42 protein-coding genes and 2 riboswitches (2 of these 44 running past the window's edge) are annotated in these 57,671 nt (G+C 59.7%); of the genes, 26 read left to right on the forward strand and 16 right to left on the reverse strand.

The window, feature by feature from the left end; translation table 11 throughout:
• Both HU724_RS12850 and HU724_RS12855 read right to left on the reverse strand, forming a co-directional pair.
• Positions 1–1,048, reverse strand: the 5' portion of a protein-coding gene (locus HU724_RS12850; RefSeq protein ID WP_186567197.1) for a sterol desaturase/SRPBCC family protein. It extends 98 nt beyond the left edge of the window; 1,048 of the gene's 1,146 nt are visible here — the first part of the coding sequence; the start codon lies at positions 1,046–1,048; its stop codon lies beyond the left edge, outside the window.
• Positions 1,049–1,160: 112 nt separating this feature from the next.
• On the reverse strand, positions 1,161–2,024 hold the full coding sequence (locus HU724_RS12855; protein WP_024012724.1) for a LysR family transcriptional regulator: 864 nt from the start codon (positions 2,022–2,024) through the stop codon (positions 1,161–1,163).
• Positions 2,025–2,278: 254 nt separating this feature from the next.
• Between HU724_RS12855 and HU724_RS12860 the strand changes: the two genes are divergently transcribed.
• From HU724_RS12860 to HU724_RS12880, 5 genes are all read left to right on the forward strand, one after another.
• Positions 2,279–2,851 (forward strand): antitoxin Xre/MbcA/ParS toxin-binding domain-containing protein, encoded by a 573-nt coding sequence (locus HU724_RS12860; protein ID WP_410056004.1) that lies wholly within the window; start codon positions 2,279–2,281, stop codon positions 2,849–2,851.
• Positions 2,848–3,342 carry an RES family NAD+ phosphorylase gene (locus HU724_RS12865; protein ID WP_016774476.1) on the forward strand — a complete coding sequence of 165 codons (495 nt, stop codon included), beginning with the start codon at positions 2,848–2,850 and terminating at the stop codon, positions 3,340–3,342. Before HU724_RS12860 ends, HU724_RS12865 begins: the two co-directional genes overlap by 4 nt.
• A 183-nt stretch (positions 3,343–3,525) precedes the next feature.
• Positions 3,526–4,053, forward strand: coding sequence for a PAAR domain-containing protein (locus tag HU724_RS12870; RefSeq protein WP_133338148.1), 528 nt, complete (start codon positions 3,526–3,528; stop codon positions 4,051–4,053).
• Between the two features lie 12 nt (positions 4,054–4,065).
• Positions 4,066–5,103, forward strand: a complete 1,038-nt coding sequence (locus tag HU724_RS12875; RefSeq protein WP_186567195.1) for a hypothetical protein — start codon at positions 4,066–4,068, stop codon at positions 5,101–5,103.
• A 95-nt stretch (positions 5,104–5,198) separates the two neighbouring features.
• A complete protein-coding gene (locus HU724_RS12880) occupies positions 5,199–5,705 on the forward strand; it encodes a hypothetical protein (RefSeq protein WP_125927468.1) in 507 nt (168 codons plus the stop codon).
• A 78-nt stretch (positions 5,706–5,783) separates the two neighbouring features.
• Here the strand turns inward: HU724_RS12880 and HU724_RS12885 are convergent, their stop codons facing one another.
• Both HU724_RS12885 and HU724_RS12890 read right to left on the reverse strand, forming a co-directional pair.
• Positions 5,784–6,101 (reverse strand): SCP2 sterol-binding domain-containing protein, encoded by a 318-nt coding sequence (locus HU724_RS12885; protein ID WP_024012726.1) that lies wholly within the window; start codon positions 6,099–6,101, stop codon positions 5,784–5,786.
• 63 nt (positions 6,102–6,164) lie between these two features.
• A complete protein-coding gene (locus HU724_RS12890) occupies positions 6,165–6,875 on the reverse strand; it encodes a histidine phosphatase family protein (protein WP_016774478.1) in 711 nt (236 codons plus the stop codon).
• Positions 6,876–7,079: 204 nt separating this feature from the next.
• On the opposite strand from HU724_RS12890, the gene sohB reads away from it, so the two are divergent.
• Positions 7,080–8,111, forward strand: a complete 1,032-nt coding sequence (gene sohB / locus HU724_RS12895; RefSeq protein WP_186567193.1) for a protease SohB — start codon at positions 7,080–7,082, stop codon at positions 8,109–8,111.
• A 66-nt stretch (positions 8,112–8,177) separates the two neighbouring features.
• On the opposite strand, the gene HU724_RS12900 is transcribed toward sohB, so the two are convergent.
• The 3 genes from HU724_RS12900 to HU724_RS12910 all read right to left on the reverse strand — a co-directional run bounded on the left by HU724_RS12900 (position 8,178) and on the right by HU724_RS12910 (position 11,010).
• The gene (locus HU724_RS12900) at positions 8,178–8,672 is read right to left on the reverse strand and encodes a DUF934 domain-containing protein (RefSeq protein ID WP_186567191.1); all 495 of its coding nucleotides are present in this window, start codon (positions 8,670–8,672) and stop codon (positions 8,178–8,180) included.
• Positions 8,656–10,314: a nitrite/sulfite reductase gene (locus tag HU724_RS12905; protein WP_186567189.1), complete on the reverse strand. Its 1,659-nt coding sequence runs from the start codon at positions 10,312–10,314 to the stop codon at positions 8,656–8,658. The genes HU724_RS12900 and HU724_RS12905 overlap by 17 nt, the downstream gene beginning before the upstream one ends.
• Positions 10,315–10,791: 477 nt before the next feature.
• Positions 10,792–11,010: a DUF2970 domain-containing protein gene (locus tag HU724_RS12910; protein WP_130911569.1), complete on the reverse strand. Its 219-nt coding sequence runs from the start codon at positions 11,008–11,010 to the stop codon at positions 10,792–10,794.
• Positions 11,011–11,179: 169 nt separating this feature from the next.
• On the opposite strand from HU724_RS12910, the gene HU724_RS12915 reads away from it, so the two are divergent.
• Both HU724_RS12915 and HU724_RS12920 read left to right on the forward strand, forming a co-directional pair.
• Positions 11,180–18,400, forward strand: coding sequence for an NEL-type E3 ubiquitin ligase domain-containing protein (locus tag HU724_RS12915; protein ID WP_186567187.1), 7,221 nt, complete (start codon positions 11,180–11,182; stop codon positions 18,398–18,400).
• A gap of 134 nt (positions 18,401–18,534) precedes the next feature.
• The gene (locus HU724_RS12920; RefSeq protein WP_186567185.1) at positions 18,535–25,851 is read left to right on the forward strand and encodes an NEL-type E3 ubiquitin ligase domain-containing protein; all 7,317 of its coding nucleotides are present in this window, start codon (positions 18,535–18,537) and stop codon (positions 25,849–25,851) included.
• A 48-nt stretch (positions 25,852–25,899) separates the two neighbouring features.
• Here the strand turns inward: HU724_RS12920 and metH are convergent, their stop codons facing one another.
• A complete protein-coding gene (gene metH, locus HU724_RS12925; RefSeq protein WP_122707977.1) occupies positions 25,900–29,610 on the reverse strand; it encodes a methionine synthase in 3,711 nt (1,236 codons plus the stop codon).
• A 155-nt stretch (positions 29,611–29,765) separates the two neighbouring features.
• On the opposite strand from metH, the gene HU724_RS12930 reads away from it, so the two are divergent.
• On the forward strand, positions 29,766–32,060 hold the full coding sequence (locus HU724_RS12930) for a fatty acid cis/trans isomerase (protein WP_186567183.1): 2,295 nt from the start codon (positions 29,766–29,768) through the stop codon (positions 32,058–32,060).
• A 103-nt stretch (positions 32,061–32,163) separates the two neighbouring features.
• On the forward strand, positions 32,164–32,748 hold the full coding sequence (gene nfuA, locus HU724_RS12935; RefSeq protein WP_003225494.1) for a Fe-S biogenesis protein NfuA: 585 nt from the start codon (positions 32,164–32,166) through the stop codon (positions 32,746–32,748).
• Positions 32,749–32,864: 116 nt separating this feature from the next.
• On the opposite strand, the gene cobM is transcribed toward nfuA, so the two are convergent.
• The 4 genes from cobM to HU724_RS12955 form a co-directional block, all read right to left on the reverse strand.
• Positions 32,865–33,611: a precorrin-4 C(11)-methyltransferase gene (cobM, locus tag HU724_RS12940; protein ID WP_186567181.1), complete on the reverse strand. Its 747-nt coding sequence runs from the start codon at positions 33,609–33,611 to the stop codon at positions 32,865–32,867.
• A 78-nt stretch (positions 33,612–33,689) separates the two neighbouring features.
• Positions 33,690–34,103, reverse strand: a complete 414-nt coding sequence (locus HU724_RS12945; protein WP_186567179.1) for a cobalamin biosynthesis protein — start codon at positions 34,101–34,103, stop codon at positions 33,690–33,692.
• Positions 34,100–34,801, reverse strand: coding sequence for a CbtA family protein (locus tag HU724_RS12950; protein WP_133338131.1), 702 nt, complete (start codon positions 34,799–34,801; stop codon positions 34,100–34,102). The genes HU724_RS12945 and HU724_RS12950 overlap by 4 nt, the downstream gene beginning before the upstream one ends.
• Positions 34,802–34,812: 11 nt before the next feature.
• On the reverse strand, positions 34,813–35,010 hold the full coding sequence (locus HU724_RS12955) for a CbtB domain-containing protein (protein ID WP_016774486.1): 198 nt from the start codon (positions 35,008–35,010) through the stop codon (positions 34,813–34,815).
• 123 nt (positions 35,011–35,133) lie between these two features.
• Positions 35,134–35,352, reverse strand: a riboswitch (cobalamin riboswitch).
• A 610-nt stretch (positions 35,353–35,962) separates the two neighbouring features.
• Positions 35,963–36,174: riboswitch (cobalamin riboswitch) on the forward strand.
• A gap of 99 nt (positions 36,175–36,273) precedes the next feature.
• Between HU724_RS12955 and cobW the strand changes: the two genes are divergently transcribed.
• From cobW to HU724_RS12980, 5 genes are all read left to right on the forward strand, one after another.
• Positions 36,274–37,338: a cobalamin biosynthesis protein CobW gene (gene cobW / locus HU724_RS12960; protein ID WP_225927686.1), complete on the forward strand. Its 1,065-nt coding sequence runs from the start codon at positions 36,274–36,276 to the stop codon at positions 37,336–37,338.
• A gap of 3 nt (positions 37,339–37,341) precedes the next feature.
• Positions 37,342–41,190 carry a cobaltochelatase subunit CobN gene (gene cobN / locus HU724_RS12965; protein ID WP_186567177.1) on the forward strand — a complete coding sequence of 1,283 codons (3,849 nt, stop codon included), beginning with the start codon at positions 37,342–37,344 and terminating at the stop codon, positions 41,188–41,190.
• Between the two features lie 224 nt (positions 41,191–41,414).
• Positions 41,415–42,425, forward strand: coding sequence for a magnesium chelatase ATPase subunit I (locus HU724_RS12970; protein WP_186567175.1), 1,011 nt, complete (start codon positions 41,415–41,417; stop codon positions 42,423–42,425).
• The gene (locus tag HU724_RS12975; protein ID WP_189691387.1) at positions 42,398–43,090 is read left to right on the forward strand and encodes a vWA domain-containing protein; all 693 of its coding nucleotides are present in this window, start codon (positions 42,398–42,400) and stop codon (positions 43,088–43,090) included. The genes HU724_RS12970 and HU724_RS12975 overlap by 28 nt, the downstream gene beginning before the upstream one ends.
• 357 nt (positions 43,091–43,447) lie before the next feature.
• Positions 43,448–45,007, forward strand: a complete 1,560-nt coding sequence (locus HU724_RS12980) for a TerC family protein (protein WP_186567171.1) — start codon at positions 43,448–43,450, stop codon at positions 45,005–45,007.
• A 35-nt stretch (positions 45,008–45,042) separates the two neighbouring features.
• Here the strand turns inward: HU724_RS12980 and HU724_RS12985 are convergent, their stop codons facing one another.
• Both HU724_RS12985 and HU724_RS12990 read right to left on the reverse strand, forming a co-directional pair.
• Positions 45,043–46,119, reverse strand: a complete 1,077-nt coding sequence (locus HU724_RS12985) for a GGDEF domain-containing protein (RefSeq protein WP_186567169.1) — start codon at positions 46,117–46,119, stop codon at positions 45,043–45,045.
• Positions 46,120–46,234: 115 nt separating this feature from the next.
• On the reverse strand, positions 46,235–46,666 hold the full coding sequence (locus tag HU724_RS12990) for a thioredoxin family protein (protein ID WP_186567167.1): 432 nt from the start codon (positions 46,664–46,666) through the stop codon (positions 46,235–46,237).
• A 248-nt stretch (positions 46,667–46,914) separates the two neighbouring features.
• Here HU724_RS12990 and HU724_RS12995 point away from each other — a divergent pair, with 248 nt between their 5' ends.
• From HU724_RS12995 to kdgK, 10 genes are all read left to right on the forward strand, one after another.
• Positions 46,915–47,163 (forward strand): type II toxin-antitoxin system Phd/YefM family antitoxin, encoded by a 249-nt coding sequence (locus HU724_RS12995; protein ID WP_039758605.1) that lies wholly within the window; start codon positions 46,915–46,917, stop codon positions 47,161–47,163.
• Positions 47,153–47,434 (forward strand): type II toxin-antitoxin system RelE family toxin, encoded by a 282-nt coding sequence (locus HU724_RS13000; RefSeq protein WP_039758603.1) that lies wholly within the window; start codon positions 47,153–47,155, stop codon positions 47,432–47,434. Before HU724_RS12995 ends, HU724_RS13000 begins: the two co-directional genes overlap by 11 nt.
• Positions 47,435–47,715: 281 nt before the next feature.
• Positions 47,716–48,564 carry a transporter substrate-binding protein gene (locus HU724_RS13005; protein WP_186567165.1) on the forward strand — a complete coding sequence of 283 codons (849 nt, stop codon included), beginning with the start codon at positions 47,716–47,718 and terminating at the stop codon, positions 48,562–48,564.
• 50 nt (positions 48,565–48,614) lie between these two features.
• Entirely contained in the window at positions 48,615–49,277 is a 663-nt protein-coding gene (locus HU724_RS13010; RefSeq protein WP_024012746.1) for an amino acid ABC transporter permease, read from the forward strand.
• Positions 49,278–49,286: 9 nt separating this feature from the next.
• Positions 49,287–49,949: an amino acid ABC transporter permease gene (locus tag HU724_RS13015; protein ID WP_186567163.1), complete on the forward strand. Its 663-nt coding sequence runs from the start codon at positions 49,287–49,289 to the stop codon at positions 49,947–49,949.
• Positions 49,946–50,737 (forward strand): amino acid ABC transporter ATP-binding protein, encoded by a 792-nt coding sequence (locus tag HU724_RS13020; protein WP_130911292.1) that lies wholly within the window; start codon positions 49,946–49,948, stop codon positions 50,735–50,737. Before HU724_RS13015 ends, HU724_RS13020 begins: the two co-directional genes overlap by 4 nt.
• A 31-nt stretch (positions 50,738–50,768) precedes the next feature.
• Complete coding sequence (locus HU724_RS13025) at positions 50,769–51,158, forward strand: RidA family protein (protein WP_186567161.1); 390 nt, start codon at positions 50,769–50,771, stop codon at positions 51,156–51,158.
• A 158-nt stretch (positions 51,159–51,316) separates the two neighbouring features.
• The gene (locus HU724_RS13030) at positions 51,317–52,081 is read left to right on the forward strand and encodes an IclR family transcriptional regulator (RefSeq protein WP_186567233.1); all 765 of its coding nucleotides are present in this window, start codon (positions 51,317–51,319) and stop codon (positions 52,079–52,081) included.
• Positions 52,082–52,119: 38 nt separating this feature from the next.
• A complete protein-coding gene (locus tag HU724_RS13035; RefSeq protein WP_186567159.1) occupies positions 52,120–53,334 on the forward strand; it encodes an amino acid deaminase in 1,215 nt (404 codons plus the stop codon).
• A 134-nt stretch (positions 53,335–53,468) separates the two neighbouring features.
• Complete coding sequence (gene kdgK / locus HU724_RS13040; RefSeq protein WP_186567157.1) at positions 53,469–54,389, forward strand: 2-dehydro-3-deoxygluconokinase; 921 nt, start codon at positions 53,469–53,471, stop codon at positions 54,387–54,389.
• Between the two features lie 116 nt (positions 54,390–54,505).
• Here kdgK and HU724_RS13045 read toward each other — a convergent pair whose 3' ends face one another.
• Both HU724_RS13045 and HU724_RS13050 read right to left on the reverse strand, forming a co-directional pair.
• The gene (locus HU724_RS13045; protein ID WP_007912322.1) at positions 54,506–54,781 is read right to left on the reverse strand and encodes a peptidylprolyl isomerase; all 276 of its coding nucleotides are present in this window, start codon (positions 54,779–54,781) and stop codon (positions 54,506–54,508) included.
• Between the two features lie 40 nt (positions 54,782–54,821).
• Positions 54,822–57,371, reverse strand: a complete 2,550-nt coding sequence (locus HU724_RS13050) for a PAS domain-containing hybrid sensor histidine kinase/response regulator (RefSeq protein WP_186567155.1) — start codon at positions 57,369–57,371, stop codon at positions 54,822–54,824.
• 109 nt (positions 57,372–57,480) lie between these two features.
• On the opposite strand from HU724_RS13050, the gene HU724_RS13055 reads away from it, so the two are divergent.
• On the forward strand, positions 57,481–57,671 hold the 5' portion of the coding sequence (locus HU724_RS13055; RefSeq protein WP_186567153.1) for a PilT/PilU family type 4a pilus ATPase. The gene runs 919 nt beyond the window's last position; only the first 191 of its 1,110 coding nucleotides appear in the window; it begins with the start codon at positions 57,481–57,483; the stop codon falls past the right edge of the window.

The following is a 57,671-nucleotide window of genomic DNA, read 5'->3' on the forward strand; positions in this document are numbered from 1 at the left end:
ACAGGCGATTGGCCAGACGCATGAGCAAACCGTCAAAGCGATACTCCAGCGTGCGCACGAATCGCGTGCCACCAGCCTCCGCCGAACACTCGTAAGTCAGCTGTAGCGACAGGCCCTGATCACTTTGCGCGCGTGCGCACCAGCGCCGGCCCGGCAGGTATTCAGTGACTTCCCAGCGCAAGTGACCGGCACGTCCGCCGGCATGGATGTCCTCTTCGAAACGCGCACCGGCATGCAGTGGACCGTGCGGACCGTCAATCTTCAATGAGGAGGGATGCCAGTCCGGCCAGTGACTGACGCTGGCGGCATAGGCCAGCACGGCGACCGGCTCGCCGGCGATATCGATCTGGTGCTGCATGCGCGTCATGGGCATTTGCGAATCACTCAAAGGGGCGGGTTCCGGCTCGCGGTACAGCGTGCCGAACAGGTAGTCCATCAAGGGCAGAACGATGTTGAAATTACGCTCCTGCATGCGCTCGCGGCGGTGATGCAGTTCATGCAGACGGCGCATCTGGCGGATCCACGGCAAACGAGTCAACGGATTCTGCGGCGGCAGATGCTCACAGGCGTGGAACACCTCATAGAGCAGATAACCGAGCACCATGCACCCGGCGAAAAGCCCGGCGACATTGGTGTTGACCTGCGCGAGCAGCCACCACAGTGGCAGCGTGATCACGAGCGTGTGAATGACGATCAGCCAGGCTGGAAACAGAATCACCCGCCAGTCCCGCGCGCTGTCGTAGGTCATGTGCCCGGGGGTGAAAAAGCTGTGATGGTCGCCGGCATGCCGCGCGTAGAACATCTTTGCGAAAGCTTTTTTGTGATGGCCCAAATGGCGATGGACCATGTATACGCCGATGTTGAACAACAACAGGCTCAGCGGCACCGTCAGCCACTCCAGCCAGTTCACTGAATGCACCGTGCGCCAGAACGCAGCGACCGCGAAAATCCCGAACAGCAGCACGAACGCGCCGTGCAGCCATGGGTTGTACAACGGATGAATGGCCGCCCGGTAGCGGCTGCGGAATGCCTCGGTGGTCTGCCTCAATGCGTTTCACCTGCGGGTATTGTTGTTATACCCGGCAGATTAGCCGATCCGCTGACTTGTGCAGCGCGAACCTTGCGGCCTTAAGCGCCATGCTCTGGACTGAAGCTGTCCGTCAGCTCAACGGATTCCAGCGCTGTGACCAGTCGTCATCGGTGCGGATCACTTCGCGCAACAGATCGAAAGCCTGTTGCAGCACTGCCGAGTCGCGATCACGGGAATACACCAGATAGGTCGGATAACCGAATTCCGGCGCTTTGGTGACGGCTTCCAGGGCACCGGTCTCCAGGTAAGTGCGCACAACGCGAGTGCGGAAATAGCCGCTGCCGCCATGTTCGAGGATGTATTGCAAGGCCAGCGGGCCAAGGTTGAAGCTCAGCGCGGCTTTGGCTTTTTCCGGCAGGGCGGCGTCGTGCTGACGGCGGAAGTCCGGCCCCCAATCGATGTAGACGTAAGGCTCCGGACGCTCGGGCGCGCGCACCAGAATCAGTTTTTCCTCCAGTACTTGCTCGACCTGCAAGCCCGGCCAGTATTCCGGTTGATAAACCAGCGCGGCATCGAGCACACCGAGTTCGAGCTGACGCAAAAGATTTTCACCGTCGCGAATTTCCATGCGCAGTGCGTGGCCGGGGATTTTCTCGCGCAGTTCCGCCGCCCAACTGAGCATCAACGGGTTGCACAGGCTGACCTCGCCACCGATGTGCAGAACGTTGTGATAACCCTCGGGCAGCGGCAAGTCGCGGCGCGCGGCTTCCCAGGTCTGCACCAGTTGATTGGCGTAGATCACGAACGCTTCACCATTGGCCGTCAACTTCGCCCCGGCGCGATTGCGCACGAACAGCGTACTGCCCAACTGGCTCTCGAGTTTCTGCACCCGCGCGGTGATGGCTGTCTGCGTGACGAACAGCTTCTGCGCGGCGGCGGCGAGACTGCCGTGACGGACGATTTCGAGGAAAGTGCGAGCGAGGTCGATGTCCATGGGGCAGGGCCGGTGACTGGAGGTGGAGCGCATTGTAAGTCAAAAGGCTCTCTCCCTAACCTGAAAGCAACAACGGATTGAACCGCTGAAAATTGCGTTTGAGTCCTACGGAAACAGGAGCGTTTTGATCAGATTTGGGGATATTTCTGACGACTTTTTCAGGTTGGTCGTCGGACGCCGGATCTATAGGATCAGTCCTGACATTGAAGTCATCGAGCGCACAGATCGCTCTGGACCCGGACAAAGGATGGACTATGCGAATCCCACTGATTGAAAGCGATACGCCTGCTTACTCGCCTCGCCATTACTGGCGCGACGACCGCGCCAGATGCCCCTCGGAGAACGTTGCCATGCCGAGCGCCAAAGTGCCCCGGCTCACGGGCCTGAAGAAGCTCGAGGGCAAACCTCTGGAGTTGCTGTTGCGTGGGCAGGATACCGGCGACGATCCGATGCTCATCCTGCGCTGCACAAGCGAAGGATTTGAGCTGCTTGATGTGGTGAACATGATCGCAACCTCCGAGCTGTACCAACAGGGAGAGATGGTCAAACGTATCACCGGCAAATCTGTGAGAACCGTGCGACGCCTGCTCAAGGAAGGCGCGTCGGTGCGCCTGGACACGCCGCAGAGCGTCATCGCCTACCAATATGCCGCTGCGCTGGAACTGGCCATCGAAGTATTCGGGCGTCAGGCCAAGGCCGAATCATGGCTGGAGCAGCGTGCTACGTATTTCTACGGTTATGTGCCGCTCGATCTGGTTGGACATGCGTTGGGGTTCAGGATGGTGGAGGAGTATCTGAACCAGATCAAATACGGGGTTTATCAATGAATCCCTTGCCCTGGGATGATCGCTGGTACGCCTGGCGGCTGGATCGCGAGGTGTACAGCGAGACCTGGGACAGCGGCCTGGGGTCGAAACGGGACGGCGGCCGCTGGAATACGCCCGGCCGCAGAGTCGTTTATGCGTCGGTCGACCCCTCCACGGCGATACTGGAGGTGGCCGCCCATGGCAGCTTCGATGCGCTTGATCAGGAACCCTATGTGTTGACCTGTTTTGAAATCACTCACGACGCCAGCGTCAGAATCGTGCAACCGGAAGACGTGCCCAATCCGCATTGGCTCACCCCGATCAAAACCTCGCCCAACCAGCGAAAGTTTGCAGATGCACTGTTGGCTGAACATCCATTTGTTCTGGTGCCTTCGGTAGCCACCCGGCACTCGTGGAATTTGCTGGTGAGTTGCGATCTGGCGGAGGGGCAGTTCAGGATGGTTTCGCAAGAGCGGTTTGGGCTGGATACGCGGTTGTTGCAGGAGGGTTGATCGTATTTGTGTGGGCCTGCGAATCCGACACGACAATTTCCAGGTTCCGGGAGCGATCAAGGGCCGATGAGTCGCTGCCAGCTACATTCGCGGCGGCTCGCATTCTACGTCTGGATTCAGGCTTTCAACCAATATAAAGATCCGGTACATTTCGCGCCCACGCTTACTACAAGGAAGTTAAAGATGGCAAAGCCTGCCGCTCGACTCAGCGATCTTAATGCATGCCCGATCACAGGCCATGGCACCAATCCCGGTAACAGCGGTTCCGGTGATGTAAACATCAATGGAATGCCAGTTTTGCGTGTCGGAGACACCACAGCGTGCGGAGACACTGTCACCGAAGGCATCAGCAATATTTTGATCAATGGCAAGCCTATTGCTTTCTTGGGCAGTGCGACGGCCCACGGAGGCATGATAATCACGGGCTCTGGCGACGTTTTTGTCGGCACCCAGGTTGGTTCCGCACCTTTCTCCCCGATTATCACTGTTCCTAAACACAGCGAGCGCTTCCAACTGGTTGATGAGGCCACTGGCGAAGCTATTCCCGACATGCTCTATTGCATCGAAACGGGTGACGGTCAGCGTCTCGTAGGCCATACCGATAGTCATGGTAACGCCGCGCGAGTGTTTACGGCCAACCCGACTTCGATAGTTGTGCAGTGGGGTAAGGAAGCTGCCGCCCATCTCGACGCGCTCGGCCTAGATTACTAAGGGAGGTGGCAGGTGGCAGCCCCCAAAAAGAATCAAGCTCGAACAAGCGATCAACATACAACGACCCAAGTGAAAGGTACGCTGGCACAGGATTACGTAACGGTTGTGGGTGCGTCTTACATGTCCCTTTATGAAAAGGTTCGTGGCCAGAAGGGCAACAAGATGCGCTTTATCAATCAGGGTATCCGCCAACTCACAAAGTATCCAACCGGCACTCCAAACTTCACGATCCAGCGTGTATTTCTGATTTTCAAAAATGACTATCCGGAGAACTTGCTGACGGCTTTGAAGGACGTTGTCGAAAATCAGCACGGGGCCCAGTACCGAGAGATGGACTCGATATCCGGTCTTGTGGATTTCATCGCAGCTCGGCAACGCCGCGGGCGCGAGATCAAACAGCTCGACTTTTTTTCCCATGGTGTGGTGGGCAGTATCGAGTTGGGCTACGAGCTGGATAAAAACGATAGCTACCGTCTGCGTGATGCACAGGCGAATATGTTCAAACCCGAAGCGTTTGCCTATGGTGCGAAAATTCACTCCTACGCTTGTCGCACAGGTTTGGGTATCGATGCCGACTTCAAGGTCAATGAAACAGAAGATCCTCATTACGAGCGCAGCCTGGCGCAGATTCTTGCTAATGCTACCCGGACCACCGTGTGGGCATTTCCAAGACGCAGCAACTACGACACAACTTATGGTACTGCCGCGGAACGGGGATCTGTGCCGGGAATTCGTGAAAGAGAAGCAGCTGATGGGCGAGCGATGCGGAATTATTTGAGTCGCAAAACCGCTTATGAACGAAAGCTGATCGAACATCGCAAGACCCTCAAAGACCCAACGGCGCAATTACCTGATGAACAGGCGCCGCAGGCGCCAACGCCAACAGTCTCTGAAGAAGAGCGCAATTTGCTGGCGCACGATGACAGCCGAGCATTGTATGAACGGAAGATTGGAGTTCCGCTGGATGCCTTAGGCGCACATCGTGACGTTCGATCAGGTGATACACCGGACGGCGTACCCAAACACCTGCTTGCCTATAAACCGCTATGACGCTCCTGAAGCTTATAGGCAAACGTCACGTCTTATGTGTCTTGTTGATTGCTGTCAGCTTTGCAGGACTATTTATTTACGCCAAGGAAGCCCAGATGCCAGCCAAAGTAATGATGTATTACGGCCCGTGGAGTCCGGAAGAAAACCGTTTCGACGCCAGCCGGTGGTTCAGTTCAGGTATGTATCGCCCGCGTCTCATGGGTACTCCGCCTGAAGAGAGCCCAGTGACCATGCTGCGCAATAGGCCTGAAAGTTTGCGACATATTGAGAATGATGTTCTCTTGACAGAAGCGTTATTCGCTGTAGGGCGACAGTTTCCGAGGTTGGACACCGAAGATCTCATTCTGAATACGCCGGACCTGCACCGCCAGATACGGTATGCCTATAGTTCATTTGCCGAGCCTGACAGGCCGGTGGATTCCTATTGGCTTTTCATCACGTTTGCAAACAAGACTGTGGTCGTTACGATCGATTGGGACGTGACAGAAAAGAAACTCTTGCCCCGCTCGATGGCTTCGAATCTGATCGAAAAAAGTGATGAAGAGGCGGCATACCTTCAGGTAAAAAAAGAGCTTGATGGGACGGCTTCAGCCAAGCGTTAACTCACGTTGCCATGTCTTCAATGGTTGAAACGACAAATCCCGCCAATAAGCGGGATTTGTGTTTTACCAAGAAGCTTCTTACGAAGGGAACAGCTCGGACAGTTTCATCGACAGCATCATGTCGCCTTCAACGCGCAGCTTGCCGCCCATGAAGGCCTGCATGCCGTCGGTTTCGCCGCTGACGATGTCTTTCAGGGTCTGGCTGTCCAGCACCAGCGTGCAGTTGGCGTCCGGGTTTTCACCTTCCTGAATTTCGCAGGTGCCGTCTTTGACGATCAGTGCGTATTGCTTGTCTTCGTCGGTGATGTTGAAACCGAAGACCAGGTCCAGACCGGCAGCGGCGGCTGGGTTGAACTTGGCTTGCATTGCTTTTACGGCATCAGCTACGGAGGTCATGGTTCGATCCTTTCTTGGTCATGGGAGCTGGGTGGTTACAGCCAGGGTCACAGTAAGCCGGACTCAGCGAAAAGTGATGAGTTCCGGGGCCTTCAGCAGTTGCAGGTGTGCGTGACTGTTGAAGGAAGCCAGAGCCACCTCGCGACCACGAAACTTCAATTGGTTGAGCGAGGTGTTGACGATTTGCCAGTTCAATTCAAAGGCCTGTCTGGCAGGCATTTGCGTAATCAGGTGGAGCAGGGCAGTGATGGTACCGCCGGAGGTAAACACGGCGATTTTCTGGTTTTTTTCCGCCAGGTCGAGGATGCGGTGCAGCCCGGCTTGAACCCGTTCGACGAAACCCAGCCAGCTTTCCAGTCCGGGTGTGTCGTAGGTACCGGCAAGCCAGCGCTCGACGATCAGGGCGAAGATGCGCTGGAATTCACCGCGGTTCTGCGCGGCGTTGCGCAGGATGTCGAGGGCTTCCGGCTCTTCCGGCAGCATGGCCGGGAGCAGAGCGCGGATCACCGCATCGGCATCGAATTCGTTGAAGGCGGAATCGGTTTCGAGGACTGGAACCGGCAGGCCTCTGGCGCTGAATTGCTCCAGTGCACTGGTGGCCGTGTGCTGTTGGCGACGCAGGTCACCGGCAAGGCAACGATCGAAGCTGATACCGAGGTCGGCGAGGTGCTGGCCGAGGATTTCTGCCTGACGCACACCGGTCGGCGACAGCACGTCGTAATCGTCTGCACCAAAGGAGGCCTGGCCATGTCGTATCAAGTAGATGCTGCCCACGTCCGCGTCGTCCCGGTACGTTGAAGGTCAGGCGAGGTTATGAGGATGGCGTAAGGCTGTCAATGAAAAAACATACGCTTGTTTGAAATGCCCGTTACAGGCGTGTTGCCGGAGGTTTCACGGCTGGCCGACGAGCCGGCGCATGGGTATGCTGGAGCCATTCCGCGTGTAATACACCGTCACGCATTGCTTTGAGGAGTCTCTGTGGATTTTTTCACCGAATACGCCAGCTTCCTGGCCAAGACCGTCACGCTGGTGATCGCCATTCTGGTGGTGCTGGCCAGTTTTGCTGCATTGCGCAGCAAGGGCCGACGCAAATCGGCGGGCCAGTTGCAGGTCAGCAAGCTCAACGATTTCTACAAGGGCCTGCGTGAACGCCTGGAGCAGACCCTGCTCGACAAGGATCAGCTCAAGGCATTGCGCAAGGGCGAAGCGAAAACGGAAAAAAGCGCGAAGAAGCAAAAGAGCAAGCCTGAGACCAAATCCCGGGTATTCGTGCTCGACTTCGATGGCGATATCAAGGCTTCCGCCACTGAAAGCCTGCGCCACGAGATCACCGCGCTGCTGACCCTGGCCACACCGAAAGACGAAGTGGTTCTGCGTCTGGAAAGTGGCGGCGGCATGGTGCACAGCTACGGTCTGGCGTCGTCGCAGCTGGCTCGAATCCGTGACGCCGGCGTGCCACTGACCGTGTGCATCGATAAAGTTGCGGCAAGCGGCGGTTACATGATGGCGTGCATCGGCGACAAGATCATCAGCGCTCCGTTCGCCATCCTCGGTTCGATCGGCGTGGTCGCGCAATTGCCCAACGTCAATCGCCTTTTGAAGAAGCATGACATCGACTTTGAAGTGCTGACCGCCGGTGAGTACAAGCGCACTCTGACCGTGTTCGGCGAAAACACCGAGAAGGGTCGCGAAAAATTCCAGGAAGACCTCGACATCACCCATCGCTTGTTCAAAAACTTCGTTGCCCGTTATCGCCCGCAACTGGCGATCGATGAGGTGGCTACCGGTGAGGTGTGGCTCGGTATCGCTGCGCTGGAAAACCAACTGGTGGATGAGCTCAAGACCAGCGATGAATACCTGGCACAGAAGGCCAAACAGGCCGAGGTCTATCACCTGCACTATGCCGAGCGCAAAAGCCTGCAGGAACGCATCGGCATGGCCGCCAGCGGTTCGGTGGACCGCGTGCTGTTGAGCTGGTGGAGCCGTCTTACCCAGCAACGCTTCTGGTAAACCGCAGGCATAAAAAAACGCCGGTCACATGACCGGCGTTTTGTGTCTGCAACAAACGTCCGACGCTTAGCGGCGACGGAACAGCGGCAGTGGTTCGTCAGCGGCAGCCTGGTAAGTCACCGAGAAGTCCTTGAGGCCTTCCAGTGCTTCGTACGGGTCTTTGTCCGCGCGAATGGCGAAGGCGTCGAAACCGCAGCGATGCATGTAGAACAATTGGTCCCGCAGTACATCGCCAATCGCACGCAGCTCGCCTTTGAAACCATAACGGTCACGCAGCAGGCGGGCATTGGAGTAGTTACGGCCGTCGGTAAACGCCGGGAAGTTCAAGGCGATCACCTGAAACTTGGCGACGTCCCCACCGATTTCCTCGGCCTCTTCATCAGCATCCAGCCACACACCCAGACCACCGTCGCGGGCCAGGAGCATGCGGCTGTGTTCGCGCCACAGCTGCAGCGGCACGATCAGATCGTCGCAGTTGCTGATTTCATCGATGTTGAAATCCTTCGGCAACAGGTGCCAGGTTTCGTCGACGACTTCGTTGTTCTTAATGATTCGCTGCATAGACGCGTTCCTTGAAGAGGTCGATGCCAATACGCTGATAAGTGTCGATGAAGCGCTCGTCTTCGGTGCGTTGTTCAACGTACACATCGATCAGCTTCGAGATCACGTCAGGCATGGCTTCCTGTGCGAAGGACGGGCCGAGGATCTTGCCCAGGCTCGCATCACGGCTGGCGCTGCCACCGAGGGAGACCTGATAGAACTCTTCGCCTTTCTTGTCCACGCCGAGGATGCCGATATGGCCGACGTGGTGGTGACCACAGGCGTTCATGCACCCGGAGATGTTCAGGTCCAGTTCGCCGATGTCGAACAGGTAGTCCAGATCATCGAAGCGACGCTGGATCGATTCGGCAATCGGGATCGACTTGGCGTTGGCCAGCGAGCAGAAGTCACCGCCCGGGCAGCAGATGATGTCGGTCAGCAGGCCGATGTTCGGCGTGGCAAAACCGCCTTCACGCAACTCGCCCCACAGGGTGAACAACTGGCTCTGCTCAACATCGGCAAGAATGATGTTCTGCTCGTGGGAAGTGCGCAGTTGACCGAAACTGTAGCGCTCGGCCAGATCGGCGACGGCGTCGAGTTGCTTGTCGGTGATGTCGCCAGGGGCAACGCCGGTCGGCTTCAACGACAGCGTCACAGCCACATAGCCCGGCTTCTTGTGCGCCAGGGTGTTGCGGCTGCGCCAGCGAGCGAAACCCGGATGCTCTTGGTCCAGATCGGCCAGTTGTGCGGTCTGGTTTTCGAGGGTTTTGTAGTCCGGGTCGACGAAGTGCTTGGCAACCCGATGCAGTTCGGCTTCGGTCAGCGTGGTCTGGCCACCGCGCAGGTGCTCCATTTCCGCATCGACTTTCTGCGCGAACACTTCAGGCGTGAGCGCCTTGACGAGGATCTTGATCCGCGCCTTGTATTTGTTGTCGCGACGGCCGTAGCGGTTGTACACACGCAGAATGGCGTCGAGGTAGCTCAACAGGTCCTGCCATGGCAGGAATTCGTTGATGAATGCGCCTACCACCGGCGTACGCCCGAGGCCGCCGCCGACCAGCACGCGGAAGCCCAGCTCGCCAGCGGCGTTGTAGACCGGTTCCAGACCGATGTCGTGAACTTCAATGGCTGCGCGGTCGCTGGTCGAGCCATTCACGGCGATCTTGAACTTGCGCGGCAGGTAAGCGAATTCCGGGTGGAACGTTGTCCACTGACGGACGATTTCGCACCATGGCCGTGGATCGATCACTTCATCGGCGGCGACGCCGGCAAACTGGTCGGTGGTGACGTTGCGCAGGCAGTTGCCGCTGGTCTGGATCGCGTGCATCTGCACGGTCGCAAGTTCGGCGAGGATGTCCGGGATGTCTTCCACCGCAGGCCAGTTGAACTGCACGTTCTGCCGCGTACTGATGTGGGCGTAGCCCTTGTCGTAGTCACGGGCGATTTTGGCCATCATGCGCACCTGGCGCGAAGTCAGTTGGCCGTAAGGCACCGCCACGCGCAACATCGGCGCGAAACGCTGGATGTACAGGCCATTTTGCAGGCGCAGGGGGCGGAATTCTTCTTCGCTCAGCTCACCTGCCAGATAGCGTCGGGTCTGATCACGGAACTGCTTGACGCGGTCCTCGATGATCCGCTGATCGTACTCGTCGTATACGTACATATAAGTCCTGTTCTCAGGCTTGGGCTACTCGGAAAACGCTGCGTTTTCGCTTGCTGGAGTCCGATGTTGCCTCTGCAATTCTGCGCGCACGGCCGCGCACTCCGTCACGGAGCCGGGGCAATATACCCGTTTGCAGTTATGCGCAAAAGTGATGTTTGAGTATATGTAAAGAACCAAATCGCCTAACGCCAAAGCCGGTCATCTAATCCACATTTGTCGTGCGGACAATCATCGTCTTAACTGTGATCGAGTCTTTGTGCAATCACCGATAAAACCGACAAGAGGCGATGCAATGAGCAACCCGACCAAAGCCAGGAAAAGCGACAGTAGCGTCGACGCGTGGGCCATTTTGTTCCTGATCATTCTTGTAGTGGGGACGGCGGTCTTCTGGGTCAGTCATCAGTAAAAAAATCCGGGCCCGTTCCCGGCCCGGATTACTGTGCCGCCAGATTATGCCGGGTTATCTGACCGGCGACGTCAAACGCCGGCGAAATGCAGCACCAGCTTGACGATGGCAAACAGCGTCAGGCCAAACACTGCCGTGAACAAGACACCCAGGATCACGAAGTGACTGGGTTTGCCGTGGGTGAAGTCTCTTTCCCGGTTCTTGCCGCTTTGCACCCCGAACGCAGCAGCCATGACGCTGTGCAGCATCTGCCAGAAGCTCGGCGGTTTGTTGTCGACTGGATCGTCCATAAATCCCTCTGCGAAAAAGCGTACACCAACAGCATAGCCAAACAGCGTTCGAGTGCCCTCTGCGCAGGCACGGATACCTCGTTACAACTCCTGTCGGAAGCGATAACCATGTACCGCCGAAGGGGTCGTAGCAGATGATCTGCTGTCGCTCTATTTGAAGGAGCGATGTATGTCACCCGATCCCGTTGTCCGGCGCGTCCCCGAAAATCCTGCGAAACCTTCAGCTACAGACAGTCTTCACGGACCCTATCTGGAGGCTGCAGTACCACAGTGGCTGATCGACACTTCTGCCCGAAGAAGGGCTGAATTCAAACAGGCCAAGGCGAAGATGCCGACAGGGTACAAGCAGGCAACCCTACAACAACGCAAGAACCTGGATCGTGTCTTCCAGGACAGCCTCAGGGCGCAAACCGAGCTGGATAACGCGATGTCTGCCTTCAAGGATATCGATGACTTTGCGCGGCCACTGCTGGTGAAAGCGTTGAAGCATCATTTCAAGGTGGAGGTTGATGTCGACAAAACCCTGCTGTGTCTCAGGCGTCCTCTGGCGCTGGGCATATTCGAACTAGAAGTTGGTACGTTCGAGGTCTTGAAGTTACCGATGCTGCAAGCAGCGTTGCATAACTTCGAGATCCGGGAGTGCTTGCCGGGTGCGTATCACCAAAGCTCCGGGTTCATGCAGCTGACCAGCAAACCCGACACGTACGAGTTGATCACGTTGAACATGACGGTCATGCAGTTTCTCAGCCTGTGCCGTTATCTGGACATCGGAAGCCACTACCAGACGTATTTGAAGACATTCTTCCATCCGACGGATCAGCAAGCGGAAACCAAATTGCGTCAACTGTTCGTTGCCAGTCAAAAGGCTGCCATGCGTGCGGCTGCCGAGTACGCTTTGCTGGCGAAGGACATTCGGCCAGAAGACCACGCCATGATCCTCTCGGTGATCAATGGCGAAATATATCCAGGAATCGACGGCAAACGAGTCTGGTTTCGTGACCTGAGTCTGATGCGTCACAGAACAGTGGGTTGTGTAGCGTTCTCCATCGCCGACGAGCTTCGGGGAGCCGATGCCGTGATTCTGTATGTGCCCAACGATCCCGTATGTGCTCTGAAGCGCTACACGGATAAAAGGGACATCGCCGCGTTCGAACAGCGGTTCGTTCATCGTGACCTGCAACACAAGCAAAGCGCTGATCCGACCCCTTACCAGCGTTTTTTCAGTCAGTTCATGCCTTATGACAAATATTCTTATTACTTGAGCCAATTTGTCCGCATATCCGCGGATTCTCCGCCTGATTTGCTGTCGTCACCCTGGATCAAGGTGCTCATCCTGGTACAGGGTTTAGGCCCTTTGATCGAGATCCGCGAGACGCCCCCCGTGCGTCCCTTGATGGAACCCGAGCCTGAACCCTACGTTGCCCTCTCCGCCATCCCTCGCAAGGACGAAGGCCCCTGGTCAAACAATACCGACCTGTGGACCTATCTCTACGAACAACATCGCGACAAGGTATTTACGGACGCGCGCAGCCATGCGGTTGCGACCCGTGACGTCGATATCAGAGTTCGCGATGCGAAACTGGCCGCGCTGCTGCAAATGGGCTTTTTAGCGGTGAACATGGCTTCGATGTTCGTGCCGGTGCTGGGCGAAGTCATGATGGCGGTGATGGCAGGCCAGTTGTTGTACGAAACGATCGAAGGGGTGGGTGAGTGGAATGAAGGAGACCGGCACGCTGCCAAAGAGCACTTGGTGGATGTCGCCGAGAACCTTGTACAGATCGGCGTCATGTCGGCAGCAGGAGCAGCGTTCAGCCGGTTTACGGCCGTCAGGCCGAATCCAGTTATCGAGGATCTCCAGCCCGTGGCCTTGCCCAATGGTCAAACCCGGCTGTGGAAACCCGACTTCAGCGGCTACGAACAGGATGTCTCGCTGAGCGGTGCACCGGGGCCGGATGCGCAGGGCCAGTACCAGATCGACGGCAAAACCTGGATCCGTCAGGGCGGCCAGGTTTATCAAGTGATTGTTGACGAGTCGACCGCGCAATGGCGGCTCAAGCATCCACGCGATCCCGACGCTTACCAGCCCGAGCTCCACCATAACGGCCAGGGGGCCTGGCGCCTGGCGCTGGAGCAGCCGATGACCTGGGATCGTCTCAAACTGTTGCGGCGCCTTGGGCATATGGCAGACGGTTTCTCTGATGAAACATTGCTGATGCTGGCCGATATCAGCGGCGTCAGTGACAACGCCTTGCGCAAAATGCACATGGATCATTTGCCGCCCCCGCCCGCATTGCGCGACGCCATGCTCTTGTTCGAGGCGGATACCGGTGCCCGACAGATCATCGAGCAATTGCGCGGTGCTCGACCGATTGATGAGCGCTGCTTCCACGCATTGCCGCTGATTACCGAATTGCCACGCTGGCCGCGAGGTCGGGTACTGGAAGTTTTCGCCGGTCCGCAGGAGGCTGCGCAGTCGATGCAATATGGTCTGGAAAATCTTTTGCCAGGGATGGCCCGCAAACCCGTGATCAGGATCAGCCGTGATCAGGTGTTGAACGGCGAAATGCCGGCGCGGATTCTGGCGGCGCTCGATGAGAACGAAATCATCCAGCTGCTTGGCAGCAGAGGCGCGCAATTGCGGCCAGCAAGGCCGGATGAATTCCTGCTGCGTCTTGCCGAGTACGCCTATGTCCGTCAGCCAGCGATTTTTGACAGCCTTTTCATAGGCACTGAGCCGGTGAATCCGCGCGTGCGTATTCTGCAGCGTGAGTGCCCCGGTCTCGGCCCGGCAGCGGCTCGAGACGTGCTTGAGCATGCAACGGTGGCGGAGCTGGGCCGGATGGATGCGACTGGACGTTCTCCTCTCAAATTGCTTGAAGAGGCCCGCTGGCATGTTCGCCAAGGCCGTCAGACCCGAGCCTTCGCCGGACTGCACAGTGAAAACCTGGCCTCGGCGGCCAGTCGGCGGCTGGCATTGTTCGCGTTGGAGCAATTACCGGAATGGTCGCCTGCGCTGCGTCTGGAAATTCGTTACGAAAGCACCGCTGGCGCCTTGCTCGACAGCATCGGCGAGCCGACCGCCCCGGTTAAACGTTATCTGGTCAAGAACGGGCCTTTTTACCAGGCGTTCAATGAGCGCGGGCAAGTGCTCAACAGAGTGTCCAGGGTGGAAGACAGCTTTTATCGTTCGCTCATGTATGCCTTGCCCGACGACCTGCGTGCCAGGCTGGGCATATACGAGGGCAGCAAGGGAAGTGAACTGCAACAGCGGATCATCGAATCAGCCCATATTCATCGGCTTGAGGCTGCGCGAATACTGGCGCCGCACGCCAAATGGTTCAAGCCGCCGGCGCGTATCGGCGCAAGATTGAGGGGCTATTACGCGAGTGGACGCGGTACGGGTTTCAATCAGCCCATCGAGGCGCAAGTAGCACATTTGTACCCGGAGCGGCGGCAGGCTCAAGCGTTTTTGGCTCGGCAGCGCGGCCGCAGCGACGCGCAAATCCACGCCGAGCTGCAAGTGCGTCGGCAGGACTGGGAAAGCCTCAATGCCACGCTTGATCAATGGCAGGCAGGCCCGACGGACAGCCAGACCGCCCGGTCCCGCGCGCATTTGGCGCAGGCATTGCGGGGTGCCTGGCGCGATGCACCCTTGGCCGGGCACGTTGCCGATGTAGCGCGGCTGTCCCTGGTTTGCGACACGCCGCTGCCCGCGCTGACCACGCGATTTAGCCATATACGCGAACTGTCAGTCACGGGAATCGGCGTCACGGACGCCAATGCTGATGGCTTCCTGACGGCTTTCCCGAACGTCACCGATCTGTCGATTGGCGAGCCGGGACCACGTTATGACCGCCGTTCCATCGCCCGGCCGCTGACGACGCTGCCAGACGCGATCGGCCGCTTGCCGGGCCTGACCCGGCTGCGATTCTCCACCGACGCGCCTTTTTTGGCGCAAACGCTTGGGCCAAGGCTCAGGGCGCTGACGTCACTGGAAACGCTGCGCATCGACTATTCGGGAACCGACGCAACTACGCTGCACAGTCTCGACCTGACGCCAATGACACATTTGCGCACCTTGCGCATCAACGCTCCTCGCGCCCTGTGGCAATGGCCTGCCTATGTCGAACGGCTGCCGCGGCTTGGTCGGCTCGACCTGACAGACACGCTGATCGAAACCTTGCCCGAGTCGCTTTATCACGGGCACGAGCAACTCTGGGCCGGGCTGTCGCTGGATTGGTCGCGGGTCACACCCGCAACATTCAGGCGCGCTTATGATTATGTCAGCCATTATTCCGGCCCCTTTGGCCATTTGCTCGACGTGCACCAGATGGTCAGGGAATTCTGCCGCGCCGAACTGGACACCATGGCTGTCAGGCCGGGTGTTACCGATCCTTTGCCGGACGCCTTTTATGCGGTCTGGGCGACGCCCGAGGCGCGAGTTGAGGCTATCGGGCAACTGCGGGGAGAATATGAAGAAATATTTGCGCAGTTCTTTGTGCCGGCGCTGCGCCATGGAACTCGCTACGCAGCCCCCCGGCGTCGCTGGTCCACGGGGCGCAATGCCGAGGTGTTGAACGCGTTGAAAACCAGTTGGCACGGCACGGTTCGCCAGCGCTATGGTTTGCCCGCCAACGTGGCGACGCTGGAGCTGCCCGCGCCGCGATCGAGCCTCGCCTTGCTGCCCGCCGCCGAGATGATCACCGAGCTGCCGCCGCTGCCAGTCGCCAGCTTTGCGCACGTGCGCACACTGCGCCTGAGGTGGCTGGATGTGCCGGTGGAACAGGCTCGCGGCTTCCTTCGCGCGTTCAGTGAGGTTGAAACCCTCGAAATTAATGGCACTACGTTTGCTGAATTGCCCTTTGCGCCGCAAGAGCTGCCAGCGTTGACGCATCTTGATGTATCGCGCAACAGGATTGCGATGACGCCGGCTGTGCAACAGCAGCTCAGTGCATTGCAGCGTCTGCAGCGATTGAATCTGAGTCACAACCCGCTCCACAACGTCGACGTCAGCGCTTTGAGTCGCTTGCGCGCCCTGAACCTGCGGTCAACCGAGTTGCAAACGTGGCCCGGTGGCGCCGAACAGTTGCCGCGTTTGAACTGGCTCGATTTACGCGACAACCGCATCGCATCACTGCCGCAACTCGTGCTCACACGTGACGATGTGCTGATGCGAAGCAATCTGACGGGCAACTTCTTCAGCCCTGACGGCGAAGCACATTTTCACGCGGCGCTGCAGGTTATCGAGCAGCGAAGGGGATTGCGGCAGGGCACGTTGGTTCGCTTCGCAGCCGAACCGGTGCCGGAGCATTTTCCTCCCGCGCAAAGCGCCTGGTCATTGGTCGACCTGCTGTTGCCGCTGCCAGAGCCCGTGACCGTGTTGCCTGGCGAAAGTGGGGCTTCGGCACAGGTGCAGCGTCTGAGCGCGATACTGCGGCGATCGCGTGCTGAGCGTGGCGTGCAGAATCTGCGGGCCATGGGATGGACCGATGCGAGAATCGAAGCGCAGATAACTGCCTGGCAACAGTCCTGTGACGACTTGGTCCGCCAGATGAATGACTGGTTGTTCATTCGCGAGATACGCACCGAGAGGCTGCAGATCAATGCGCAAAATCGTTCGGTTGCGGCGCGCAGAATCCTAGAGGCATGGCTTGAAGGACTTGCCGCAAACGCCGGCAGATCCGGCCTGGAACTGGAGTTTCAAGGGCTGCAGACCGGTGACTTACCGGCGTTGGCCGAGCAGCTTCCGGCCGTGACCACGCTGGATCTGAGCATGGTGGGCATTACCACGCAGGGTTCCAACGGTTTTCTGGATGCCTTTGCCAATCTCGATACTTTGTCTATCAGCGGCAATCAATTGGCGTCGTTGCCCGGCCCGGTTTTGCGCATGCGTCATCTGCAGCGCCTGGACATGCAGTATTGCGACCTCCACAGCGCAACGAGCCTGTACCCATTGCTCACCCGCGCGCGTCTGCGCAGCCTTGATCTCGGGTACAACGAAATTCGAGCCTTCAACCCGCCGGACTTTGGCGTCCTCGAGACTCTGGACTTGCGTTACAACCGCCTGACCGAATGGCCTGCCGGTGTGTGGCAGACGCCGCAGCTGCGCAGCTTGAACCTGAGCGGCAACGAGATCGAGAGCATCCCGGTTGATCTGTTCAATGGCGCTCACGAGCCCTTGGTCCAGGGGACTGATTTGTCCGAGAATCAGCGCTTGTCCCTGCCTGCCTTGCAGGACCTGCGCCGCTACGCCCGTGAGCACTCAACCACTCACGCGCTGGGGGTATCACGCAGAACCATCGATACCATGATCGATGCTCAGGTCCTGGGTGACCCCCGAATGGGAACCGAGCCCACCGACGCGCCGGGCGCCACTGGGACGAATGCCGTCGCTTACGACCCTTATGCGGCAGTGGAACCCGTGGAAGATGTTTTTGACACGGCTGCAGACGTAGCGGCGAGATCACGGGATCCCTGGCTGACGGGCAGCAGTCCGGCACTGGCCGCGCAAAGAAGATCAGTCTGGGCGCAGCTGGCTCTGGAACCCGATCATGAGCGTTTTTTTCAGTTGCTGCGGCTGTTGCGTGACACACCGGACTTTCAGTTGGTACCGGCGGATCTCACCCGAAGAATGTGGGATGTCATGGGGGCCGCCAGCGAAAATACCGAGTTGCGCCAGTTGTTGTTTCATAACGCCGAAACCCATGGCACTTGTCCAGACGGGAGGATCCTGACGTTCAGTGATCTCGAAGTTCGCGTGTGGGTATATCGCACCTTGCATGATATTCCGTTGAACCGAATGGCGCTCAGAGGCCAGGCACTGGTGCGCCTGTCCCGGCAGTTGTTTCGCCTGGACAGAATTGAGGTCATTGCCGAAGCTGCGGGGCAGGGCATGGACCGCGCAGAGGTACGCCTGAAATATCGCATCAGGCTGACCCGTGGCTGGGGGGACGGTATTGATTTGCCCGGCCAACCGGCCTACATGTTGTACGACGCAGAGCTGAGCGACGAACTTCTGTTGCACATCCGTGCTTCGATTCTGGAGGCAGAGCAAACTGAGGCATTTGCGGCAAGCATGGTCGAGCGCGATTACTGGATTGCTTATCTGCAAGACCGCTTTCCACAAGAGATGCTCGCGATTGATGCCGATGTCGATGAGCAGCGTCAGCAGCTTTGGGCCACGCTGGATGACCGGCTCGCGCGGGGTGAAATAAATGCGCAACAGTATGATCTGGAACTGATAAATCTGGGCAAGACCATGGACGCGCTACGTCGGCAGAAGTGGATGGACATAACGCGCCGGGAGATCATCGATCTGCAAAGTTATGCCGGTGAGTCCGAGGAGCCCGGTCGCCTGTCGCCGAAGCCGGGGCCGTCGAGGCGTCCGTAAAGGGAATTGAGGCACAGTGACGAGCCGGGTCTGGTCATATATCTGGTTACTTGTCATCGGCCGTGCACTATCCGGATACCGCACACGCAATGGCCGTAAATGGTCTGCTGATTGTTTCCCCACAAGGAGCAATCATGATCCCGATATCATCCAGTGTGGAGTCGAAGCCAGCTGCTTCGCTCACGCATTCCGCAAAACCCAAAGCAACGCAAAGCCTGCATGGCCAGTTCCTTGAAAATTCAATCCCGCCATGGTTGACCAACGCCTCTGCGCAAAGACGCGAGGCGTTCAAGGGCGTCACTACAGCGCTGCCGTCCTGGTATCTGGAGGCGACGCCGACCCAGCGCCAGACATTGAATGACAGCTTCAAGGTCAGCGTCGAGGCGCAGAACAGCCTTGATAAAAGCCTGGCGACGTTCCAGCACCTCGAGGCGTTTGCCAGGCCATTGCTGATCAAGGCCCTGAACGACGAATACCGGTTGCAAATGGACGTTGACTCGACCTTCCTGTGCCTCAGGCGTGCGGTGACGATGGGCGTCGAGGCGCTGGAGCTTGCGACATTCGAGGCCCTCAAACTGTCGATGCTGGACGCCGCGCTGCACAATTTCGAAGCCTATGAGTGCGCAGCCGGTGCCTATCACCAGACCTCCGGTTTTGTTGTCGCAACCGCCGTCGCGGACACTTTTCAGTCTGTGAACATTGATTTGACCGTCAGCCAGTTCATGGGGCTGTGCCGTCGCCTGGATATCGGCAAGCAATACCAGACTTACCTGCAGGGCTTTTTCCATCCCGCCGATGGCATAACCAGTGCGGTGCTGCGCGAGCGGTTCATTGCCAGTCAGAAAGCCAGTCTGCGCGCGGCTGCCGAACAGGCGCTGTTGCGCAAAGATATCGAACCGGCGGATTACACGATGATCCTGTCGGTCATTGCCGGTGAGGTTCACCCGTGGATGGGCGGCAAGCAGGTCTGGTTCAATGATCTGGGAGTAATGAAGAAGCGATTGACCGGTTGTGTGGCGTTCGTGATCGTCGAGAAGTACCGCTACGCCGATGAGCTCATTCTCTACATTCCACACGACCCGGAGCACCCGCTCAAGCGCTACCGTGGCACGCAAATGCGTGACGAGCTTACGCGCCTGTTGACGGCCCGCAGTGCAGCTCAGGTAGCCAATGCCGAGCCAACGGAGTATCAGCGCTTCATCAGCCAGTTTCTGGCGTACGAGCATCGTCCCGACTTTTTTCGTCAATTTGTGCAAAAGCCGGCCAATTCCCCGAAAGATCCATGGTGGTTGTTGCGCTCGCCCTGGCTGGCGGTCATTCAAGGGCTAAGCGGTACCTCAGTGTTTGCCCGGATCAAGGACGTGCCGCCCGAGCGTCACGTCAAACTGAAGCCCGCCACGGATCCGTACATCGCACCGATAACCCTCTCTCGCAAGGGGCGCGGCGTCTGGGCGGCCAATGAAGACCTCTGGGCGTATCTCTACACACAGAGCTGCGCCAAGGTATTGGCCGATGCTCGAAGCCATGCGGTGCCGACTGACGATGTCGATGTAAAGGCACGCGAGGCCAAGCTGGCGCACCTGATGCAGGTTGGCTTGCTGGGTCTGAACATGGTCTCGATGTTCGTGCCGGTGCTGGGCGAAGTGATGATGGTGGTAATGGCCGGGCAACTGCTCTATGAAATCCTTGAAGGCGCGATCGAGTGGAGCGAGGGAGATCGTCGTGCGGCCAAGGACCATCTGATCGATGTGGCGGAGAACCTGGCGCAGATTGCGCTGATGGCGGGAGTGGGCGCCGGAGTGCGCAAGATTTCCAGCGCCAGCGCCGTGCCGGCCATTGAAAAGCTGCATCCGGTGATGTTACCCAACGGCGAAACCCGACTGTGGAAATCCGACCTGAAGGCTTACGAGTCCGCTGTCACACTGCCAGTCAGTCCCGGACCGAATAGTGCCGGCCAGCATGTACTCGAGGGTAGAACCTATATCCGCCAGAGCGGTAAGGTCTACGAGCAGTTTTTCGATCAATCGATCGGCAAATGGCGCATCAGGCATCCGACCGACGTCAACGCCTGGCAGCCGGTGCTCGACAGCAATGGCAGCGGTGCCTGGCGGCATACGCTGGAGCGTCCGCGGGATTGGGATCGTCTGACTCTGTTGCGGCGCATCGGCCATGCAACCGAAGCCTTCACCGATGCACAGCTGATCAAGGCTGCCGATATCAGCGGTGTCAGTGACGCCGCCCTGCGCAAGATGCACATCGATAATGCACTGCTACCCCCGGAATTGACCCAGGCCATGCGCGTGATCCAGGCGCAGAGCAATGCGGCACTCGTCATCGAGCAATTGCGCGGGACAAAACCGATCAACGAACTGTATCTGTACGCGTTGCCGCTGATCACCGAAATGCCCCTCTGGCCGGCGAGCCGGGTGCTCGAAGTCTTCGACGGCGAGCAATTGTCCGGCAAGTCAGTCAGGTATGGCTTTGCGCGGCGGTTTCGCGACGTCGGTGTCAAGGCACCCATTCGGATTTCGCGGGCCGATATTCTCAGCGGTGATCTGCCAGCACATATCCTCGCGGCGCTGGACGAGTCTGAGGTCACCCGGCTTCTGGGCGAACAGGGTGCACGCGTGCGCGACGCGCGGCCGGCGGAGTTCGGCAAGCAGATCACCGACTACGCCAAAACCCGTCAGTCGGCGATTTACGACAGCATCTATTCGGGTACCGAGCCTGTCGATCCACAGGTTGCACGTTTGCAGAAGGCCTGCCCTGGACTCAGCGAACCGGCGGCACAAACGGTGCTGGCACAGGGTAGCCCCGATGATCTTGAGCAACTCGGCTCTGGGCAGCGAGTGCCGCTGCGCCTGCTGGAAGAGGCCCGCTGGTATGCACGCCAGAGTCGACAAGTCGCGGCATATGCCGGTCTGCGCAGCGAAACCGTGGCTTCGGCGGACAGCCGTCGCCTGGTGTTGCATACGCTGGAGCAATTGCCGGGTTGGCCCGACAATGTTCGTATCGAAGTTCGCGAAAGCCATGACGCTGGCGAGCTGCTTGACAGCATCGGCAGTGAGACAGCCGCCGAGAAAAAATACCTGATCAAAAAAGGCGTTCAGTTTCAGGCATTCAACGAACGCGGTGAGGCGCTCAACAGCCTGCCTCGCAATGGCGACAACTTTTACTCATCGATCATGCATGCCCTGCCCGATGGGGCGCGCCGCAGCCTCGGCGTGCCCGAGGTCGGACAGTCCGCCGTGCTGAAGGCAAAGATCATCGATTACGCCGATCAGCATCACGCTGTGGCGTCAGCCCTGCTGGCGCCACAGGTCAAGTGGCTCAAGCCGCCCGTTCGCGTCAGCGATACTTTGATTGGTTATCCCGCCAGTGGTCGCGGCGCCGGAATGCGCCAAAACCTGGTAGCTCATGTGCAGGACGTCTATCCGCAACTGAGCGACGAACAGGCTCAGGGCTATCTCCTTGAACAGTATCGGGCGGGAAACGATGACAGAGCTATCTTCCAGCTGTTGCAGTCGCGTCGACAGGAATGGGAGCAGCTTGAAGCGACGCTGGATGGATGGTCGGGAGCGTCGACGGTGCCGCCTTGGGAGCGTTCCGGGGCGGACCATAAAGCACGTGCCGCACAAGCGCTCAAGGATTGTTGGCGCAACGCACCGGTCGCTGCACATCTGCCCGGCGCCGATCAGCTTCGCCTTGTCACTTACGACCCGCTACCAACTCTGACGGCAAATTTTGATCACGTGCTAGAACTGGCCATCGGTGGCGATGGTATCACTGACGCCAATGCCGACGCTTTCCTGGAGCGGTTTGCCCGTCTCGAAAAGCTCTCGCTGGGCGAGCGCGGCAGTCTGTTCGGCAATTACGTGGCGCGAGAACAGTCACTGACAACATTGCCTCTTGCCGTGACTCACATGCTGGCGCTGAAAAGGCTCAAGTTCAGAACCTCAGTGGCTGCGATGGCGACTGATCTGTCGACAAGATTGCGCAGGCTGATAGGCGTTGAAGACCTTCATCTTGACCTTTCGGGGCGCACCGGCGTCGCGCCGGATCTTGACCTGACACCGCTCAAGCAATTGAGGAGACTCAAGATCGACGTGCCGGACATGGTCCGATGGCCCGCTTTCGTACAGGAGCTGCCTGAGCTCGAACGCCTTGACCTGGCGCAGACGGCCATCTCATCCATTCCACAAACACTCTACGCAGGACATGAGAAATTGTGGGCGGGGCTGTCGCTCGACTGGTCGAAGTTCTCTCACGAAGCTTTCAAGCCCGCCTATGAGTACGTCAAAAGTTACCGCGGTGAGTGGGGGCATCTGCTGGATCTGAACCTGATGGTCCGCCAGTACTGCGCCGGCGAGCTGGATTTTCTGACCGGACGGCGCGGACATGTCAATCCATTGCCTGAGCGCATCATGAGTCTTTGGAATACACCCGATACCCGGCTCAAGGCCGTCGAGTTGCTGCGTCTGGAGCACGCCGGGATTTTCCGCCAGTTTTACCTCCCGACGACGTCCGATGGATTACGAACCGCTACGCTTGCGCCGCTCTGGGAAGCGAGTCCGAACATCGATGTTGTGCGTGCACTGCAGGAAAACTGGGGTGCTGCGGTGCGCGAACGCTATGGCCAGGGAACAGAAGCGCAGCTCTCCGGTTCAGTAAATCCGCACAGGGTCGCCCCGCTGGACAATGCCAATGTGTTCCGGTTAGACGATGACGCAGACTTTATCGACGAGCCATCCATCAGCCAGCTTCCGTCATTGCCGGCCGGTACGTTTTCGCATGTGCAAACCGTTTCCCTTTATGGACTGAGCGTGCCTGCGGAACAGATACGCACGTTTCTTCAAGCATTCAGGGGGGCGCGCAGGGTAGAAATCACGGATTGCAATTTGACTGAGGTGCCGTTCAGCCCGAGTGACTTTGCGCAATTGACTCGACTCGATCTGTCACGGAACCGGATCGGTACTACGCCGCAAGTCCAAAGCCAATTCGACGCATTGAACAAACTCGAATTCTTGAATTTGCGCGGTAACCAACTGACCGATCTGAATGTCACGGCCCTGCAGGAGCTTGAAACTCTCGACCTTAGTTCCAATCGTCTCGAGGCATGGCCGGCAGGTGCCGAAGCTCTGCCAAAGTTGCAATGGCTTGATCTGCGCGAAAACCCCATCAGTGCGTTACCGGAGCAGGTGCTTGCCGCCGACAGCGTGATGCTCAAGACCAACCTGACGGAAAACAACTTGAGTCCCGAAGGCGCGGCAACCCTGAAAACTGCGCAGCGGCGTATCGAAACCGCGCTCGGCTTGCCTCCTGACACCCTTATACAGTTTGAAATTTACCCGAGTGGCTTTCGGCGCCTGGGCGACGCGCGTGTACCGAGAACTGCATTCGCATTTGCGCAGGAGTTTCTATTGCCGCTGCGTTCTCTGACACCTGTCGCCGAAGGCGCCGCAGGTGGTGTAAGTCGCTTGCAGAAACTCAATCCACTGCTGTCTGCTGAACAAGCGCAGCAATGTCTGGCGCGATTGCGCAGCGAGGGGCTGAGCGATACACAAATCGACGCCCGTCTCACCGTCTGGCGAGATAGCGACGAGTCGCTGACGCGTGAGTTGAACGGCTGGATCTTTACCCGGGCGATACCGCGGATCAGAAAGGACACGTCGCAGCAGCGATCGTTTCTCGCAGCGAAGATCCGTAGTTGCTGGGCTGATGGTCTGACACGCCATAGCGAAGACGCGGGACTCGAGCTCGATCTCACTGGGTTGCGCACTGGAGATTTGCCGCGCCTTTCGAACGTGTTTTCCCAAGTCACAACGCTGAATCTCACCGGCACAGGCTTTTCGACGCAAAGCTTCAACGAGTTTTGTGCCGCTTTCCCTGAAGTCACCACACTGGTACTCAACGGCAACGCTCTGGAGACTCTTCCGGACGCCGTTAGCGGCCTGAACAGGCTTGAGCGGCTGGAATTGAGCGCAAACAACCTGGCCACGGCGCAGTCGTTGTTCACCCACGTGGGGGGCGACCGCCTGCGTTGGCTCGACCTGAGTCACAATCAACTCGAGGAATTCAGTGCCAGTGGCTTCACTCGGCTCGAAACCCTGAAGCTTGACCACAATGGCCTGGATTACTGGCCGGGCGGCGCGTTGGAACTGCCGGATCTGCAGACACTCGATCTGACGGACAACAACATCAGGGTATTCCCGGACAGGCTGCTGGACGGCAGTCATGAGGGGCTGGTCGCTGGTACGGATCTGTCGGAAAACTCATTGACGCTCAATAGTCTGGAGCAAATGCGCGATTACAGCGCAGCCAATGCAAATCGTAATGTCATGGGCTATTCGCGCGAGCATCTCGATCGGGAAATTGCCGCGCGCGCAGTCGAGTCCGACAGTGACTCCGGCTCCGGTTCGGATGGCGACAGCGATGACAGTGACAGTTCCGGAGGCGGTGGTGGCGCCGGGCGTGTGGATGCGCACGCTGCGGTCGAAGCCGTAGAGGTCATCGCCAACCCACTTCAAGACATCGCCGCGCCCGCAATGGAGACCTGGCTCACCTACACGCCCGCTGATGCGCGTGCGGCCCGGCAGGCGTTATGGCTGCAATTGGCTCAACAGGCCAACCATGGGTCGTTCTTCCATTTGCTCTCGACTTTGCCCGATACCCTTGAATTCAGGTTGTCTGGCGCCGACCTGACCCATCGGGTCTGGCAAGTCATAGAGGCTGCGACGGAAAACGCCGAACTGCGCGATCTGTTGTTTCTAAACGCCGAGACCCACGGCACCTGCGGTGATGGCCGGATCCTGTCGTTCAGCGAACTGGAAACCCGCGTCTATGAATATCAGGCGCTGCGCGATATTCCGCGGCATCGCCTGCAGCAACGCGGCAGAGCCTTGCTCGATCTGACTCGACGGCTGTTCCGCCTGGAAAGGGTGGATCGACTGGCCGAAGCCGCCGCCAAAAACAAGGATCGCGCAGAAGTCCGCCTGCAATACCGCATCGGCATGACACGCGGCTGGCCGGACGGTTTGGAGTTGCCGGCGCAACCTGAGCACATGTTGTACGCCACGCCGATTCGCGGGCAGCGATTGATTGACGCGCGCACGTCGGTACTGGCCGATGAGGCCTCGGAGATGTTCATTGAGGACCTGATTGCGCGCGACTACTGGATCCGTTATTTGCGAGATCGCCACGGTGAGGCGTTCGAAACGCTGGAACGCGAAGCAACGATGCGACAGGGGGAGGTAGAAGACGCTTACCCCGACGTGGCAAGCAGCGAATATCTGGACGCGATGCACAGACTCGAGATCGAACTGGCGCAAGCGCGTATTGAAAAACTCAAGGCATTGTCGCGTACGGAACTGGAAAATCTTGCGCCGCTCGATGAGCAAGCGCAGCCCGGTCCATCGTCACCGAAACCCGGACCGTCATGGCGCCGCGATTGAGTGATTGAGCTGACCTGGGAGCAGGACGCTCCCAGGTTTCGCCCAGACTCAGCTGTCGTAACCCAGATTCGGCGCCAGCCAACGCTCGGTCACGCTCAGGTCCTGGCCTTTGCGCGCGGTGTAGCTCTGCACTTGATCCTTGTCGATCTTGCCCACGGCAAAGTACTGCGCCTGCGGATGAGCAAAGTACCAGCCGCTGACCGCTGCGGCGGGGAACATTGCGTAGTGTTCGGTGAGGAACACGCCACTGCGCCCGGCGCGCATTTCGGCAGCCTCTGGATCGAGCAGGGTGAACAGCGCCGCTTTCTCGGTGTGATCCGGGCAGGCCGGGTAGCCGGGAGCAGGGCGGATGCCACGGTATTGCTCTTTGATCAGCGCATCGTTGTCGAGCGTTTCATCCTTGGCATAACCCCAGTGCTCTTTTCGCACCTGCTGGTGCAGCCATTCGGCGCAGGCTTCGGCCAAGCGGTCGGCGAGGGCCTTGACCATGATCGAGTTATAGTCGTCGCCCGCGTCCTGATAGGCCTTGGCCACTTCTTCGGCGCCGATGCCAGCGGTGGTGATAAAGCCGCCGACATAGTCGGTGACTTCGCTGTCCTTCGGCGCCACGAAGTCGGCGAGGCAGAAGTTCGGCTTGCCGTCGGTCTTGATGATCTGCTGACGCAAGTGATGCAGCTTGGCCAGCGGCTTGCCGTTGTCGTCGTACAGCTCGATGTCGTCTTCGTTGACCTGATTGGCCGGCCAGAAACCGAACACCGCACGGGCGCTGATGAGTTTTTCGTCGATGAGCTTAGCGAGCATTTCCTGCGCGTCCTTGTACAGCGCAGTGGCGGCTTCACCGACCACTTCGTCTTCGAGGATGCGCGGGAACTTGCCGGCCAGATCCCAGGAAATGAAGAACGGTGTCCAATCGATGTACTCGGCCAGTACCTTCAAATCGATGTTGTCGAGCACCTTGCTGCCGGTGAAGGTCGGTTTCACTGGCTGATAATTGGCCCAGTCGAATTGCGGCTTCTTCGCGATCGCGGCGGCGTAGCTCAGGCGTTCGGTACGGGCGCTGCGATTGGACGTACGCTCGCGCACGTCGATGTATTCCAGACGGGTCTTCTCGACGAAACCGGCCTTGAGTTCCTTGGACAACAACTGTGTCGCCACGCCGACGGCGCGCGAGGCGTCGGTCACGTAGACCACGGCATCGTTGCTGTACTTCGGCTCGATCTTCACCGCGGTGTGCGCTTTCGACGTGGTCGCGCCACCGATCATCAGTGGCAGGTGGAAATCCTGACGCTGCATTTCACGGGCAACGTGGACCATCTCGTCCAGCGACGGCGTGATCAGGCCGGAAAGGCCGATGATGTCGCACTTTTCTTCTTTGGCGACCTGCAGGATCTTCTCGGCCGGAACCATCACGCCTAAGTCGACAATGTCATAGCCGTTGCAACCAAGCACCACGCCGACGATGTTCTTGCCGATGTCGTGGACGTCGCCTTTGACCGTGGCCATGAGGATCTTGCCCTTGGCTTCCGGCTTGTCGCCTTTCTCCAGTTCGATGAACGGGATCAAGTGCGCCACGGCCTGCTTCATCACGCGCGCGGATTTCACCACCTGCGGGAGGAACATTTTGCCAGCGCCGAACAGGTCGCCGACGATGTTCATGCCGGACATCAATGGGCCTTCGATCACTTCGATCGGCCGCGCAAACGACTGGCGGGATTCTTCGGTGTCTTCGACGATGTGCGTGGTGATGCCCTTGACCAGCGCGTGTTCCAGACGTTTGTTGACGTCCCAGTTACGCCACTCTTCGGTCTCGGCTTCCTTGACGCTGCCGTCGCCCTTGTACTTGTCGGCGATGGCGAGGAGGGCGTCGGTGCCATCCGGGGTGCGATTGAGGATCACGTCTTCGACCGCGTCGCGCAGCTCGACCGGGATCTGATCATAGATCTCCAGTTGACCGGCGTTGACGATGCCCATGGTCAGCCCGGCGCGGATGGCGTAGAGCAGGAACACCGAGTGAATCGCCTCACGCACCGGGTTGTTGCCACGGAACGAGAACGACACGTTCGACACGCCGCCGGAGCTCAGCGCGTACGGCAGCTCATCGCGGATGTAGGCGCAGGCATTGATGAAGTCGACGGCGTAATTGTTGTGCTCTTCGATGCCGGTAGCGACGGCGAAGATGTTCGGGTCGAAGATGATGTCTTCCGGCGGGAAGCCCACTTCGTTGACCAGGATGTCGTAGGAGCGTTTGCAGATTTCTTTCTTGCGCGCTTCGGTGTCGGCCTGACCGGCTTCGTCGAAGGCCATCACCACCACCGCAGCGCCGTAGCGCTTGCACAGCTTGGCGTGATGGATGAACTGCTCGACGCCTTCTTTCATGCTGATCGAGTTGACGATGCCCTTGCCCTGGATGCACTTGAGGCCGGCTTCGATGACCTCCCATTTCGACGAGTCGATCATGATCGGCACGCGCGAGATATCCGGTTCGCCGGCGATCAGATTGAGGAAGGTGACCATGGCCTTCTTCGAATCGAGCATGCCCTCGTCCATGTTGATGTCGATGATCTGCGCGCCGGCCTCAACCTGCTGCAGAGCGACTTCGAGGGCTTCGGTGTAGTTGTCTTCACGGATCAGGCGGGCGAATTTTGCCGAACCGGTGATGTTGGTGCGTTCGCCGACGTTGACGAACAGCGAGCTGCGATCGATGGTGAACGGCTCCAGACCGGAGAGGCGGCAGGCCTTGGGGATATCCGGAATCTGCCGTGGCGCGTAACCGGCCACGGCTTTGGCGATAGCTTCGATGTGGCCCGGTGTGGTGCCGCAGCAACCGCCGACGATGTTGAGAAAACCGCTCTGGGCGAATTCTTCGATGACTTTGGCGGTCTGCGACGGCAGTTCATCGTACTCGCCGAATTCATTCGGCAGGCCGGCATTCGGGTGCGCGGAAACGTGGGTACTGGCCTTGTTCGACAGTTCTTCCAGGTACGGCCGCAGTTCGCTGGCGCCGAGGGCACAGTTCAGACCTACGGAAATCGGCTTGGCGTGGGCCACCGAGTTCCAGAATGCCTCGGTGGTCTGGCCGGACAAGGTACGGCCAGAGGCGTCGGTGATGGTCCCGGAAATCATGATCGGCAGTTCGAGGTGCAGCTCCTCGAACACGCCCTGCACGGCGAAGATCGCCGCTTTGGCGTTGAGGGTGTCGAAGATCGTTTCGATCAGGATCAGGTCGGCGCCGCCCTCGATCAGGCCTTTGGTGGCTTCGGTGTAATTTTCCACCAGCTCATCGAAGGTTACGTTGCGGTAGCCGGGGTTGTTGACGTCGGGCGACAGCGAGCAGGTGCGGCTGGTCGGGCCGAGCACGCCGGCAACGAAGCGCGGCTTGGCCGGGTTTTCGGCGGTCTTGGCGTCGGCAATCTTGCGCGCCAGACGTGCGCCTTCTACGTTTAACTCGTACGCCAGCTCTTCCATGCCGTAATCGGCCATGGAAATGCGCGTGGCGTTGAAAGTGTTGGTTTCGAGAATGTCGGCGCCGGCGTCCAGATAGGCTTTTTCGATACCGCCGATCACGTCCGGACGGGTGATCACCAGCAGGTCGTTGTTGCCCTTGACGTCACTCGGCCAGTCCGCGAAGCGCTTGCCGCGATAATCCTGTTCTTCGAGCTTGTAGCTCTGGATCATCGTGCCCATCCCGCCGTCGAGAATCAGGATGCGCTCTTTGAGGGCTTGCTTGAGAGCTTGAAGGCGGACGCTGCGATCGGACATGTGGACTACTCGGAAAGACCATTACGAAGGAGCGGGATCATAGCAAACCTGTGCGCTTTTAGAGCATGTGCAGCTTTTGCATGAATATCGCTCATGTTGGTACGAGCGTCATAACGGTAGAATCGCAGCCTTTTTTTACCATCGAGATCAGCAGCATGCCGCACCGCTTCATCAGTTTATGGTTGCTGGTCCTGAGCGGGAGCGTTGCGGCGCAAGATCCTGCCATTTCTTCTTCCACCTCCTACACCCGCGATATCCAACCGATCTTCACCGAGAAGTGCGTGGCCTGCCATGCTTGCTATGACTCGGCGTGTCAGCTCAATCTGGGCAGTGGCGAAGGCGCCGCCCGTGGCGCGAGCAAGATGCCGGTGTACGACGGCGAACGCACCCAGGCGGCACCGACCACGCGCTTGTTTTACGACGCCTTCGGCAAGCGCGCCTGGCAGCAGAAAGACTTCTATTCGGTGCTCGACGCCCAGGGCAGTCAGGCCGCGCTGATGGCACGCATGCTTGAACTCGGCCACAAGACGCCGCTGACGCCGAACGCCAAACTGCCGGAAGAGATTGTTCTTGGGCTCAATCGCAACAATCTATGCGCAATGCCTGCGGAGTTCGACGGATATGCCGGCGCGCACCCGAAAGAGGGCATGCCGCTCGCGGTCACTGGCCTGACCGATCAGCAATATCAAACCTTGCAGCGCTGGCTGGCGTCTGGCGCGCCGATTGACGAGCAGAGCCTGGCGCCGAGTGCCAAAGAGGCCATGCAGATCTTGCAGTGGGAAAACCTGCTTAACGCCCCCGGCGCCCGGCAAAGTCTGGTCGGGCGCTGGCTGTTCGAGCACTGGTATCTGGCGCACATCTATTTCAAGGATGGTGAGCCGGGGCGTTATTTCCAGTGGGTGCGCTCGCGTACGCCGAGCGGCCAGCCGATCGACCTGATCGCCACGCGCCGCCCCAACGACGACCCGGGCACGCAGGTGTATTACCGCTTGTGGCCGGTGCAGGGGGTGATCGTGCACAAGACGCACATCACTTATCCGCTGAGCGCGGCGAAAATGGCCCGGATCAAGAGCCTGTTCTACAACGGCAACTGGCAGGTCAATGCGCTGCCGGGTTACGGCCCGCAGAGCCGTGCCAATCCGTTTGCCACTTTCGAGGCGATTCCGGCGCAGGCGCGCTATCAGTTCATGCTCGATAACGCTGAATACTTCGTCCGCACCTTCATTCGCGGCCCGGTGTGCCGTGGGCAGATCGCGACCGACGTGATCCGCGACAACTTCTGGGCGCTGTTCCAGGCGCCGGAACATGATCTCTACATCACCGACCCGAACTACCGTGGCCAGGCTACGCCGCTGCTGGCGATGCCGGGGCAGAACGACGATGTCGGCAGCGTGCTGAGCCTGTGGCGCAACTACCGCGACAAGCGCAACGAATACGAGGCACTGCGCCGTGACAGCTATGCCGATCTGCCGGCGCCGAGCTGGTCGACGCTGTGGGCCGGCAACGACAACGCCTTGCTGAGCATTTTCCGCCACTTCGACAGCGCTTCGGTGACCAAGGGGCTGATCGGAGAGGTGCCGCAAACCATGTGGCTGTTCGACTATCCACTGCTCGAGCGCACCTATTATCAGCTCGCGGTCAACTTCGACGTGTTCGGCAACGTCTCCCATCAGGCGCAGACCCGTCTGTATTTCGACCTGATCCGTAACGGCGCCGAGCAGAACTTCCTGCGCCTGATGCCCGCCGACTCACGTGAGGATTACCTCAACGATTGGTACCAGGACGGCGGCCAGTTCAAGATGTGGCTCGATTACGAGGCCATCGATGACGACAAACCGACCGCGCTCAAACTCGACGAAAAAGACCCGAAACACGATTTCGCCATGCAGTTGCTGGCGCGCTACGGTGATCTGAACGCGCGGCCGGACCCGATCAATCGCTGCGACGGCGCTTATTGCTCGCGACCGAATATCGATCCGGCGTTGCAGAACGCCGAGCAGGCCCTGAGCCGTCTGGCCTCGCGACCGGCCGCAGGGTTGAAAGTCATCGACCAGTTGCCCGAAGCGACCTTGCTGCGCGTTGAAACCGCCAGTGGCAAGCGCGAGGTCTACAGCGTGCTGCGCAACCGCGCGCACAGCAACGTGGCGTTTTTGCTCGGTGAGTCGCTGCGCTATCAACCGGGTCTCGACACCTTGACGATCTATCCGGGCGTACTCACCAGTTACCCGAACTTCATGTTCAACGTACCGGCCGAGCAGGTTCCAGCGTTTGTCGATGCCATGGAGAATGCCAGGGATGCCAATCGGTTCGAAAAAATCGTCGAACGCTGGGGCATTCGTCGCAGTCATCCGCAGTTCTGGCTGTATTTCCACGATCTGAGCCAGTACATCCACGAAACCGATCCGGTGGAAGAGGGTGTGCTGGATATGAACCGGTACGAGAACCTTTGAGCATTCGCAGGCATATGCCGGGATTCTTTCCCGACAAAAATACTGGGACTTTGTCAGCCGCGCCGATTGGCGTAAACTGCGCCCAAGCCTGCGAGGAGTTTTTATGACCGCTATTACCATTACCGACGCCGCCCATGATTACCTGGCCGATCTGCTCTCCAAGCAGAACACCCCGGGCATCGGCATCCGCGTTTTCATTACCCAGCCTGGTACCCAGTACGCCGAAACCTGCATTGCCTACTGCAAGCCGGGCGAAGAGAAACCTGAAGATACCGCGCTGGGGCTGAAAAGCTTCACCGCCTACATCGATTCCTTCAGCGAAGCGTTTCTTGACGACGCCGTTGTCGACTATGCCACCGACCGTATGGGCGGCCAGCTGACCATCAAGGCGCCAAATGCCAAAGTGCCGATGGTCAATGCCGACAGCCCGGTCAACGAGCGCATTAACTATTACCTGCAAACCGAGATCAACCCGGGGCTGGCCAGCCACGGCGGTCAGGTCAGCCTGATCGATGTGGTCGAGGACGGCATTGCCGTGTTGCAGTTCGGTGGCGGTTGCCAGGGCTGCGGCCAGGCTGACGTGACCTTGAAGGAAGGCATCGAGCGTACTCTGCTCGAGCGCATCCCGGAGCTCAAGGGCGTTCGCGACGTGACCGATCACACGCAGAAAGAAAACGCCTACTACTAAGGCGTTCGCTGCGAACATGAAAAACGGCGCCCCGTGAGCGCCGTTTTTTTATGCCTGTGGCTTGATCATGCCCACGCTCCGCGTGGGCATGCAGCCCGGGACGCTCCGCGTTCCACTCACGGTCGGTACAAATGCGCATGCCCGGCGCGATACAACGAAGACTCGCTGAACACCTCGCTGCCCAGCACCCGCCCGACCAGAATCAGCGCCGTACGCCGAAACCCTTTGGCCTCGACCTTTGCGGCAATGTCCGCCAGTGTACCGACGACCCAGTCCTGATCCGGCCATGTCGCGCGGTGAATCACGGCAATCGGGCAGTCCGCGCCGTAATGCGGCAGCAATTCAACCAAAATCTTTTCCAGATGATTGACCCCCAAATGAATGGCCATGGTCGCGCCATGCTGCGCCAGGCTGGCCAGCTCCTCGCCAACGGGCATCGCGGTCTTGTCGGCGTAACGGGTCAGGATCACGCTTTGCGAAATGTCCGGCAGGGTCAACTCGGCGCCCAGCAGCGCTGCGCATGCAGCCGTGGCGGTCACGCCCGGAATGATCTCGAAAGGAATGCCCAGCTCACGCAAGTAGCGGATCTGCTCACCAATCGCGCCGTACAGACCTGGATCCCCCGAATGCACGCGGGCAACATCCTGGCCTTGGGCATGGGCAGTCCTGATCAGATCGATGATCTGTTCCAGATGCAGTTCAGCGCTATTGGCCACGATTTCGGCCTGATGACCTTCCAGCACCGCTGCGGGTACCAGCGAGCCGGCATAAATGATCACCGGGCAGCTGCGAATCAGCCGTTGGCCTTTGACGGTGATGAGTTCCGGATCGCCGGGGCCGGCGCCGATGAAATAGACGGTCATCGTTGAATCCTTGTGAAGAGGCGCAGCCCCACTGCAGATGAAGCGTGCTCATGATCAATGGCGGGGATTATCGGGATTTTATGCAGCGCCGGCCAATGCCAGCGTGGCCTGCGCATATTTCTGCCGGTGGATCAGCAGTTTCGCCGGCGCCTGAATCAGTTGCTCGGCCAGCGCCAGCGCGGCGCTTTCCGCCACGCCGTAGCAGCCGGTGCGCTCAAAGGCGATCTGCGATTGATGACTGAGGCGCTGTTGAAAGGGCGCCAGCTCGGCACTATTGAAATACTGCAGCGGCAGGTTCAATTGTGTGGCCAGTTCCAGCAACCCCGGTTCGTCGCGCTTGAGATCGATACTCGCCAGAGCCTTGACCGCTCGCAACTCGATGCGGTGCGCCTGCAACGCTTGATCGAGTAATGCACGCAACGTACTGGCCGGGCAGCCGCGCTGGCAGCCGAGGCCGACCACGAAGGTCGGCGCTGCGCGGTCATCGCTCATGCCTGGTATTGGCTCGCGCTTTTGCGGCGGAACAACCACGCACTGATCACGCCCAAAGCCAGCCAGAACGCCACGTTGGTCAGCTGCGAAGCGATCTTGAACTGCGTTTCCAGCGCCTCGGGGGCAAGCATCGAATGCACCTGCGGTTGCGGCGCGCCAATCACATGCGGCACGGCGAGAATCGCCACACCGAGAAGCTTCATCAACCAGTGGCGGCTGAAGGCAATCAGTGCCAGACCGACTGCGGTCGAAGCGGCGGTGCCGATCCACCAGATCTGCCGCGAAGCCAGATCAGCGGCGGCTGTGCCCGGCAATTCAGGTGGCAGGCCCAAGGTCGGCGCGAGAACGAACGTCGCGTAACCGGCCAGACCCCAGAGCAGGCCTTGCGAAGTCCTGGTCGGTGCGCGCAGGGTGTACAGGCCAGCGAGCATCAAAGCGAAACCGACCGCAACCACCAGATTGCCGCCAGTGGTCGAAGCCACACGCTGCCAGCCATCTTCTGGCTCCCAGGCCTCAGCATCATGGCTGTGGGCGGCGGTACCGGTGGCATGTTGGTGAGCTTCGGCGACCGGCTCGGATTTCTCGAAGGTTTCGGCCTGAAGAATCAGTGGCGATACCCAGAAGCTCTGCAGCAACGTCAGCAGCAGGGCGGCCAGCAGGCCGGTGAAGCCTGCGGTTTGCGCGATACGCTTGATCATGTTGAAAGGCCTCAGTGGCACGGGAACGCGGCGCTGTGGCGGGTATCGTGGGCGGCGTTGTGCACCGCTTCGATGTGCGAGAAACCGGCGAACCAGACCAGGCTGGCACCGAGGATCGAGGCGAAGAGGGCGGCGGCGACGCGTTGGCCGAGTGTGGTGCTGCTGGAGATGTGGTCAGTGTGGCTGACGGTGTTGCTGATGATCGACATAGCGCTTCCCTCTGAAATGTCAGCGGGTAAACAGAGCGCATGAAAATCCCTGCGAGCAGGGCACGCAGGGATTTCGAACAGCGCCCGCCCACCGCGGGTTTGTTTGTGGTCAGCGGCGCTTGCGCGCGCTGGGTGTTGCGGGCCGGTCTCCGGGCTTGCGAGGGGCTGGCACAAGGCCGACCTGCAAGCATCACCTTCCCATGCCGGGGCACAGTGGATCTGACGCTTCGCTCGCTTACCGTTGCGGGGGCAGCACCGGACTGACATGGCTTTGAGTAAAGCACATGATTCACCGGTTTCCCGTTTCACCCTGTGAAGGGCACCCGTAACAAGGTGGGCAGGAAAACATGGGTTTGGGTTTTTAGTCAATTTCCGGGAAGTTTTCAGTGCTGCGGTGGGGGATTTTTCTGATGTTTTTGTGTGTATATCCGTCGCCGGTGGATCAAGATCAAGATCAAGAGCAGGCGAGCTGACACTCGGCTTATTGAGTGGTGAAAAGCGTGGGTGTTCGGCTTTTAATTTGTGTTGTTGCTGCCCCTCACCCCAGCCCTCTCCCGAGGGAGAGGGAGCCGATTTGCGGGCTTTTCAGAATCTGCATTCGACTCGATATCGCAAGTCGGCGTATTTCGCCTAAACACCTCGGTCAGTCCCCTCTCCCTCGGGGAGAGGGCTAGGGTGAGGGGCTCTAGATCTGGCTTTTGCTTTGGCTTTGATCTTTTGCCCCTTCAGCAGGCTGCGCCCGGATCGGTCCCGTAACGAAGGTACCCCGAGCCCCAGCGAGCGGGCCGTACGCCGGGGCAAAGCCTTTTGGTTTCTTTTTGCTGTGCCGGCACTCCGGCGTTTGAAAAAGGGACTCGCTGTAAGAGCGAAACCATAGGAAGCCGTTACCGCAGCAACGGATATACCCCCAGTTTCAGACTCACCGACCCATTGACCCACGACGGACCCATGCGTAGCCTTGCGCTTTCGAGGTTCTTCGGCACTCGCCGAAGCTAAGAAGGGAACGCGGTCAAAGCCGCGGCTGCCCCCGCAACTGTGAACGGTGATGTTCGTTGCCACGCCACTGCCAGCTCAACCGATGAGCCAGCGGGAAGGCGCAATGAACGCCAGGCCCAGCGCCTGAACGCCGTCAGCCAGGAGACCTGCCTCGTCACAGATTCTCACTACAACCGGGCGGGGTGATCCGGTGGCGAATGCTTCCGGCGTGCATGCGCGCTGCCGGTTCTCGTCCCGTATGCCCGCCGCTTGCCAAAGGGCATACCGATGAAAACACTGGCCAAACTCCCCGTCACTATCGTCACCGGTTTCCTCGGTTCGGGCAAAACCACGCTGCTGCGGCACATGCTCGACAACGCTCAGGGCCGGCGCATCGCGGTGATTGTCAACGAGTTTGGCGAGCTCGGTATCGACGGTGAAATCCTCAAGCAATGCACCATCGGCTGCACCGAAGAAGAGGCCAGCGGCCGCGTATATGAGCTGGCCAACGGCTGCCTGTGCTGCACGGTGCAGGAAGAATTCTTTCCGGTGATGCGCGAGCTGGTCGCCCGTCGCGGCGATCTTGATCACATTCTCATCGAAACCTCTGGCCTGGCCTTGCCCAAGCCGTTGGTGCAAGCCTTCCAGTGGCCGGAAATTCGCAGTGCCTGCACTGTCGATGCGGTGATCACCGTGGTCGACAGCCCGGCCGTCGCTGCTGGCACCTTCGCAGCGTTCCCGGATCAGGTCGATGCCCAGCGCAAACTCGATCCGAACCTTGATCACGAGTCGCCGCTGCACGAATTGTTCGCCGATCAACTGGCCAGTGCTGACCTGGTCATCCTCAACAAAGCCGACCAGACCAGCGCGGAAGATCTGGCTCGGGTGCGCGCTGAAGTCGCCGAAGAGCTGCCGCCAGCGGTAAAAATCATCGAAGCCAGCAACGGCCGCCTGCCGCTCGACGTGTTGATCGGCCTCGGTGCCGGCTCTGAGGAGCACATCGACAGCCGTCACAGTCACCACGATCACCACCATGACGGTGATGACGACGATCACGATCACGACGCCTTCGATTCGATCTCAATCGAACTGCCGCAAGCCGATGAAAGCCTGCTGCTCGACGCGCTGACGCAACTGGTGGTGCAACACGGCATTCTGCGCGTGAAAGGCTTCGCGGCGATTCCGCACAAGCCGATGCGCCTGTTGATCCAGGGTGTGGGCACGCGTTTCGACAAGCATTTCGACCGTCAGTGGGGCGCCGAAGAAGCGCGCGTCACGCGTCTGGTGCTGATCGGCCAGGAACTCGATGCCGCACAACTCGAAGCGCAATTGCGCGCTGCGCTCAGCGTTTAAACCATGCACCTGCTCAGGACCCAGCCCGGCGGATTCGTCTCGGACGACAACATTGCCGATCTCGGACAAACCCCCGCCGAGCTGGTGATCCTGTGCAGCGGCGATTCCAGCCTGGCGCTGCTCGCCGAGGCTGCGCAGCAATTGCCCGATGACTACCCGAGCCTGCGTCTGGCCAACCCGATGCAGGTGCAGAATCATGCTTCGGTCGATCTGTACGTCGACGAAGTGCTGCGCCACGCCAAAGTCATTCTGATCTCGCTGCATGGCGGCATTGCCTATTGGCGCTACGGCGTCGAGCGGCTGGTCGAGTTGTCCGAACGCGGCGTGCAACTGATTCTGGTGCCTGGCGATGACCGCCCGGACCCCGAGCTCAGTGACTTGAGCACGGTCAGCGCCGAAGTACGCGATAGACTCTGGCAATTTCTGCGTCAGGGCGGCATGGGCAATGCGCTGGATTTTTTCCGCTGCTTGGGCAACCAATGGTTTGCCCGGGATTATTCGTGGGGCGAGCCGCAAACCCTGCCGCGCACGGCGATTTATCACCCACAGAAAAACAGCGCTGCGCTGAGCGACTGGCAAGCCGAATGGCTGCATGGTCAACCGGTGGCGGCGCTGTTGTTTTATCGCTCGCATTTGCAGGCGGCGAACACGGCGTTCATCGATGTGTTCTGTCAGCGTTTGCAGGCAGCCGGGCTCAATCCGCTGCCGATCGCGGTGGCCAGTCTGAAAGAACCCGGTTGTCTGTCGGTGGTCGAGGACTGGCTGGATGAAGTCGAGGCGGGGGTGATTCTCAACACCACCGGTTTTGCCCAGTCCAGCCCCGAAGCGCCGCATCTGCGCCCGTTTCGCCGCAACATCCCAGTGATTCAAGCCATCTGCGCTCAGGACAACGAACCCGGCTGGCGCGACAGCGAACAGGGTCTCGGGCCGCGCGATCTGGCGATGCACATTGCTTTGCCGGAGCTTGACGGGCGCATCATCAGCCGCCCGATCAGCTTCAAGGATCTGGCTTGGCGCAGCGAGCGCAGCCAGTCCGATGTGGTCTGCTACCGCGCCCAGCCCGAACGCATGGATTTCGTCGCCGAACTGGCGCGGCGTTGGGTTGCTTTGGCACGCGTGCCGAACGGCGAAAAACGCATCGCCCTGATCCTCGCCAACTACCCGACCCGCGACGGCCGCATCGGCAATGGCGTCGGCCTCGATACGCCGGCGGCGGCGCTTAATATCCTCCGCGCATTGCGTGCCGAAGGTTATCCGATCACGGCCGAGTTGCCCGAGAGCGGCACCGAACTGATCCAGCAACTGCTCGGCGGTGTCAGCAACGACCTCGATAGTCTCGACCTGCGCCCGTGCCAGCAGAGCCTGGCGATGGACGATTACCTGGCGATGTTCAACGCGTTGCCGGAGGCGAATCGTGTCGCGGTGCAAGAGCGTTGGGGGACGCCGCAAAACGATCCGATGTGTCGCGACGGTCGCCTGATGATCGCCGGTCTGCGTTTCGGTCTGACCTTTGTCGGCATCCAGCCGGCCCGGGGTTATCAGGTCGATCCGAGCGCGGTGTACCACGACCCGGATCTGGTTCCGCCGCACGGTTATCTGGCGTTCTATTTCTGGTTGCGCAACACCTACGGCGCTCACGGCGTGATCCACGTCGGCAAGCATGGCAATCTCGAATGGTTGCCGGGCAAAGGCGTCGGCCTTTCGGAGAATTGCTGGCCGGACGCGCTGCTCGGGCCGCTGCCGAATATCTATCCGTTTATCGTCAACGATCCGGGCGAGGGCGCTCAGGCCAAACGCCGCACGCAAGCGGTGATCATCGACCACCTGATGCCGCCGCTGACCCGCGCCGAAACCTACGGGCCGCTGCGCAATCTGGAGCTGCTCGCCGACGAATATTACGAGGCGCAACTGCTCGATCCGCGCCGTGCCCGCGAGTTGCAGCGCGACATTCTGCAATTGGTGCGGGACACGCAAATCGACCGCGAATTGCAACTGGATGCCGCGCTGGACAGCGATGCCGATGCGGCGATCTGGTTGCCGCGTCTGGACACTTATCTGTGCGATCTGAAGGAATCGCAGATTCGCGACGGGTTGCACATTTTTGGTGAATCGCCGAGCGGGCGCTTGCGTATCGACACCTTGCTGGCGTTGCTGCGCATCCCGCGCGGTGACGGCAAGGGCGCGCAGTCGAGTCTGCTGCGAGCACTGGCCAAAGCGTTTGCTCTCGGTTTTGATCCGCTGGATTGCGCGTTGGCCGATCCCTGGAGCGGCCCGCGTCCGACCGAGTTGCAGACCATCTGCGAAGAAGTCTGGCGCACCGCCGGCGACACCCGCGAGCGCCTCGAATTGTTTGCCGCAGACCTGATCTCCCAAACACTGAACGTGCCCTGTGGGAGCGAGCCTGCTCGGGAAAGCGGTGTGTCAGTAAAAGCACAGCTGTCTGACCCGACGCCTTCGCGAGCAGGCTCGCTCCCACAAGGGTCGGGTTGGGCTGAGGTTGACTCGATACTCGACAATCTGCGCGAAGTCGTCGCCCCACGGCTCGATGCTTGTGGCCCGGCCGAAATGCGCGGTCTGCTTGACGCCCTCAGCGGTCGTTTCGTCCCTGCCGGCCCCAGCGGTGCTCCGAGCCGTGGCCGTCTCGATGTGCTGCCGACCGGGCGCAACTTCTATTCGGTGGACGTGCGCAATCTGCCGACCACCACCGCGTGGCGCATCGGATTCCAGTCGGCGACGCTGATTCTCGAACGGCATCTGCAGGACCACGGCGATCACTTGCGCCAACTCGGCTTGTCCGTGTGGGGCACCGCAACCATGCGCACCGGCGGCGACGACATCGCTCAGGCCATGGCGTTGATGGGCGTGCGTCCGGTCTGGGCCACGGGCAGTCAGCGCGTGGATGATTTCGAGATTCTGCCGCTGAGTCTGCTCGATCGTCCGCGGGTCGACGTGACGCTGCGGGTTTCGGGGTTTTTCCGTGATGCGTTTGCCAATCTCATCCGCCTGTTCGACGCCGCCGTGCAAGCGGTGGCCGCGCTGGACGAGCCGGACGATTTGAATCCACTCGCCGCCAAGGTGCGCGCCGAACGCCAGGCGCTGTTGCAGTCGGGCGTCGATGAAGACACCGCGCGGCGTCAGGCCGGGTGGCGCATCTTCGGCGCGAAACCGGGGGCGTATGGCGCCGGGGTGCAAGGCGCCATCGACGGGCGTTTGTGGCAGACCCGCGAAGACCTCGCCGAGGTTTACCTGAACTGGGGCGCCTACGCTTATAGCGGTGCTGACGAGGGCACGGCTGCCCGCGCGCAATTCAGCCAGCGTCTGAGCCAGGTGCAGGCAGTTCTGCAAAACCAGGACAACCGCGAGCATGACTTGCTCGATTCCAACGATTACTACCAGTTCCAGGGCGGCATGCTCGCTGCGGTGGAGACGCTGCGTGGCGAAGCGGCGGCCAGTTATCACGGCGATCACAGCCAGCCGGATCTGCCGAAGATTCGTACCCTGAAGGAAGAGTTGAACCGTGTGGTGCGCTCGCGCGCGGCGAATCCGAAGTGGATCGACGGAATCAAGCGTCACGGCTACAAAGGCGCGTTCGAACTGGCGGCGACGGTTGATAATCTGTTCGCCTTCGATGCGACTACGCAATTGATCGACGACCATCAGTACGCGTTGCTGGCGGAGGCATATTTGCTCGATCCGGCAACCCGGGATTTTGTCCGTGAGCATAATCCCCATGCTCTGCGCGACATGACCGAACGCATGCTCGAAGCGCAGCAGCGCGGGATGTGGCAGGAGCCTGGGGCTTATAAAGAGGCGCTGGAGAATTTGCTGTTGGATATCGAGGAAGATATGTAGCCGCTAAAAAGCTACCCTCACCCCAACCCTCTCCCGGAGGGAGAGGGGGCCGATTTGTGTTGGTTTTGAGGCCTGAGTTCAAATCGATAATTCAGGTCGGCGCAACTTTCAAGAACACCCGGATCAGTTCCCTCTCCCTCTGGGAGAGGGTTAGGGTGAGGGCCACCCAACTGACACGCCACTAAAACTCAAGCACACCAAAGACCACGAAAGGGAAAACCCAAATGACCGACACCCCGCATTTCCCACTCTCCGCCGTGGTCGGCGCCGATGACTTGAAGCTCGCCCTGTGCCTGACCGCCATCGACCCGAAAATCGGCGGCGTACTCATCGAAGGTCCGCGCGGCATGGCCAAGTCGACGCTGGCGAGGGGCCTGGCGGATCTGCTCGCCAGCGGCCAGTTTGTCACTTTGCCGTTGGGCGCTACCGAAGAGCGGCTGGTCGGCACCCTCGATCTCGATGCTGCCCTGAGCGACGGTCGCGCGCAGTTTTCGCCCGGTGTTCTGGCCAAGGCTGACGGTGGCGTGCTCTATGTCGATGAGGTCAATCTGCTGCCTGATCACTTGGTCGACCTGCTGCTCGATGTCGCTGCCAGCGGTACCAACCTGATCGAGCGCGACGGCATTTCCCATCGGCATTCGGCCAAATTCGTTCTGATCGGCACCATGAACCCGGAAGAGGGCGAGCTGCGGCCGCAATTGCTTGACCGCTTCGGCTTGAACGTTGCCCTCAGCGGCCACACCGCGCCCGCCGAACGCGGACAGATCATTCGCCGACGTCTGGATTTCGACAGCGATCCACAAGGGTTCTGCGCGCTGTGGGCGAGCGAGCAACACATCCTGCGTGCGCGCTGTGAAAGCGCCCGCGAGCGCTTGGCAGCCATTCCGCTGGATGACGCGGCATTGGCGTTGATTACCGAGCGTTGTTTCGCTGCTGGCGTCGATGGCTTGCGTGCCGATCTGGTCTGGTTGCGCGCGGCCCGCGCCCATGCCGCGTGGCGTGGGGCGGATGCGATTGCTGAAGAGGACATCGACGCGGTGGCCGAATTTGCCCTGCGCCATCGCCGTCGCGAGCAGCCCTTGGCCGGCGCGGAGCCACAAGCGCAATCTCCGTCAGGCGCAGACAGCAAATCCGGTGAAGGGCAGGGCCAGTGGGGCGAGATGCCGGCGACGGCGCAAGCCACCGGTACCCGCCGCGAAGTTCCGAGCTGGCCACCACTGGCAAAAAAGCCCTAGGCATTCGCCCCCGGTCCGACGCGGGGGCGAATGCCAGACCCCGTGCCGGACAACTCGACAATGGCCGCCAGGGCCAGCGGCATGCGGCCGGCAGCGGATCGGTGAACTGGCCGGGCACGCTGCTCAATGGCCGCCCCCAGCGCCGCGCCGATCTGCTGTTTCAACAGCGTACCCGCTCGCCCCATGAAATCTGGCTGGTGATCGTCGACGCGTCGGCCTCGACCCGTCGCCATCAGGCCTTGAGCGATGCCAAGGGCCTGCTCGCGCAGTTGTTCGACGATGCTTACCACCAGCGGGCGCGGCTGGCGTTGCTGACCGCCAGCGGTTCTGCGCCGAAATGGCAGGTGCAAGGCTTGAAGGCCTCAAGCGGCCTGAGCGTCTGGCTCGACGGTCTCGGCGCCGGTGGCGGCACGCCGTTGGTCGCGGCACTGGAACAGGCGCAGCAATGGCTGACGCTGCGGCGCAAGCGTTTTCCCGCCGAACAGCAACGCTGCCTGATCGTGACCGATGGTCGCGTGAAAGAACTGTCGGCGTTGCCCGTGCTGGCGTGCCCCGGATTGCTCATCGACATCGAGCGCGGGTCGATTCGACTGGGCCGGGCGAAGGATCTGGCGACCGCGCTGCAAGCGCAGTATCAGCATATCGATGAGCTGGATTTGCGCTGAAATCCGCCGCACCGCTCGCACCCTGTGGGAGCGAGCCTGCTCGCGAAGGCTTTTTCGGCAACGCTGAAAATCTTCGGTTACATTGATTCATACAGATCTTGAAATGATTTACCGCTGTGGAGCGGACCAGTCGACCCTGTACGCTCGAAGGCCATTTTTCATTCAGGATCTACATGAACACCCTCTCGGAGCCTCCCAGTCAGCATTCTCCAGCGCAATATTGCGCGGTCTTGATCCATTCGCAGCATCCCGTCTTCCGACTCCCGACTATGGTTGATAACGCGGCCCTTGAGCCTTCGCGTTGCACTTCGCCGTGTCCGGCCGCCTGAATTCACTGTAGAGAGATCGAGACGTTTTATGGAATGGTTAGCGGATCCCACGGCCTGGTTAGGCCTGTTGACTCTGATCGTGCTGGAACTGGTACTGGGTATCGACAACCTGGTGTTCATCGCAATTCTTGCCGACAAACTGCCGCCGCATCAGCGTGATCGTGCGCGCATCATCGGCTTGTCGCTGGCGTTGATCATGCGTCTGGGCCTGTTGGCGAGCATTTCCTGGCTGGTTACGCTCACGCAGCCGTTGTTCGAGGTGTTCGACAAGAGCTTCTCCGGCCGCGACCTGATCATGCTGTTCGGTGGCGTGTTCCTGTTGTTCAAAGCGACGATGGAGTTGCATGAACGCCTCGAAGGCCACGTCGGCGAGCGCTCGACCAACACGACCTACGCGCTGTTCTGGCCGATCGTGGCGCAGATCGTGGTGCTCGACGCCGTGTTCTCGCTCGACGCGGTGATTACCGCCGTGGGCATGGTCGATGAACTGGCGGTGATGATGATCGCCGTGATCATTTCCATCGGCCTGATGATCGTCGCCAGCAAGCCGCTGACCCGCTTTGTCAACGCGCACCCGACCGTGATCATGCTGTGCCTGGGCTTCCTGATGATGATCGGTTTTGCCCTGACCGCCGAAGGTCTGGGCTTCCATATCCCGAAAGGTTATCTGTACGCGGCCATCGGTTTTTCGATCCTGATCGAAGTCTTCAACCAGATCGCCCGGGCGCGGCGCAAACGTTCGATTCAGGGCGTGCGGCCGATGCGTGAGCGCACGGCCCATGCGGTGATGCGTCTGCTCGGCGGGCGCAAACTGGCGGCGGAGGAGGTTGGCGAGGAAATCTCCGACCTGCTGGACGACGGTGAAGCGCCGGTGGCCGAGCTGTTTGATCGTCGTGAGCGGGTGATGATCAGCGGTGTGCTGCAACTGGCGGAACGGCCGATTCGCAACCTGATGACGGTGCGCGCCGACGTTGACCTGATTGATCTTGCGGATGACGCCGAAACCATTCGCACGAAGTTGATGCATTCGTCCTACTCGCGCTTGCCGCTGATTCGCGATGGCGCGGTGGACGAGCCGCTGGGCTTCGTACACAAGAAGGAACTGCTCAAGGAATATCTGGCGGGCAACGAGCCGAACCTGGAGCATCTGGCTCGCAAGACCGTCAATCTGCTCGACAGTTACTCAATCCTCAATGCCCTGGAGCAGATGCGCGCGGCGTCAACGCACATTGCCTTCGTGGTCAATGAATTTGGCGATTTTGTCGGCGTACTGACCATGACCGACATCCTCGAATCGATCGCTGGCGAACTACCCGATGCCAGCGAAATCGAAGGCCCGGACGTGGTCGAAGAGCGCGGCGGGTTTCTGGTCAGCGGCGCGCTGCCCTTGGCTCGCGTTCGCCAGCGTACCGGCTTCGATGCCGAGCCGACCGAGGATTATCAGACCATGGCCGGGTTGGTCATGAGTCTGCTGGATCGGTTGCCGATGACCGGCGATCAACTGGAATACGAGGGCTGGCAACTGACCGTCAAAGCGGTAGAAGAGCGGCGGGTGACGCGGGTGTTGCTGGAGCGTGAGGTGGCTTGAGCATTCGCGGAATGGTGCAGCGGTCGCTGCGCTTGTTACTGATGAAACGTAAAGCGGTCCTTGCCCGTATGCTTTGATGCGTACAACGCCGCATCCGCCTTGATCAGCGCCTGATTCAACGAGTCACCCTCAGCCACCCGGGTAATGCCGATGCTGATGGTGACCGGGTGCCGGGTGGGGTGTTCACGCACTGACTGGCACAGTTGCGTGGCAAGGCTTTCAACATCTTCGCGCCGCACTCCCGCCAGATAGATCGCGAACTCCTCACCGCCCATACGCGCGTAGTCAAACGCAACCATCACTGCCTTGATATCGGCAGCGACGCGAATGAGCACCTCATCACCGATGTCATGCCCGTAGGTATCGTTGACCTTCTTGAAGTTGTCGATGTCGATCATCATCAGGTAATGATCGCGCTCGCGCGGGCTTGCCAGCAGCCGTTGCCCCGCGTGGGTCATGAACGAGCGTCGGTTCGGAATCTGCGTCAGCGGGTCGTTGTAGGCCTGATCCAGCAGCAACCGCGACATCAGGTAGTTGTTCAGCTTGGCCTCACGGAATTTCAAAAAGGTGTACACCGTGAGCGCGCAGAGGAACACGCTGTAGCAGGCAGTCAGAACGCCGCGCAGTTCACTGATTTCGGTAGTGGTGGCGAGAAACGGGTTGAGGATTACCCAGATCACAACTTGTACCGCAAAGAACGCCCAGCGCCGCAGCGGCAGTACCGACACGCTGTACAGCATGCTCGCTGCTGCCAGCACCAGCCACAAGCTGTGCGAAGCAGGCGCGAGGCCGTCGACGATCATTCGCACACCGACGGTCAATCCCACGACCAGCAACAGGGTGAGCACATCGAAATGGCTAGCCCTGCGCGTAAAACCGAGCACCACCGTCAACAGCGCGAAACCAGCGAGAAACGCCATCGAGCGCCACGTGAAACCCTGGCCGCCGAGAAAACTGACGATCAGATCAAACAGCAGCCACATGAAAATGCTGACCACATAGATCAACAGGCTGAACGGTTTGAGCCGTTCGAACTCGCGCTGGAGAAACTCTTCCCTCAACTCGTTAGACGCGGTTTCCTTCAACGCTTGCGCTTCAATGGTTTCGAACATGCTTATCCCGCTGTCTGCGCCGATCCTGGCAACCACCCGAAGCGGCGGGCGGCGCGCAATGTGTTCGCTCAACAGCAAAGCAGGCAGACCGCGGGTTGTCCAATCCCGGTCGGGTTCAGCGCAGAAGCCGGTGGCGCGACCCAGTGACGGTGCGCAACGACTTGAGTGTTCGCCTCAGCCATGCCAGATCATGGTGAGGTTTGCGTGGCGTTGCGGGAGCCTTTGTCCTGCCGACATGCCGGGCCATATCCCTCGCCAGGGTTTCCTCGGTGCCGATACCTTTGAGCTTTTTCAGCAGCCTGCCGTTTTTATAGAACAGCACTGTTGGCGTGCCCGTGACGTCCGGGTGCTTGGGCGATTGGCTGGTGTTGAGCATATAGATGTTGGCGCGCAGTCGGTAAGGCTCGGCAATCTGCCGAAAGATCGGCCCGGCCCATTCGCACGCAGGGCAGTGATCATTGGCGAAATACAGAATGACCGGACGCCTGGTTTTCAGGGCTTTGCGGTAAACCGGGTCCAGCGCGGAAGTTGTGTTTGTGGGGTTCATCGAAGGGTCCTTTTCAACGAGCGGGTAGGCACCTTGACGTTAAAGGAGCAGGGGTGTCGCGGTCTACTGTCAGAAATTACAGGTGGGCTGCGTAACCACGAGATTAATCCCACAAGAACGCCAGATAGACCTGACAACCAATGCGGGAACCTCACAAGAAACCGCGTGATAACCTCAATGCATTGCGCCGAGCATCACTTGGAGTGCTATTTTGAGCACTAATCAGAGCACTCCAAGAGGCACAGTTCATGACGCACATTGTTCTTTCTCACGTCGTAGCGAGTATTTCCGAATTGAAAAAAAATCCTATGGGTACAGTGGCAGCTGGTGGAGGCCGGTCTGTGGCGATCCTTAATCGAAACGAACCGGCCTTCTACTGTGTTCCTGCCAAGGAATATGAAGCAATGATGGAGCGCTTGGAGGATCTGGAACTGATCGCCCTTTGCAAAGAGCGAGAAAACGATCCGACCATCAAGGTATCCATTGATGACCTATGAACTGGAATTTTCTGAAAAGGCTTGGAAGGAGTGGCGAAAGCTTGGGTCGGAGCTCAGAGAGCAGTTCAAAAATAAACTTGTTGAAAGGCTGGCAAATCCCCACGTTCCGGCGGCTCGTCTGAAAGGATTGAGTAACGCCTATAAAATCAAGCTTCGAAGCGCTGGATATCGGTTGGTCTATCGGGTCAGGGATGAGGTACTGGTCGTTACGGTGATAGCGGTCGGGAAACGGCAGGGTGGGGATGTCTACAGGCAGGCGCTAAAGCGCTGATACCGGGTCTTGTTCAACTGTCACCCTGATTCGCACCACAACGGCGCGATCTGACCCAAGTTGGGAACGAATCACCCCTTTCATTAGTGATCGCAGGGATCTTCCTGCGTGTTGGGTCGGACCGATCAATTGGTCCGCAAGTCCATATCTCCTTGATTAACAAAGCATTCAATACGACTACAGATTTCTCCTGATTCCTGTGGCACACTTTCTGCTGTCTATTCCGTACTAACAAACCGTGTTCCGGTATAGCGGAATAAACACAATCTGGAGTGCTTGCCATGCATCGCCGTCCTTCGTTGTTCAAAGCGTGTGTTTTTGTTCTTGCGGCTTCTTCCTCGGTCATGGGCGTTGCCCAGGCTGCCGACAGCAAGCTCGACAGTGTTCTGGCCCGTGGCAAGTTGATCGTGGGCACCGGCAGCACCAATGCGCCGTGGCACTTTCAGGGCGCGGACGGCAAGTTGCAGGGTTTTGATATCGACATCGCCAGGATCGTGGCCAAAGGGTTGTTCAACGACCCGAGCAAGGTCGAGTTCGTGGTGCAGTCGTCCGATGCGCGGATTCCCAATCTGCTCACCGACAAGGTCGACATGAGCTGCCAGTTCATCACCGTTACCGCCAGCCGCGCACAGCAAGTCGCGTTCACCCTGCCGTACTACCGCGAAGGTGTTGGCCTGCTGTTGCCGAACAACAGCAAGTACAAGGAAATCGAAGACCTGCAGGCGGCGGGCGATGACGTTACCGTTGCGGTGCTGCAGAACGTCTACGCCGAAAAATTGGTGCATCAGGCATTGCCCAAGGCCAAGGTCGACCAGTACGACAGCGTCGATCTGATGTACCAGGCGGTGAACTCCGGCCGCGCCGATGCCGCCGCCACCGATCAGTCGTCGGTCAAATACCTGATGGTGCAGAACCCTGGCCGCTACCGCAGCCCGAGCTATGCCTGGAGCCCGCAGACTTACGCCTGCGCCGTCAAACGTGGCGATCAGGACTGGCTGAACTTCGTCAACACCGCGCTGCATGAAGCCATGACCGGGGTTGAGTTCCCGACCTATGCCGCTTCGTTCAAACAATGGTTCGGTGTTGATCTGCCATCTCCAGCCATCGGTTTCCCAGTCGAATTCAAATGATCCCGTGAGAGTGGGGCGATACCGTCGCCCCGCTCAAGGTACCGCTGACCATGAACTATCAGTTGAACTTTGCCGCCGTGTGGCGCGATTTCGACACCTTGCTGGCGGGGCTCGGTCTGGGCTTGCAGCTGGCGCTGGTGTCGATCGCCATCGGCTGCGTGATCGGCCTGCTGATGGCGTTCGCCTTGCTGTCGAAGCATCGCGCCTTGCGGGTGCTGGCCTCGGTGTACGTCACGGTGGTACGCAACACGCCGATTCTGGTGTTGATTCTGTTGATCTACTTTGCACTGCCCAGCCTTGGCATTCGTCTGGACAAGATTCCTTCGTTCATCATCACGCTGTCGCTGTATGCCGGCGCGTACCTGACCGAAGTCTTTCGTGGCGGCTTGCTGAGCATTCCGAAGGGTCAGCGCGAAGCCGGGCTGGCAATCGGTCTCGGTGAATGGCAGGTCAAGGCTTACGTCACCGTGCCGGTGATGCTGCGCAACGTGTTGCCGGCGCTGTCGAACAACTTCATTTCGCTGTTCAAGGACACCTCGCTGGCGGCTGCGATTGCGGTGCCGGAGCTGACCTATTACGCGCGCAAGATCAACGTCGAGAGCTACCGGGTGATCGAAACCTGGCTGGTGACCACGGCGTTGTATGTCGCGGCCTGTTACCTCATTGCCATGCTGCTGCGTTACCTCGAGCAGCGTCTGGCGATCCGCCGATAGGAGGCTGCGATGTACGAATCTCCCAGTTGGTTGCATGAATTGTGGGTCGCGCGCGAGCCGTTGTGGCAGGGCTTTCTGACCAGCGTGCAGGTCTCGGCGCTGGCCATCGTCTTGGGCACCATGCTCGGCGTGGTTGCCGGGCTAATCCTGACTTACGGCAGATTCTGGATGCGCGCGCCGTTTCGGCTGTACGTCGATCTGATTCGCGGCACGCCAGTGTTTGTACTGGTGCTGGCCTGCTTTTATATGGCGCCGGCGCTGGGTTGGCAGATCAGCGCGTTTCAGGCCGGCGCGCTGGGCCTGACGCTGTTCTGCGGCTCGCACGTCGCCGAAATCGTCCGTGGCGCCCTGCAAGCCTTGCCGCGCGGGCAGATGGAGGCGGGGAAAGCCATCGGCCTGTCGTTCTACCAATCCCTCGGCTACGTCCTGTTGCCTCAGGCGCTGCGGCAGATCCTGCCGACCTGGGTCAACTCGTCCACCGAAATCGTCAAGGCGTCGACCTTGCTCTCGGTGATCGGCGTCGCCGAATTGCTGCTCAGCACGCAACAGATCATCGCCCGGAACTTCATGACCCTGGAGTTCTACCTGTTCGCCGGTTTTCTGTTCTTCGTCATCAACTACGGCATCGAATTACTCGGCCGGCACATTGAAAAGCGGGTGGCCCTGCCATGACTCAAGCTCAAGTTGCTTCACAGAATCAGGCATTGCTGGACATTCGCGGCCTGCACAAACAGTACGGCGCGGTGGAAGTGCTCAAGGGTGTCGACCTGAGCATGCAGCGCGGCAACGTCGTCACGCTGATCGGCTCCAGCGGTTCGGGCAAAACCACGCTGCTGCGTTGCGTGAACATGCTTGAAGAGTTTCAGGGCGGGCAGATCCTCCTCGACGGCGAGTCCATCGGCTATGACGAGGTCAACGGTAAACGTGTGCGCCATGCGGAAAAGGTCATTGCCCGCCATCGTGCGATGACCGGCATGGCTTTCCAGCAATTCAACCTGTTTCCGCACCTGACCGCGTTGCAGAACGTCACCTTGGGCCTGCTCAAGGTGAAGAAAATGCACAAGGACGAAGCCGTGGTGCTTGCCGAAAAATGGCTGGAGCGTGTCGGCCTGCTGGAGCGGCGCAATCACTTTCCCGGTCAGTTGTCCGGCGGCCAGCAACAGCGCGTCGCGATTGCCCGAGCGATTGCGATGAACCCCAGCCTGATGCTCTTCGATGAGGTCACTTCGGCCCTCGATCCGGAGCTGGTCGGTGAGGTGCTCAACGTGATCAAGGGGCTGGCCGAGGACGGCATGACCATGTTGCTGGTGACCCACGAAATGCGTTTCGCCTTCGAGGTCTCGGACAAGATCGTTTTCATGAATCAGGGGCGCATCGAAGAGCAGGGACCTCCCAAGGAACTGTTCGAGCGCCCGCAATCGCCGCGTCTGGCGGAATTTCTCAAAAGCACGCGGTTTTGAATCTGCACTTTTGCAATCAGGAGAAACACCCATGAGCATTACGCGTTACGGCACCGGCAGCACCGCCGCCGGCGGCCAGCCTCGTCCATTCGCCCGCGCCGTTGAGGCGGATGGCTGGCTGCATGTGTCCGGCCAGGTACCGGCGGTGGATGGCGAGATCATCGTTGGTGGCATTGTCGAGCAGACCCACCAGACCATGAAGAACCTGATCACCATTCTCGAAGAGGCTGGTTATGGCCTTGAAGATGTGGTCCGCGCTGGCGTCTGGCTGGACGATCCTCGGGATTTCAGCAGTTTCAACAAGGTCTTCGCCGAGTATTTCAAACCCGAACACGCCCCGGCGCGGGCCTGTGTGCAGGCAAGCATGATGGTTGATTGCAAGGTTGAGATCGACTGCATTGCCTACAAGAAAAAGGCCTGATACACGCCGATCGTTCCCACGCTCTGCGTGGGAATGCAGCCCGGGACGCTCTGCGTCCCAAAAGTGGACGCGGAGCGTCCGGTGAGGCATTCCCACGCGGAGCATGGGAACGATCATTGGCTGTAAACTCCCGGCGACTTTGAATGGAAACCACTGACATGACCGAAGACACCATCAAGCGCCGGGCACGCGGTCTGGATCGGGCGTTCGATATCCTCGATTTTCTCAAGGAAATCGGCCAGCCCCTGCGCCCCAACGACATTGCCAGCGGCATCGGCGGCCCAAAATCCACGGTCTACGAACTGGTCGCATCCTTGCTGGAGCGACGGATTCTGGAGCCGGTGGGCAAGGATGGCCACGTCTATCTTGGCCGCCAGTTGTACTTCCTTGGCCAGGCGCATCTGCGGCATTTCGACCTCAGCCGCGAGGCTGATCACGCTTTGCAGGAGATCGTCAGCCAGACCCGCGAAACTGCGCAGATGTGTCTGCTCAACGGGCGCAAATACACGGTGGCGTTGATGAAAGAGGGCGAGCGGCATTTCCGCATCTCATCGGATATCGGCGAAAACGCGCCGATCCCGTGGACAGCTTCCGGACGCCTGCTGCTCGCGCATTTGAGCGATCAGCAGATCATCGACCTGATCGACGAAGACGACTACATCCTGCCCGACGGCGAACGCCTGCCACTGGAACGTTTTCTGGCGGAGATTCGTCAGGCCGGCAGCGATGGCTTCTTCTCCTTCGACAGCGTCGCCGACACCTTCACCCATTGCTTCGCCGCGCCGGTCAAAGATCCGCAGGGCGTGGCCATTTGCACTTTGTGCATCGTCGCCCCGCGCGCCGATGCGAAAAACAATTACAACGACTATCGCCGGGTGCTGATCGAGAGCGCCAACAGCCTCGCCCGGCGGATCAACGAATAACCGTGGCTGCCTGCGGCCGCGACTGTGAGGATTGGACCATGACCAATGCCATCAACTCTGCCGTAGAAAAAGGCGACGCCGCCATCGGTGCGCAATTGACCCGCGACGTCAGCCTGCCGGCGCTGGTGCTGCACCGCGAGGCGCTGGAGCACAACATTCGCTGGATGCAGAAATTCGTCAGCGACAGCGGCGCCGAACTGGCGCCCCACGGCAAAACCAGCATGACCCCGGCACTGTTCAAACGACAGCTCGACGCCGGCGCCTGGGGAATCACCCTCGCCAGCGCCACCCAGACCCGCGCGGCTTATGCCCACGGCGTGCGTCGCGTGTTGATGGCCAACCAGTTGGTCGGCACGCCGAACATGGCGTTGATTGCCGATCTGCTCGCCGATCCGACGTTCGATTTCCATTGCATGGTCGATCACCCGGACAACGTCGCCGACCTCGGGAGTTACTTCGCTTCGCGGCGAGTGAAGCTCAACGTGATGATCGAATACGGCGTGGTCGGCGGCCGTTGCGGGTGCCGCAGCGAGCAGGAAGTCATCGAGCTGGCCAAGGCCATCGATGCGCAGCCGGCACTGGCCCTGACCGGCATCGAAGGTTACGAAGGCGTGATTCATGGCGATCATGCGGTCAGTGGCATTCGCGAATTCGCCGCGTCGCTGGTTCGCCTCGCGGTGCAGCTACAGGACAGCGGCGCCTTTGCCATCGCCAGACCGATCATCACTGCGTCGGGTTCGGCCTGGTACGACTTGATCGCCGAATCCTTCGAAACCCAGAACGCCGCTGGCCGCTTCCTCAGCGTGTTGCGCCCGGGCAGTTATGTCGCGCACGACCATGGCATCTACAAAGAGGCGCAGTGCTGCGTGCTCGACCGCCGCAGCGACCTGCACGAAGGCCTGCGCCCGGCGCTGGAAGTCTGGGCTCATGTGCAGTCGCTGCCGGAACCGGGTTTTGCGGTGATCGCCCTGGGCAAGCGCGATGTCGCCTTCGATGCCGGTTTGCCGGTGCCGTTGTTGCGCTACAAGGCCGGTGTGGTGCCGGCGGCGGGGGATGATGTCGGCGCGTGCAAGGTCACGGCGGTGATGGATCAGCATGCGTTCATGACCGTAGCGCCGGGTGTAGAACTGCGGGTCGGCGACATCATTTCCTTTGGTACATCGCACCCGTGCCTGACGTTCGATAAATGGCGTGTTGGGTTGCTGGTGGATGAGCAGATGGCGGTCATCGAGACCATGGAGACTTGTTTCTAAGGCTTGAGATTGCGTTGCGGCGGCTATTCGCGAGCAGGCTCGCTCCCACAAGATCAATGCGTTCCATTGTGGGAGCGAGCCTGCTCGCGAAGACGCCCGCTTAGCCACCACTGAACCACCCGAGATCCCACCCGATGAAAATCCTCAGCAACACCCCACGCATCGCCCTGATCGGTGAATGCATGATCGAACTGCAGCAACGCGCCGACGGCAGTCTGCAGCAAAGCTTCGGTGGCGACACCCTCAATACGGCGGTGTATCTGTCCCGCGCGCTGGGCGACAAGGCGCAAGTCGACTACGTCACCGCGTTGGGCGATGATAGTTTCAGTGACGCCATGTGCCAGATCTGGCGCAGCGAAGGCATCGGCCTCGATCTGGTGCAGCGCTTGCCCGGTCGGCTGCCCGGTCTGTATTGCATCCAGACCGACGCCAACGGCGAGCGGCGCTTTCTGTACTGGCGCAACGAAGCGGCGGTACGCGATTGCTTCACCACCCCCGCGGCCGAGCCGATCCTCGTGGCGTTGCCGGACTACGACGTGCTGTATTTCAGTGGGATCACCCTCGCCGTACTCGGAATGCAAGGCCGCGCCCGACTGATCAAGACCCTGATTGAAGCCAGACAGCGCGGCGCACGCATCGTTTTCGACAACAACTACCGCCCACGCTTGTGGGCGTCGGTGGAAGAGGCGCGCGCAGCGTATCGCAGCGTCTTGCCATATGTGGATCTGGCGTTACTCACCGTGGATGACGAACAGGCGCTGTTCGGGTTTGCCGATTGCGCTGAGGTGTTTGCCACGTACGCACAGATCGGCACACCGGAAGTGGTGCTCAAGCGCGGTGCCGAGGCGTGTCTGATTCGTTGTCAGGGGGAGGCGTTTGAAGTGCCGGCGCACAAGGTCGACAAGGTTGTCGACACCACGGCGGCGGGGGATTCGTTCAGTGCGGCGTATCTGGCGAGGCGCTTGCTCGGTGGCAGTCCGGCAGAGGCGGCGCAAGCGGGACATGAATTGGCCAGTCGGGTGATACAGGTGCCTGGAGCGCTGATCCCCAGGTAATCAGAGAATGGCCGCTTGCTGCGCAATCGGTTCGCGAGCAGGCTCGCTCCCACAATGAAAACTTGGTCGACATGTGGGAGCGAGCCTGCTCGCGAAGAAGCCCGGCAGCCAGCCGATCAATCCCGATAAAACACCTGCACCAGGTGATAACCAAACTTGCTCTTGATCGGCCCATGCACGGTGCGCAGCGGCTTCTTGAAAATCACCGCATCAATCGCGCCGACCATCTGCCCCGGCCGCACTTCGCCCAGGTCGCCGCCGCGTTTGCCGGACGGGCAGGTGGAAAATTTCTTCGCCAGCACATCGAACGCTTCGCCCTTGGCAATGCGCTGTTTGAGTTGTTCGGCCTCTTCGGCGGTTTTCACCAGAATGTGGCGGGCTTGGGCTTTCATCGTGCAATACCTGATAACGGGGTGACAGCGGGGCGCGCGATTATGCCTCAAGTCGCGGGGTCGGGTTGCTCAACTTGCGAATCTTGCTCGCCAGCACTTCAAGGACAAAGGGCTTGGCGACCATGTCCATGCCCTCTTCAAGAAAGCCCTGACGCTCGGCAGCAATCTGCGCGTAACCGGTCATGAACAGCACTTTAAGCCCCGGACGATGTTGGCGAGCAATCTCCGCCAACTGGCGTCCGTTCATGCCCGGCAGCCCGACATCAGTGACTAGCAGATCGACGCGTTGTGCGGATTCGAGCAGGGGCAGGGCGTTCGTGGCGTTTTCCGCTTCGAAGGTGGTGTAGCCCAGTTCCTTGAGCAGATCGAGCACCAGCATGCGCACCGCCGGATCGTCCTCGACCACGATCGCGGTCTCGCCCGAAGATGAAGCGGCAATCGGTTCGGCTTTCTCCACAGACGAGAATTCGGGCGCTGGCTCAAGCAAACGCGGCAAGTACAGACGTACGCAAGTACCTTGCCCCGGCACACTTTCGAGGCTGACATGGCCGCCGGACTGCTGGGCGAAACCATAAATCATTGACAGGCCGAGCCCGGTGCCTTGGCCGATCGGTTTGGTGGTGAAAAACGGGTCGAACGCCTTGGAGCGGATTGATGGAGTCATGCCGGTGCCGTTATCGCTGACCGCGAGCATTACGTATTCCCCAGCCTTCACCGGCTCGAGAATGGTGATGTCGCTGCTGTCGAGATACACGTTGGCGGTCTGGATCAGCAACGTGCCGCCTTCGGGCATCGCGTCGCGGGCATTGATCACCAGATTGAGCAGGGCATTTTCCAGCTGGCTGACGTCGGTACTCACCGGCCACAAATCTTCGGGCAGGCGCAGTTGCAGCTCGATCGCATCGCCCTTGGTGCGGCGGATCAGGTCTTCCAGCGAATGCACCAGTTCGTTGACGTGCAGTTGCTTGCGGTCCAGCGACTGGCGCCGCGAGAAGGCCAGCAAGCGATGCGTCAGCGCGGCCGCGCGGTTGGCCGACGACACCGCCGCTTCGGTGAAACGGCCGATCTCGTCGGCGCGACCGTTGGCGATATAGCGCTGCATCAAGTCGAGGCTGCCGATGATACCGGTGAGCATGTTGTTGAAGTCATGGGCGATGCCGCCGGTGAGCTGGCCGACAGCTTCCATCTTCTGCGCGTGGCGCAAGGCGTCTTCGGCGCGCTCGCGTTCGAACATCTCGTTCTGCAAGCGCTCGTTGGCCTGCGCCAGTTGCTCGGTGCGCGCGCTGACCCGCTCTTCGAGGGTCTCGTTGAGATTACGCAGGGCTTCCTCGGTTTTCTTGCGCTCGGTTTCGTCGATGACAAAGATGTAGAAGCCATTCACTGCACCGTCTGCGCCATGTCGCGGCAGATAATTCATGAGGGCATGACGGGTGCTGCCATCGCGGTGCGGCGTGTAGAAACTGAAGGAACAGGAGCGCCCGGCCAGTGCTTCGGCGATGTACGGCGCACGCAGGAAATACGCCTCTTCGCCGATGACTTCGCGGATCGTGCGCCCATACAACTCCTGCGGTGTGAGGCCGTACCAGTCCAGATACGCTGCATTGTTGAGGCGAAAACGTTCTTCGGCGTCGACGTAGCTGATGAGGATCGGCATGGCGTTGATGATCAACTGCAATTCGGTTTGGCTCTGACGCAGCGCCTGTTCCGTATGCTTGCGTTCGGTCAGGTCCAGCGCCGCGCCGAGAAAGCGCATCGGCCGCCCATGATGATCCTTGTAGCAACGCCCGCGCGCGAACACCCAGCGCAGCGTGCCATCGGCCTGCAACAAGCGGTATTCCTCTGCGTACTCGGTGCCATGAGTAATGCAGTACTTGATGCCGCGCGCGACCATGGCGCGGTCTTCGGGGTGCACCCCGTGCATGTATTCGCTGATCGGCAGTTGCCCGGCCCGGGTCGGATCGACGCCATGCAATTCGGCGAAGTGCGCATCGGCGATGAAACGGTCTTCGCCAATGTCCCAATCCCAGGTGCCGACGGCGTCGGTGGCGGCGAGGGCCAGTTGCAGACGCTCCTCGGACTGGCGCTGGGCCTTGAGGCTTTCTTCTGAGCGACGCTGCAATTCCAGGGCAATGCGTCGGCGCTCGTTGGTTTCGATGGCGGTGATCAATATCCCGGCAACCTGTGCGGTTTCATCGCGAATCGGGCTGTAGGTCAGATCCAGCCAGAAATCGGTTTTTTCGCCGTCCCGCTGCACGCTGAACCGCTGTTCGCTGAAGCTGCGCACCTGGCCCTGCAGCACCGCTTGGTAAATCGGCTCGGCAAAATCCCGCACTTCCGGCCAGACCTCATGCGTCGGCTGGCCGAAGGCTTCGGGATGTTTGCTGCCAGCGAGCAGGGCAAAGCCATTGTTGTAGATCTGCGTGAGTTGCGGACCCCATAACAGCAGCATCGGCATCGGCGAATGAATCACGATATCCACCGCCGTGCGCAGGCTCTGCGGCCAGGTGCCGGCGGCGCCCAGCGGGCTGCGGCTCCAGTCGGTGCGGGCAATCAGGGCCTGAGCGTCATCGGTGGTGGATACAGCATTCATGTTTCAATCCTGAGCGTGGTTCGGTGAGACGGGGTCTATCATTGTTGCAGGAGCCGCGCCAAGCGTCGGCCAAATCTGCTCATTCAATGCTTCGCGGGTGCTTTCAGCCATGGAAATCGATGCACTGTTGTCAATATTGTCGCAAAAAAACGGCTCGGATCTGTTCCTCTCTACCGGCGCAGCGCCGAGCGCGCGCATTGATGGCGTGCTGACGGCGCTCAGCGATCGGCCATTCAAACTAGGCGAAACCGCGGCCATCGCCACCTCCCTGATGGACGCCGAGCAGCGCCGGGAGTTCGA

The sequence above is a fragment of the Pseudomonas iranensis genome (assembly GCF_014268585.2).
In the GTDB taxonomy this organism is placed as follows: Bacteria; Pseudomonadota; Gammaproteobacteria; order Pseudomonadales; family Pseudomonadaceae; genus Aquipseudomonas; species Aquipseudomonas iranensis.

Bases quoted from the DNA above. Each gene is read 5' to 3' on its own strand.
- HU724_RS12855 (WP_024012724.1), bottom strand. From the start codon at position 2,024: ATGGACATCGACCTCGCTCGCACTTTCCTCGAAATCGTCCGTCACGGC.
- HU724_RS12860 (WP_410056004.1), top strand. From the start codon at position 2,279: ATGCGAATCCCACTGATTGAAAGCGATACGCCTGCTTACTCGCCTCGC.
- HU724_RS12865 (WP_016774476.1), top strand. From the start codon at position 2,848: ATGAATCCCTTGCCCTGGGATGATCGCTGGTACGCCTGGCGGCTGGAT.
- HU724_RS12870 (WP_133338148.1), top strand. From the start codon at position 3,526: ATGGCAAAGCCTGCCGCTCGACTCAGCGATCTTAATGCATGCCCGATC.
- HU724_RS12880 (WP_125927468.1), top strand. From the start codon at position 5,199: ATGCCAGCCAAAGTAATGATGTATTACGGCCCGTGGAGTCCGGAAGAA.
- HU724_RS12885 (WP_024012726.1), bottom strand. From the start codon at position 6,101: ATGACCTCCGTAGCTGATGCCGTAAAAGCAATGCAAGCCAAGTTCAAC.
- HU724_RS12900 (WP_186567191.1), bottom strand. From the start codon at position 8,672: ATGCAGCGAATCATTAAGAACAACGAAGTCGTCGACGAAACCTGGCAC.
- HU724_RS12905 (WP_186567189.1), bottom strand. From the start codon at position 10,314: ATGTACGTATACGACGAGTACGATCAGCGGATCATCGAGGACCGCGTC.
- HU724_RS12910 (WP_130911569.1), bottom strand. From the start codon at position 11,010: ATGGACGATCCAGTCGACAACAAACCGCCGAGCTTCTGGCAGATGCTG.
- HU724_RS12915 (WP_186567187.1), top strand. From the start codon at position 11,180: ATGTCACCCGATCCCGTTGTCCGGCGCGTCCCCGAAAATCCTGCGAAA.
- HU724_RS12920 (WP_186567185.1), top strand. From the start codon at position 18,535: ATGATCCCGATATCATCCAGTGTGGAGTCGAAGCCAGCTGCTTCGCTC.
- metH (WP_122707977.1), bottom strand. From the start codon at position 29,610: ATGTCCGATCGCAGCGTCCGCCTTCAAGCTCTCAAGCAAGCCCTCAAA.
- HU724_RS12930 (WP_186567183.1), top strand. From the start codon at position 29,766: ATGCCGCACCGCTTCATCAGTTTATGGTTGCTGGTCCTGAGCGGGAGC.
- nfuA (WP_003225494.1), top strand. From the start codon at position 32,164: ATGACCGCTATTACCATTACCGACGCCGCCCATGATTACCTGGCCGAT.
- cobM (WP_186567181.1), bottom strand. From the start codon at position 33,611: ATGACCGTCTATTTCATCGGCGCCGGCCCCGGCGATCCGGAACTCATC.
- HU724_RS12945 (WP_186567179.1), bottom strand. From the start codon at position 34,103: ATGAGCGATGACCGCGCAGCGCCGACCTTCGTGGTCGGCCTCGGCTGC.
- HU724_RS12950 (WP_133338131.1), bottom strand. From the start codon at position 34,801: ATGATCAAGCGTATCGCGCAAACCGCAGGCTTCACCGGCCTGCTGGCC.
- HU724_RS12955 (WP_016774486.1), bottom strand. From the start codon at position 35,010: ATGTCGATCATCAGCAACACCGTCAGCCACACTGACCACATCTCCAGC.
- cobW (WP_225927686.1), top strand. From the start codon at position 36,274: ATGAAAACACTGGCCAAACTCCCCGTCACTATCGTCACCGGTTTCCTC.
- cobN (WP_186567177.1), top strand. From the start codon at position 37,342: ATGCACCTGCTCAGGACCCAGCCCGGCGGATTCGTCTCGGACGACAAC.
- HU724_RS12970 (WP_186567175.1), top strand. From the start codon at position 41,415: ATGACCGACACCCCGCATTTCCCACTCTCCGCCGTGGTCGGCGCCGAT.
- HU724_RS12980 (WP_186567171.1), top strand. From the start codon at position 43,448: ATGGAATGGTTAGCGGATCCCACGGCCTGGTTAGGCCTGTTGACTCTG.
- HU724_RS12985 (WP_186567169.1), bottom strand. From the start codon at position 46,119: ATGTTCGAAACCATTGAAGCGCAAGCGTTGAAGGAAACCGCGTCTAAC.
- HU724_RS12990 (WP_186567167.1), bottom strand. From the start codon at position 46,666: ATGAACCCCACAAACACAACTTCCGCGCTGGACCCGGTTTACCGCAAA.
- HU724_RS12995 (WP_039758605.1), top strand. From the start codon at position 46,915: ATGACGCACATTGTTCTTTCTCACGTCGTAGCGAGTATTTCCGAATTG.
- HU724_RS13000 (WP_039758603.1), top strand. From the start codon at position 47,153: ATGACCTATGAACTGGAATTTTCTGAAAAGGCTTGGAAGGAGTGGCGA.
- HU724_RS13005 (WP_186567165.1), top strand. From the start codon at position 47,716: ATGCATCGCCGTCCTTCGTTGTTCAAAGCGTGTGTTTTTGTTCTTGCG.
- HU724_RS13010 (WP_024012746.1), top strand. From the start codon at position 48,615: ATGAACTATCAGTTGAACTTTGCCGCCGTGTGGCGCGATTTCGACACC.
- HU724_RS13015 (WP_186567163.1), top strand. From the start codon at position 49,287: ATGTACGAATCTCCCAGTTGGTTGCATGAATTGTGGGTCGCGCGCGAG.
- HU724_RS13020 (WP_130911292.1), top strand. From the start codon at position 49,946: ATGACTCAAGCTCAAGTTGCTTCACAGAATCAGGCATTGCTGGACATT.
- HU724_RS13025 (WP_186567161.1), top strand. From the start codon at position 50,769: ATGAGCATTACGCGTTACGGCACCGGCAGCACCGCCGCCGGCGGCCAG.
- HU724_RS13030 (WP_186567233.1), top strand. From the start codon at position 51,317: ATGACCGAAGACACCATCAAGCGCCGGGCACGCGGTCTGGATCGGGCG.
- HU724_RS13035 (WP_186567159.1), top strand. From the start codon at position 52,120: ATGACCAATGCCATCAACTCTGCCGTAGAAAAAGGCGACGCCGCCATC.
- kdgK (WP_186567157.1), top strand. From the start codon at position 53,469: ATGAAAATCCTCAGCAACACCCCACGCATCGCCCTGATCGGTGAATGC.
- HU724_RS13045 (WP_007912322.1), bottom strand. From the start codon at position 54,781: ATGAAAGCCCAAGCCCGCCACATTCTGGTGAAAACCGCCGAAGAGGCC.
- HU724_RS13050 (WP_186567155.1), bottom strand. From the start codon at position 57,371: ATGAATGCTGTATCCACCACCGATGACGCTCAGGCCCTGATTGCCCGC.